47 protein-coding genes (2 of these 47 cut by a window edge) are annotated in these 57,671 nt (G+C 53.7%); 24 read left to right on the top strand and 23 right to left on the bottom strand.

Features of this window, described 5'->3' with window-relative positions:
• From FH871_RS00245 to FH871_RS00265, 5 genes are all read left to right on the top strand, one after another.
• Positions 1 to 742 carry the 3' portion of a serine protease gene (locus FH871_RS00245; RefSeq protein ID WP_138989348.1) on the top strand. The gene continues 401 nt to the left of window position 1, outside the view, so 742 of the gene's 1,143 nt are visible here — the last part of the coding sequence; its start codon lies off the left edge, out of view; the stop codon is at positions 740 to 742.
• 166 nt (positions 743 to 908) lie between these two features.
• Positions 909 to 2,153, top strand: a complete 1,245-nt coding sequence (locus FH871_RS00250; protein ID WP_138989349.1) for a sugar MFS transporter — start codon at positions 909 to 911, stop codon at positions 2,151 to 2,153.
• A gap of 124 nt (positions 2,154 to 2,277) precedes the next feature.
• Positions 2,278 to 2,781, top strand: a complete 504-nt coding sequence (locus FH871_RS00255) for a hypothetical protein (RefSeq protein ID WP_138989350.1) — start codon at positions 2,278 to 2,280, stop codon at positions 2,779 to 2,781.
• 113 nt (positions 2,782 to 2,894) lie between these two features.
• Positions 2,895 to 4,073 carry a CHAT domain-containing protein gene (locus tag FH871_RS00260; RefSeq protein WP_138989351.1) on the top strand — a complete coding sequence of 393 codons (1,179 nt, stop codon included), beginning with the start codon at positions 2,895 to 2,897 and terminating at the stop codon, positions 4,071 to 4,073.
• A 147-nt stretch (positions 4,074 to 4,220) separates the two neighbouring features.
• Complete coding sequence (locus tag FH871_RS00265; protein WP_138989352.1) at positions 4,221 to 5,102, top strand: pirin family protein; 882 nt, start codon at positions 4,221 to 4,223, stop codon at positions 5,100 to 5,102.
• 105 nt (positions 5,103 to 5,207) lie between these two features.
• Here FH871_RS00265 and FH871_RS00270 read toward each other — a convergent pair whose 3' ends face one another.
• On the bottom strand, positions 5,208 to 6,263 hold the full coding sequence (locus FH871_RS00270; protein ID WP_138989353.1) for an alpha-hydroxy acid oxidase: 1,056 nt from the start codon (positions 6,261 to 6,263) through the stop codon (positions 5,208 to 5,210).
• A 313-nt stretch (positions 6,264 to 6,576) separates the two neighbouring features.
• Here FH871_RS00270 and FH871_RS00275 point away from each other — a divergent pair, with 313 nt between their 5' ends.
• Positions 6,577 to 8,835 (top strand): S8 family serine peptidase, encoded by a 2,259-nt coding sequence (locus FH871_RS00275; protein WP_138989354.1) that lies wholly within the window; start codon positions 6,577 to 6,579, stop codon positions 8,833 to 8,835.
• A 33-nt stretch (positions 8,836 to 8,868) separates the two neighbouring features.
• Positions 8,869 to 9,942 (top strand): ComEC/Rec2 family competence protein, encoded by a 1,074-nt coding sequence (locus FH871_RS00280; protein WP_171062718.1) that lies wholly within the window; start codon positions 8,869 to 8,871, stop codon positions 9,940 to 9,942.
• Between the two features lie 10 nt (positions 9,943 to 9,952).
• Here the strand turns inward: FH871_RS00280 and FH871_RS00285 are convergent, their stop codons facing one another.
• The gene (locus FH871_RS00285; RefSeq protein WP_138989356.1) at positions 9,953 to 10,756 is read right to left on the bottom strand and encodes a sensor histidine kinase; all 804 of its coding nucleotides are present in this window, start codon (positions 10,754 to 10,756) and stop codon (positions 9,953 to 9,955) included.
• A gap of 243 nt (positions 10,757 to 10,999) precedes the next feature.
• Here FH871_RS00285 and FH871_RS00290 point away from each other — a divergent pair, with 243 nt between their 5' ends.
• Positions 11,000 to 12,919, top strand: a complete 1,920-nt coding sequence (locus FH871_RS00290) for a histidine kinase (protein ID WP_138989357.1) — start codon at positions 11,000 to 11,002, stop codon at positions 12,917 to 12,919.
• On the opposite strand, the gene FH871_RS00295 is transcribed toward FH871_RS00290, so the two are convergent.
• The 8 genes from FH871_RS00295 to FH871_RS00330 all read right to left on the bottom strand — a co-directional run bounded on the left by FH871_RS00295 (position 12,885) and on the right by FH871_RS00330 (position 25,552).
• Positions 12,885 to 14,621, bottom strand: a complete 1,737-nt coding sequence (locus tag FH871_RS00295; RefSeq protein WP_138989358.1) for a T3SS effector HopA1 family protein — start codon at positions 14,619 to 14,621, stop codon at positions 12,885 to 12,887. The genes FH871_RS00290 and FH871_RS00295 overlap by 35 nt on opposite strands.
• A 25-nt stretch (positions 14,622 to 14,646) precedes the next feature.
• Complete coding sequence (locus FH871_RS00300; protein ID WP_138989359.1) at positions 14,647 to 15,714, bottom strand: phosphotransferase family protein; 1,068 nt, start codon at positions 15,712 to 15,714, stop codon at positions 14,647 to 14,649.
• The gene (locus tag FH871_RS00305) at positions 15,711 to 16,232 is read right to left on the bottom strand and encodes a hypothetical protein (RefSeq protein WP_138989360.1); all 522 of its coding nucleotides are present in this window, start codon (positions 16,230 to 16,232) and stop codon (positions 15,711 to 15,713) included. The genes FH871_RS00300 and FH871_RS00305 overlap by 4 nt, the downstream gene beginning before the upstream one ends.
• Positions 16,233 to 16,323: 91 nt before the next feature.
• The gene (locus FH871_RS00310; protein ID WP_138989361.1) at positions 16,324 to 17,655 is read right to left on the bottom strand and encodes a hypothetical protein; all 1,332 of its coding nucleotides are present in this window, start codon (positions 17,653 to 17,655) and stop codon (positions 16,324 to 16,326) included.
• A gap of 167 nt (positions 17,656 to 17,822) precedes the next feature.
• The gene (fabF, locus tag FH871_RS00315) at positions 17,823 to 19,067 is read right to left on the bottom strand and encodes a beta-ketoacyl-ACP synthase II (RefSeq protein WP_138989362.1); all 1,245 of its coding nucleotides are present in this window, start codon (positions 19,065 to 19,067) and stop codon (positions 17,823 to 17,825) included.
• Positions 19,068 to 19,232: 165 nt separating this feature from the next.
• Entirely contained in the window at positions 19,233 to 20,354 is a 1,122-nt protein-coding gene (locus FH871_RS00320) for an acyl-CoA desaturase (protein ID WP_138989363.1), read from the bottom strand.
• A gap of 635 nt (positions 20,355 to 20,989) precedes the next feature.
• A complete protein-coding gene (locus FH871_RS00325; protein WP_138989364.1) occupies positions 20,990 to 22,405 on the bottom strand; it encodes a SusD/RagB family nutrient-binding outer membrane lipoprotein in 1,416 nt (471 codons plus the stop codon).
• 24 nt (positions 22,406 to 22,429) lie between these two features.
• On the bottom strand, positions 22,430 to 25,552 hold the full coding sequence (locus FH871_RS00330) for a SusC/RagA family TonB-linked outer membrane protein (RefSeq protein ID WP_138989365.1): 3,123 nt from the start codon (positions 25,550 to 25,552) through the stop codon (positions 22,430 to 22,432).
• A gap of 120 nt (positions 25,553 to 25,672) precedes the next feature.
• Here FH871_RS00330 and FH871_RS00335 point away from each other — a divergent pair, with 120 nt between their 5' ends.
• From FH871_RS00335 to FH871_RS00360, 6 genes are all read left to right on the top strand, one after another.
• Positions 25,673 to 26,884 carry a cystathionine gamma-synthase family protein gene (locus FH871_RS00335; protein ID WP_138989366.1) on the top strand — a complete coding sequence of 404 codons (1,212 nt, stop codon included), beginning with the start codon at positions 25,673 to 25,675 and terminating at the stop codon, positions 26,882 to 26,884.
• Between the two features lie 14 nt (positions 26,885 to 26,898).
• Positions 26,899 to 27,972 (top strand): class A beta-lactamase, encoded by a 1,074-nt coding sequence (gene bla, locus FH871_RS00340; RefSeq protein ID WP_229316889.1) that lies wholly within the window; start codon positions 26,899 to 26,901, stop codon positions 27,970 to 27,972.
• The gene (locus FH871_RS00345; RefSeq protein ID WP_138989367.1) at positions 27,972 to 29,465 is read left to right on the top strand and encodes a serine hydrolase; all 1,494 of its coding nucleotides are present in this window, start codon (positions 27,972 to 27,974) and stop codon (positions 29,463 to 29,465) included. The genes bla and FH871_RS00345 overlap by 1 nt, the downstream gene beginning before the upstream one ends.
• Positions 29,466 to 29,518: 53 nt before the next feature.
• A complete protein-coding gene (locus tag FH871_RS00350; protein ID WP_138989368.1) occupies positions 29,519 to 30,088 on the top strand; it encodes a type 1 glutamine amidotransferase domain-containing protein in 570 nt (189 codons plus the stop codon).
• An 86-nt stretch (positions 30,089 to 30,174) separates the two neighbouring features.
• A complete protein-coding gene (locus FH871_RS00355) occupies positions 30,175 to 31,005 on the top strand; it encodes a helix-turn-helix domain-containing protein (protein WP_138989369.1) in 831 nt (276 codons plus the stop codon).
• Between the two features lie 169 nt (positions 31,006 to 31,174).
• Positions 31,175 to 32,755: a Na+/H+ antiporter gene (locus FH871_RS00360; protein WP_138989370.1), complete on the top strand. Its 1,581-nt coding sequence runs from the start codon at positions 31,175 to 31,177 to the stop codon at positions 32,753 to 32,755.
• Positions 32,756 to 32,881: 126 nt separating this feature from the next.
• Here FH871_RS00360 and FH871_RS00365 read toward each other — a convergent pair whose 3' ends face one another.
• Both FH871_RS00365 and moaA read right to left on the bottom strand, forming a co-directional pair.
• Positions 32,882 to 35,302 carry an ABC transporter permease gene (locus tag FH871_RS00365; RefSeq protein WP_138989371.1) on the bottom strand — a complete coding sequence of 807 codons (2,421 nt, stop codon included), beginning with the start codon at positions 35,300 to 35,302 and terminating at the stop codon, positions 32,882 to 32,884.
• A 190-nt stretch (positions 35,303 to 35,492) separates the two neighbouring features.
• On the bottom strand, positions 35,493 to 36,473 hold the full coding sequence (gene moaA / locus FH871_RS00370) for a GTP 3',8-cyclase MoaA (RefSeq protein ID WP_138989372.1): 981 nt from the start codon (positions 36,471 to 36,473) through the stop codon (positions 35,493 to 35,495).
• A gap of 137 nt (positions 36,474 to 36,610) precedes the next feature.
• Between moaA and FH871_RS00375 the strand changes: the two genes are divergently transcribed.
• The 5 genes from FH871_RS00375 (at position 36,611) to FH871_RS00395 (ending at position 40,406) form a co-directional block, all read left to right on the top strand.
• Positions 36,611 to 37,129: an RNA polymerase sigma factor gene (locus FH871_RS00375; RefSeq protein WP_138990201.1), complete on the top strand. Its 519-nt coding sequence runs from the start codon at positions 36,611 to 36,613 to the stop codon at positions 37,127 to 37,129.
• A 41-nt stretch (positions 37,130 to 37,170) separates the two neighbouring features.
• Entirely contained in the window at positions 37,171 to 37,986 is an 816-nt protein-coding gene (locus FH871_RS00380; protein ID WP_138989373.1) for a HEAT repeat domain-containing protein, read from the top strand.
• A gap of 142 nt (positions 37,987 to 38,128) precedes the next feature.
• Positions 38,129 to 38,998 carry a DUF4097 domain-containing protein gene (locus FH871_RS00385; RefSeq protein WP_138989374.1) on the top strand — a complete coding sequence of 290 codons (870 nt, stop codon included), beginning with the start codon at positions 38,129 to 38,131 and terminating at the stop codon, positions 38,996 to 38,998.
• Between the two features lie 58 nt (positions 38,999 to 39,056).
• Positions 39,057 to 39,896, top strand: a complete 840-nt coding sequence (locus FH871_RS00390) for a DUF4097 family beta strand repeat-containing protein (protein WP_138989375.1) — start codon at positions 39,057 to 39,059, stop codon at positions 39,894 to 39,896.
• A gap of 90 nt (positions 39,897 to 39,986) precedes the next feature.
• The gene (locus tag FH871_RS00395) at positions 39,987 to 40,406 is read left to right on the top strand and encodes an organic hydroperoxide resistance protein (RefSeq protein WP_138989376.1); all 420 of its coding nucleotides are present in this window, start codon (positions 39,987 to 39,989) and stop codon (positions 40,404 to 40,406) included.
• 120 nt (positions 40,407 to 40,526) lie between these two features.
• Here FH871_RS00395 and FH871_RS00400 read toward each other — a convergent pair whose 3' ends face one another.
• Entirely contained in the window at positions 40,527 to 40,949 is a 423-nt protein-coding gene (locus tag FH871_RS00400) for a phage holin family protein (protein ID WP_138989377.1), read from the bottom strand.
• Between the two features lie 84 nt (positions 40,950 to 41,033).
• Here FH871_RS00400 and FH871_RS00405 point away from each other — a divergent pair, with 84 nt between their 5' ends.
• The 3 genes from FH871_RS00405 to FH871_RS00415 all read left to right on the top strand — a co-directional run bounded on the left by FH871_RS00405 (position 41,034) and on the right by FH871_RS00415 (position 43,820).
• Positions 41,034 to 41,771, top strand: coding sequence for a class I SAM-dependent methyltransferase (locus tag FH871_RS00405; protein WP_138989378.1), 738 nt, complete (start codon positions 41,034 to 41,036; stop codon positions 41,769 to 41,771).
• A 194-nt stretch (positions 41,772 to 41,965) separates the two neighbouring features.
• On the top strand, positions 41,966 to 43,432 hold the full coding sequence (locus FH871_RS00410) for an MFS transporter (protein ID WP_229316890.1): 1,467 nt from the start codon (positions 41,966 to 41,968) through the stop codon (positions 43,430 to 43,432).
• A 103-nt stretch (positions 43,433 to 43,535) separates the two neighbouring features.
• The gene (locus tag FH871_RS00415; protein ID WP_138989379.1) at positions 43,536 to 43,820 is read left to right on the top strand and encodes an iron-containing alcohol dehydrogenase; all 285 of its coding nucleotides are present in this window, start codon (positions 43,536 to 43,538) and stop codon (positions 43,818 to 43,820) included.
• Positions 43,821 to 43,850: 30 nt separating this feature from the next.
• Here the strand turns inward: FH871_RS00415 and FH871_RS00420 are convergent, their stop codons facing one another.
• The gene (locus tag FH871_RS00420; RefSeq protein ID WP_138989380.1) at positions 43,851 to 44,801 is read right to left on the bottom strand and encodes an NmrA/HSCARG family protein; all 951 of its coding nucleotides are present in this window, start codon (positions 44,799 to 44,801) and stop codon (positions 43,851 to 43,853) included.
• Positions 44,802 to 45,209: 408 nt separating this feature from the next.
• On the opposite strand from FH871_RS00420, the gene FH871_RS00425 reads away from it, so the two are divergent.
• Positions 45,210 to 46,571, top strand: a complete 1,362-nt coding sequence (locus tag FH871_RS00425; protein ID WP_229316891.1) for a histidine kinase — start codon at positions 45,210 to 45,212, stop codon at positions 46,569 to 46,571.
• Positions 46,572 to 46,599: 28 nt separating this feature from the next.
• On the opposite strand, the gene FH871_RS00430 is transcribed toward FH871_RS00425, so the two are convergent.
• The 4 genes from FH871_RS00430 to fbp all read right to left on the bottom strand — a co-directional run bounded on the left by FH871_RS00430 (position 46,600) and on the right by fbp (position 51,699).
• Positions 46,600 to 48,726, bottom strand: coding sequence for a xanthine dehydrogenase family protein molybdopterin-binding subunit (locus FH871_RS00430; protein WP_138989381.1), 2,127 nt, complete (start codon positions 48,724 to 48,726; stop codon positions 46,600 to 46,602).
• A gap of 20 nt (positions 48,727 to 48,746) precedes the next feature.
• A complete protein-coding gene (locus tag FH871_RS00435) occupies positions 48,747 to 49,760 on the bottom strand; it encodes a xanthine dehydrogenase family protein subunit M (protein WP_138989382.1) in 1,014 nt (337 codons plus the stop codon).
• Between the two features lie 19 nt (positions 49,761 to 49,779).
• Positions 49,780 to 50,580 carry a 2Fe-2S iron-sulfur cluster-binding protein gene (locus FH871_RS00440; protein WP_138990204.1) on the bottom strand — a complete coding sequence of 267 codons (801 nt, stop codon included), beginning with the start codon at positions 50,578 to 50,580 and terminating at the stop codon, positions 49,780 to 49,782.
• 117 nt (positions 50,581 to 50,697) lie between these two features.
• Entirely contained in the window at positions 50,698 to 51,699 is a 1,002-nt protein-coding gene (fbp, locus tag FH871_RS00445; RefSeq protein ID WP_138990205.1) for a class 1 fructose-bisphosphatase, read from the bottom strand.
• Positions 51,700 to 51,996: 297 nt separating this feature from the next.
• Between fbp and FH871_RS00450 the strand changes: the two genes are divergently transcribed.
• Complete coding sequence (locus FH871_RS00450) at positions 51,997 to 53,013, top strand: LacI family DNA-binding transcriptional regulator (protein WP_138989383.1); 1,017 nt, start codon at positions 51,997 to 51,999, stop codon at positions 53,011 to 53,013.
• On the opposite strand, the gene FH871_RS00455 is transcribed toward FH871_RS00450, so the two are convergent.
• The 5 genes from FH871_RS00455 to FH871_RS00475 form a co-directional block, all read right to left on the bottom strand.
• Positions 53,014 to 56,022: an outer membrane beta-barrel protein gene (locus FH871_RS00455; RefSeq protein ID WP_138989384.1), complete on the bottom strand. Its 3,009-nt coding sequence runs from the start codon at positions 56,020 to 56,022 to the stop codon at positions 53,014 to 53,016.
• A gap of 160 nt (positions 56,023 to 56,182) precedes the next feature.
• Positions 56,183 to 56,503, bottom strand: coding sequence for a hypothetical protein (locus tag FH871_RS00460; protein ID WP_114405631.1), 321 nt, complete (start codon positions 56,501 to 56,503; stop codon positions 56,183 to 56,185).
• A gap of 76 nt (positions 56,504 to 56,579) precedes the next feature.
• Positions 56,580 to 57,089, bottom strand: coding sequence for a Spy/CpxP family protein refolding chaperone (locus FH871_RS00465; RefSeq protein ID WP_171062719.1), 510 nt, complete (start codon positions 57,087 to 57,089; stop codon positions 56,580 to 56,582).
• Positions 57,082 to 57,405, bottom strand: coding sequence for a hypothetical protein (locus tag FH871_RS00470; RefSeq protein ID WP_138989386.1), 324 nt, complete (start codon positions 57,403 to 57,405; stop codon positions 57,082 to 57,084). The genes FH871_RS00465 and FH871_RS00470 overlap by 8 nt, the downstream gene beginning before the upstream one ends.
• Before the next feature lie 5 nt (positions 57,406 to 57,410).
• A protein-coding gene (locus FH871_RS00475; RefSeq protein ID WP_229316892.1) for an RNA polymerase sigma factor crosses the window boundary here: on the bottom strand, positions 57,411 to 57,671 show its 3' end. It continues 345 nt past the right edge of the window; the window shows 261 of its 606 coding nt (coding positions 346-606); its start codon lies beyond the right edge, outside the window; the stop codon is at positions 57,411 to 57,413.

Consider the following 57,671-nt stretch of genomic DNA (forward strand, 5'->3'; position numbering starts at 1 on the left):
ACAAGAACAATATAGCATGATGCGCCGGGACTTGCAGGCCATCCGGCGCTCGCAAAACGCGATTTTGCAGGACCTGAACGCCCGCGAACGCGCCTTGCAGATCAATCCGGGTCAGGTGGCCGGTTCGGGCTTTCTGCTGTCGCCGGACGGGTATCTGGTCACCAACACGCACATCATTCAGGATGCCGACTCGGTGTATATCCAAAGTACACACGGGGATATTTACAAAGCGAAGGTTGTTTACGCCGACCGTAAATACGACCTGGCCATTTTGCAGGTTCACGAAGACAGTGCCTTTCGGGTGAAAACCGTTCTGCCCTACGGTTTTGAAGCCGGGCCAACCGATCTCGGGGAGCGCGTCTTTACGCTGGGTTTTCCACGGGAAGAAATCGTTTACGGCGAAGGGTATCTGAGTTCAAAAACCGGCTATCGGGGTGACTCCACGGCGTATCAGGTGGCCATCAGTGTCAACCCCGGGAACTCCGGTGGTCCGCTGCTGGACGAAAAAGGCAATGTGATCGGCATCATCAGCGGCAAGCAAACCTCCACGGAAGGCGCTACGTTTGCCATCAAAACGGATTACCTGTTCCGGGCCATTTCCGCCATTCCGACTGATTCGCTCAAAAACAACTCGATCCGGATGAGCCGCAAGAACGGTCTCGCCAAACTCGCCCGAAAGGATCAGATCAAGAAAATCCAGGAAAGTGTCTACATGGTGAAGGTGTTCAAGCACGAAAAATAAGTCTCCGGAACCCCGGTTCACGCCTATCCATTCCAACTGAAAGCCGACTCCGAAAGAGGTCGGCTTTTTTATGAGCTTCATTTACCAAATTAAAATTAAGCGTTACCTTGTCCCTTCAATTGACGTCTTAGCAACCCTTGACCCGAATCTAAACGAACTCTTTCTTATGCAGGCCAGTGTCAGTAACCGAAAGCCCGCGGCTTTCACCGATAAGAAGTACCTCATTACCCTCGTATTTGTCACCTCCCTGTTCATGTTCTGGGGCATTGCCATCACGATGGGCGATGTGCTCAACAAACACTTTCAGCATGTCCTGAGCCTGACCAAAACCCAGTCGGCTTTCGTCCAGTTTGCCATTTTCGGAGCCTACTTCGTGATGGGGATTCCCGCCGGTCTTTTTATGAAGCGGTTTGGCTACAAAGCCGGTGTTTTGCTGGGTCTGGGACTTTTTGCTACGGGTGCCTTTCTGTTCGTTCCGGCGGCCAACGCGGCATCCTTTACCTACTTCGGGCTGGCGCTGTTCATCCTGGGCTGCGGACTTTCTACCCTTGAAACCGTGGCTCACCCGTTTGTGGCCTCCCTCGGCGACCAGCGTACGAGCGACCAGCGGATCAATTTTGCCCAGGCATTCAATGCGTTGGGAGCCATCATGGGGCCCGCCATCGGTGCCTACTTTCTGCTGCGGGGCAATACGGAAGGAAGCACGGACCTGACGTCGGTCAAGACGCTCTACATCGTCATTGGCAGCGTCATCGCCGGGATTGCGGTGCTGTTTTCGTTCGTCAAAGTCCCCGCGCTGACCGACCCGCACGGTGCGGCCGCCGTCGATCCGGAAGCTGTCAATGTGGATATTGAACCGGGGAAGGGTCTTTTTCAACACCGGCATTTCGTTTGGGCTGTCATTGCCCAGTTTTTCAATGTTGCCGCTCAAGCCGGAACCTGGGCGTTTTTCATCAATTACGGCCACGAAAAAATGGGCTTTTCCGATGAAACCGCCGGGAATTACATGGTTTTGTTCATGGGACTCATGCTCGCCGGACGGTTTGTCGGCACTTTCCTGATGCGCTTTATCGCTCCCCATTCGCTGCTGGCGATCTTTGCCGCCAGCAACATCGTCATGTGTCTCATCATCGCCCAAAGCTGGGGCTGGCCTTCCTTCATCGCACTGCTGATGCTGAACTTCTTTTTCAGTATCATGTTTCCGACCATTTTCAGTCTGGGTTTGAAAAACCTGGGTTCCCATACACAGCAAGCCGCTTCGTTTATTTCGATGGGTGTCTGCGGTGGTGCGCTCTTTCCGTTTGCGATGGGTGCCGTCGCCGAATACGATGTGGCTGCGGCCTATTACCTCCCGATTATTTGTTACGCCGTCATTTTTCTGTTCGGTTCCAAATTTTCGAAACCGGTTTAAACACCCCCGCTTATCGGTATTGTATTGCGAAACGCCAGCCTGTGCTGGCGTTTCGCTTTTCAGGCAAGTCTGGCAAATTATTTGTTTGTAAAACGAATAACATCACTACTCCCTACAAATCGACATGGCACGCCGGTATCGTTTCGTTTCCCTTTTCCTCCTTCTGAGCAGCGCGGTTTTTGCCCAGCAAATCACAATGCGCGAACTCATCGACCTGACCTGCCTGAAAACCGCCCAGTTTGATTCCTGCCTGTTCCGAAAAGGATTTTTGTTCAAAAACCGCTCCGAAAGTGTAGCAAATCCGGCTTGTATTTACGAATTTCAGGCGTTTCCCTACGTCAGTTCGCTGAACCAAACGTCGGCCCTGATTCAGTACATTTGCAACGGTCGGCTGGGCTTACTGAATTTTCAGCAGCCTTCCAAAACCGTGCAGGCGGTTTTGCGCCGGGAATTGATCGGAATGGGCTTTCAGCCCGCCGAAACCGTGGCCGGTTCGGAACGGACGGAACGCCAGATCTTTTACAAAGATAAAATCGTTGTCAGTTTCAAACCCGCCGACTCGGGCAACGGCATTGCCGGAAACTATAGCGGTTATAGCATTTCGATTCACCACGAGCGACGGCTGTGAGGGGGTATCAGGCAATCCAAAAGCCACCAAGCGACCGCTGGACGGGCGTCAATTAAATTAATAGGTTTCCATTTATTAGAAATACTGTCAACGCAACCAGATACTGCTAGCGCATGAACGATCATAGTATTGTTTTAGCTGAAAAAACTGATCCCATTTCATTCACCAATGGTCTTATTATTGAAAACGACGCACGTAAGTCTGAATATGCCCTCATTATACATTTCTTAAAACGAACACTTAAAAGAGAGATTAAATGCGACTATATATCACCGGAAGAGATAACCGATGAATTAATTTGCAATATCCTGATGGATGCGAAATATGATTGGATTATGTACCGATTAACCATTGGTTTTTCCAGCCTTCGGATTGCCGAAATCGCCCATCTTTTTCAATCTAATACTCGAATCATTGCAAAAACTTCCGCCAGAGTAAATGAAAAGGACATGCTAGTTCTTTTTGACGGATTTCTGCATTTAGATCTCAATAATTTTTATGACAAACAGTTTCTTTTCGCTTTCGAAAGAGAGTTGAATCGACTGTCTAGTCAACATGAAATAGACAATGCGCTTTCCACTATCCTTCAACAAGCTGAATGTTTTGGAAGTGGGGGACTTCGACATTATAACCGTTCGTCCCTGGAAAATTACAGAAGAGAAATTAATCAGCTAACTCGAATAGAACCCATATCGGGTAAAAAATCAAAAAAGGTCATTAAAACAAGCAAATGCCGAGTCTTATTTCTCGCTTCGGATCCAGTCAATAACGCTCGGCTAAGGCTTCAGGAAGAATATCGTGAAATTAATGAAGTTCTTCTTAAGGGACGATTGAGAAATAAATTTATACTTGATAGTAGAAATGCAGTACGCGCCGGGGATATAACACAAGCCATTCATGATTTCTCCCCTGATATCATTCATTTCTCGGGACACGGAAGCACTACGGGAATACAGGTAGAAGATCAGTTTGGCAATAGTAAACTAATTAAAAAAAACGAATTAACGAATCTCTTCAAACTGCTTTCGTCTAAAGTCTCGTGCGTCATTTTAAATTCATGTTATTCAAAAGATCAAGCTGATGCGATAGCTATGTATATCCCTTTTGTCATAGGGATAGAAGACGCTATTTCCGACCAAGTTGCTATCAGCTTCACAGTTGGCTTTTACAAGGCTCTTGCGGGCGGTAATACGATTCCAAAAGCATTTGAATTTGGCAAAGTAGAAATCGGACTGCAATTAGGAAAAGATACCGATGGGATTGTTTTATTTAGCCAGAATAGTCAAAAATAGCCATCGGAAAGCTTATAAACGAGTAAAAAGTGCGAATTACAAATTGGTTACAGAGTCAGTCGGGATTGCAACGGCTCCGCCCGCCCGGCGCTACGGTGGACCGTCTCGATCAGCGTTTCTTATTGTGTCTTTTTAAGTAGGGTTCCTATGTCGAACATATCCATCATTATTGAAGAACGCCCGGCCGACATTGGCCATTTTCTGGTCGGTCGGCTCCTACCCTTTCGTGAAAAGAGAATGGTGGGGCCTTTTATTTTCATCGACCACATGGGACCTGCCCACCTGAGCGATCACGAGAACATCGACATCGGCCCCCATCCACACATCGGCCTGTCGACCCTCACCTATCTCTTCGACGGAGCCATTTTCCACAAAGACACCCTCGGCACGGAAGTAGAAATCACCCCCGGTCAGGTCAACTGGATGACGGCTGGAAAAGGTATCGTCCATTCGGAAAGAACCCCGGAACACCTGCGTCATTCGGACAAAAGCCTGCACGGTTTGCAAATCTGGGTGGCTCTGCCGAAAGAGCTGGAAGAAATGCCGCCTTCGTTCTTCCACGCGAATGCCGACGAAATACCGGCCTGGGAAACCGATGACGTTTCCTACAAACTGATTGCAGGGACGGCTTTTGGGCGAAAATCACCCGTGCCGGTTTACAGCGATCTTTTCTTTCTGGAAATCAAAAGTCCAGTTACGAAAACCCTGACCATTGGCCATGAACTGATTGGTGAAGCGGGCCTGTATATTTTGGAAGGCAGCATCGAAAGCGAAGGCCATACATACGAACCCAAACGCATTCTGGTGGCCAAAAACAGCCAGCTTTGCGAATTTACGATCAACGCCAACACCACGATTTATGTATTTGGCGGAGAACCCTTTGCCGAACCACGCCATATCTACTGGAATTTTGTAGCCACCAGCCTCGAACTTATCGAACAGGCCAAACAGCAGTGGCAAAATGGTGAATTCCCCATGATCGAGGGCGAAACCGATGTGGTGCCGCTGCCCCCGCAACACCGAATCTGAAGCAAAAACCGTAAGGGCTGCGCCATCGGTAGCCTGGTAACGGTGGTCGCACGATGATGTCGGTGAAAATCGGGTGAGAAATGGCTGGCGAATGAGGCCGCCGTCTTATTGCCAGATCACCGAGCGGTCGATGCTAGCGAGAGTCGCCCGACCGGTCAGTGTCATGGCTAGCTCCAGTTCATGTTGCAGAATTTGCAGCACTTTTGCGACGCCCTCGGCTCCTCCGCAGGCCAGGCCAAAACAGATCGGTTTACCAACCAAAACCGCGCTGGCACCCAGGGCAATGGCTTTCAGCACATCCGTTCCGCGTCGAATGCCGCCATCGAGCAAAACCGGTATTCGCTGGTCGACCCGCTCGGCAATGCGCGGAAGGGCGTCGATCGTGGCGGGTACAGTATCCAGATTCCGGCCACCGTGGTTGGAAACGATGAGGCCCGAAACGCCCGCCTGAACCGCCCGTTCGGCATCGTCCGGGTTCAGAATGCCCTTCAACAAAACCGGTGTTCTGGCAAATGACTGAATCCACTCGATGTCTTTCCAGGTAAGCGGTTTTTTCTCGACCAATGGCCCGCCCATGTGGGGCGTGCGCACGCCGTCCGGCAATTTAAATCGGCTCCGGTGTTCCCGGTTCCGGACGCCGGGCGTGGGCGTATCCACGGTAATGCAAAGGGCACGATAGCCCAGGGCTTCCGCTTCCTGAATCAGATCTTTGGTAAACGCCCGGTCGTCCCGAACGTAAAGCTGAAACCAGAGCGGCTGCGTCGCCCGCTCCGCAATTTCAGCGAGGGGCGTGGTCGTAAACGAACTGACGACGTACAGTGCCGAAGCCGCTCCGGCTCCCCGGACGGTAGCCAGTTCACCTTCGGGGTGCAGGAGCCGATGGTAGGCCGTGGGCGCAATCAGAATGGGATGCGATAAGCGGGTTCCAAAAAGCGACACGCGGGTGTCGAGCCGGCTCACATCCGTCAAAACCGTCGGGTTGAGCCTGATCGCATCCAAAGCCTGCCGGTTCCAGCGGAGGGTCAGTTCATCGGCGGCCCCGCTCGCTACGTATTCGTACGCCATTTTCGTCATCCAGTCAACCGCACTTTCTTCGAAGTCAAACAGATTGAGCAAAGTTGATAAATCACGCGGCAGGGCACCGGGCGGTCTTTCTTCCATACGGATTCTCTTGGTTTTCCAACGTACAAATGGAAAATCCGGTCCAATTCTACCCGAAATACAGGTTCAAAATCCGAAATTTCCTGTCAACCACCGGCCCTTCATTCACTCCTTTCCTGGCGGTTTTTCAATGCGAAACGAGCCAACGGTTCCCAAATTACCGTTCAGTAAAAACCGTTTCCGAGACGATGGATTCTGGGTTTCAGAATGATACCTTAGTACCCGTTCCTGTCTGGTAGATCGGGCCGGAACACCCCGCTTCATCAACACCCGACAGGTCCTTCATTCACCCTAAATCCTTCCTCCTACCGCCATGGCGATCAAACGTGTTATTGCTCATTTCATGCACGAGTTTGAGCAAAATGCCGCCCGGCAATTGCTCTCCCAGACCGAAGAAACCGAGAGTTTTGTCATTGGCAGTGCCGACGACACCCAAATTGCAGCCTTACGCGAACAGGGTCTGATTGTGGAAGAAATCCCGGTTTCAGAACCGCCTGCCGCTGACGATGATCCGCGTCGGGCGGGGAGTTTCTCCGTTGGCCGGCCCCGGGGCGGTTTTGTGGAGAATGCGGAAGATTTTCCGCGCGACATTGATTTTTACAAAGTATACCTGAACGGTCCGTTGCTGGAATCCCAGCGCGATCGGCTGCACATGCTGGACGTCAGCCCAATCGAGTTTTTTCCCCCCAACTCGTTCTCCGCCCGACTGTCCATTGCGCAGGTGCAGGATTTACGCAACGAGTCGTTCGTCACGGACGTGGTGCGCTACGCCACACCCGCCATCAAGAGCAGAACGACGACCCGTGGCATCGGCGGGGGCATTCCGCAGTTGGGCAGCATAAAAACGTACGACGTGCTGCTCCATTTGCCCGACGATCTCGACATCGTGGTGGATGCCCTTCGTGACCGGAATACCCTGGTGGTTCAGGCGAAAGGACGGAAAATTCGCATTCAGGCGCTGGAAGACGACCCCCTGCTCGACGACCTCCGATCCATGCCAGAAGTATTTGACATTGAAGAATATACACTCCCGAAACTCTTCAACGACGCGGCCCGTCAGTTGCTCCGGATCGACAACGCACCCGTACCGCCGGGGCTGACGACGACCAACATTCCCCAAACCGGGAAAGGTCAGATTGTGGGTGTGGCCGATACCGGTATCGACGACACCCATCCGGATCTGGTCAATCGCCTGATTGGTGCGGTGGGTCTGGGACGGCCCGGCGACCATTCCGACCCGAACGGCCACGGAACCCACGTGGCTGGCTCGGTAGCCGGTGACGGGTCGGCGTCGGGCGGAGCCATCAAGGGAACCGCCCCCGAAGCCTCCATTTTTTTCCAGTCTTTGCTCGATGCGCGGGGCGGATTGGGCGGTTTGCCGCTCAACCTCGCCGATCTGTTTGAGGAAGCCTACCTGAAGGGAGCGCGGATTCACAACAACAGCTGGGGTGCCAATACCGAAGCCCGGTATACCTTCAATTCCAACGAAGTGGACGAGTATGTCGATCAACACCGGGATATGCTCATTGTTATTGCGGCCGGCAACGACGGCGACGCGTCCAAAGCCAGCCAGCGGGTGCAGCCCGGTTTTGCCGACTGGCTTTCGGTGGGGTCGCCGGCAACGGCCAAAAATGCCCTGACGGTGGGTGCCAGCCGCAGCAACCGCACGACAGGCGGACTCGCAGCGCTCACCTACGGCAATGTCTGGAGCGGTTCGTTTCCGGTCAATCCCAGTTCGTCCGAAACCGTGTCGGGCGACCCCACCTCCCTGGCTGAGTTCAGTAGCCGGGGGCCATGCGACGACGAGCGGATCAAGCCCGATGTGGTGGCCCCCGGAACCGACATCGTTTCGGCCAAATCCAAACTGGCCCCCCTCCGGAACTTCTGGGGACCCGACACCCGCCCGGAATACGCCTACAACGGCGGCACCAGCATGGCCTCTCCGCTCGTGGCGGGTTGTGCTGCGCTGGTTCGTCAATATTACATCGAAGACCGGAACCTGGCCGAACCCAGTGCCGCACTGCTCCGGGCCACGCTCGTCAACGGCACCAAATGGCTGACGGGCCGAAGCGCCGTGGCCGAACACCCTACCCTGCCCAATTTTCACCAGGGTTTTGGGGGCATCGATATGGGCCGGACCATCCCGAACGCTGCGGAAACGTTTGATCTGGTTTTTATCGATTCCTGGAAAAACGATCCCCTGCTCCGGTTTGTAAGAACCGGCCAGCGGTTTCAGTTTGCGTTTAACCTCCCGGCGGCAAGCTGGCTGCGGCTGTGTCTGGTCTACACGGATTCTCCCGGCCGCTCCCTGCAAAACGACCTCGATCTGACGCTGGAACACCGCCCGGCAGCCGGGCCTGCCACCAAATGGGTCGGCAACCAGGACGCCGTGGCCAATCAGTTGTTGAAAACCCCGGATCGGAAAAACAACGTGGAGGTCATTCGGCTGGAGGCTGCGCAACCGGGGCGGTATCTGATCAAGGTCAGTGCCTATAATATTCCCAAACCGATTTCGCAGGATTTTGCGCTGGTGCTAACGGCCCCTTCCATCCAGAGTTTCGGACGTATTTAACACGGTTTTCCCCTTAGAACAATGGTATTTCGCATGATTCAGGCCGAATTCGGCGACTGTTTGATTTTAGAAACCCCGGATGCGGCCGGCGTTATCCGCTACATCCTGATCGACGGCGGGCCGGAACGGACGTATGACAATCACCTCAGTGGGGAACTCGACGCCATCAAGCAACGGGGCGGGCAGCTCGATCTGGTGGTGTTGAGCCACGTCGACGGCGACCACATCGTGGGCTTGCTGGATCTGTTTTCGGAACTGCTGCAACGGCCGCAAATCTCGGTTTCGCAACTCTGGTTCAACAGTTTCGATCAAGCCATCGGGCAGAATAACGCCATCGCCGTTCGCGTCAGTGCGGTTTTTCAGCAGGCGGGTATGCAGGGCGTCCGCATGGCAAATACCGAAGAAGTAACACTTCAATCCATCAATCAGGGCAACAAACTGCGAACCCGGGCGCAGCAACTGAACATTCCGATTAACCCCAATGTGCCGGGCGGTCTGCTCAAAGCCACGGGCAATCCCTTCAAACTGCAAATCGGGGGAATAACGCTCACGGTGGTCGGCCCCACCGCCCGAAACCTGGCCGAACTGCGAAAGGAATGGCAAAAGTGGCTCGACAAACAGGAGGAAGCGGTTGCCTCCGCCGACATCGAAAGTTTTGCGATGGCCGACGAAAGCATTCCAAACCTGAGCAGCATCTGCTTGCTGGCTGAATCGAACGGCGTTCGGGTGCTGCTGACCGGCGACGCCCGGGGCGATCACCTGTTGCAGGGCCTGAAGCAGACCCGCTTGTTGCAACCCGACGGCTCCATCGATGTCGATGTGCTGAAAGTTCCTCACCACGGCAGCGACCGCAACGTAACGCTGGATTTTTTCCGGAAGGTGCGGGCCAGGCAATACGTCATTTCGGCCAATGGAAAACACGGCAACCCGGATTACGACACCCTGAAATGGATCGTTACGGCAGCCACGGTTCAACAACGGCCCATCGAACTGGTTTTGTCGAACCATACGCCCCTGATTCAGCAGTTTCTGGACGATTTTCCGCAGCATGAAAATACGTACCAGATCCGGTTTATGCCCCCCGGAGCGCACGCGATGGTGGTTTAGTGCGACCCGTTCATGGCCCGACGGAAGCCGGTTTGGTTTCAGCGAACTCCGTTGGAAGCCGAATAACGACCCACGTTCCTTTTCCTTTCTCGCCGATGAGCAGGCACCGGCCCCCCAGCAGGGCCACTTTCCGGCGTATCGTTTGGATTGCGGCCGAAAACCGGTCCTGCCCCCCGCCCGGCTCCGCAGAAAGGGTCAATCCGTCGCTTTCGTCACTCAGGGTGACATACAACGATGACAGAACGTATTTTAACCGGATCGTCAGTTTGGGGCCTCCCGATTTTTCCAGAACCGTTTTGGCAAGTTCCTGGACAAGTTGGAGCAAAATGGGTTCGGCCCGGGGCGGAATGGGCCGGGCTGGGCCATGCCGCGTAAGATCGACCTCGAACGGGCCTGATTGGCGAATGCGATCACAGATTTTTTTCAACCCTTCCCACAAATCCGGGTTCCGGCCATTCATCAGGGTGTTCGAAACGCCCCGCACTGCCTGGATGCTGGTCTGGAGAGAATCGAAGGCCTTTTTGAAATCAGGTGTGGTGGATGAATCGCCGATTTTCTCTTCGATGGTGTAGATGACCAATTGCGTCACGGTTAGCAACTGCCCGACGTTTTCGTGGAGTTCGGCAGCCGTTTCCTCAAGCAGCACCTGTTGCATTTCCAGCCGGGAAGCCAGGCTTTCCCGTTCCAGAGATTCCTGCTTTAACCGATGGATGAGCTGGTTGCGCAATTGCCGTTGCCGTACCAGAAAGAGACCGACGCTGATTGCCCCTGTGATCAGTATAAAAACCGGGAGATACCCAACTTCACAATCCATAAAGGCCCCGGTTGTTGCATCCCTCAGCCTTCCCGAATAGACTCACCATATTTTCAATTGTTTAGGTCAATGAAGGTCACTCCCTTTCGATACCCTTTCACGATAAAACCGTGATCGGAATTGGTAAATTTGCTGTTGGTTTTTTGTAGATTCAAGGGGAGAATTCCCGTATTTTTTCGGAAATTTCCGTTCAACGATTCGTCTTGATCAGCAGCTTGTTTATACCGGAAACCCATCCTGTCCATGCGTCATTTTTCTCTGGCCTTTCTTTTTTTCATTCTAGCTTTGGCAGACGCATTCGCCTTAACGCCGGTGGATAGCTTACGAAAAAAACTGGCGCAAATTCCCGCTGCCAATCATTCGTTTGAAAACGATACGGCACGGATAAAACTGCTCTGCGAACTGGGAAAACTCGCCACGCAGGACGACACCGCGCTGGTCTTTTTTCAGCAGGCTATCGGGCTGTCTGAAAAACAGAAGTGGAACCGGGGACTCATGATCGCCAATTGTTATTACGGCTATTATTCCGGCCGAAAAGGCTATTATTACCGGGCCTGCGAACACCTTTTGCGGGGGCTACATATCGCGGAGGAATTACAGAACAAATCGTACAGGGGTTTTGCACTGCGCTATCTGGCAGATAACTACCTGAATCTCAATGAACCTAAAAAAGCAATGGCTTATTACAAAACCGCTATGCCGGTTTTGCTGGAAGCCGGGGATACGCTGCGCTACCTGATTTCGATCAACAACGTGGGAATCATTCATTTTCGGAATGCCGCCTACGACAAGGCGATAACGTTCTTCAACCTTTGTTTAAAGAAAAACCGCTTCCCTTATTTTATCGAGGTAGAGGGGTATTGCCTGGTCAATCTCTCGGCATGTTACCAACATAAAAAGGCGTATGACCGGGCATTATCTTACCTGGAATTATTCCGGAAACTGAAGCAGAACAACCCGAATGAGATCGCCGTGGCCGATGCTCAAAAAGCACGAATTTTACTTTTGCAGGGCTACCCCAACAAGGCGTTAGCAGTTGCCCAAAAGGCTTACCGGGGAACTAAAAATCTGATGGGGAGTACAATCGCCGAACTCAACGAGGTTCTCTATCTGGTAAACAAAAAAAATGGAAATTTTAAATCGGCCCTTTTGCATCACGAAGAACTGACTACAATCCAAGCAAAAGACAAAAATGATATGCAGCAAAAGCAGATCAATGCGCTACGTTTTGAATACGAAAACGAAAAAAATAAAATTCAGGTTGAACGACTCAATCGCGACATCGACAAAAAAACAAACGAACAGCTTATCCTGTTTGGCAGTATCGTTGTGTTCCTCCTTTTTATCAGTTTACTCATCGTCAACAACTACCTTTTGAATAAAAAGAACCGGCAGATTCTCCAGGTTCAGCACCAGCTCGCCATCTCCAACCAGCAACTAAACCATGTTAACAACACCCTGGAGGAACGCGTGCTGTTGCGGACATCCGAACTCACCGAAGCCAATACCGAGTTGTTACGAAAAAACCGGGAGATTCAGGAAGCATACTACAACGGACAGTCGATCGAACGCAAGCGGGTCGCGTCCGAATTGCACGACAACCTGGGCAGTACGCTGGCGGCTCTGAAATGGCAGCTTACCGGTTTTGAAGTCGAAAACCTCTCGGCTCAGGAGCAGCAAATCTACGCCAATTTACTCGCCAGCATGGACCAGGCGTATACCGATGTTCGTTCAATATCCCACAATTTAATGCCTCCTGAACTGGAAAAACTGGGCTTGTCGGTGGCCCTCGAAAGTCTGGTTGCGGATCTGAATCGAAGTGGACGGCTGGTTCTTTCCTTCGAATCCACTTACCGCCAGGGGTTGCTGGGCAAAAAACAGGAAATGGAACTGTATAGCATCAGTCGGGAGCTGATTACCAACATTTTGAAACACGCCCAGGCTTCCGTCGGCCAGATTCGCCTTTCGGTGTCCGACCATTTTCTGAACCTCATCGTTTCCGACAACGGCATCGGTATGCGGTCCGACCTGCATTCCAACGGCATGGGACTCAAAAACATCCTGGAACGGGTGGCCGCCATTCCCGGCGAAATCCGGATCGATTCGGCTCACCCGTCGGGTACGATCGTCATGCTAACGATTTGGAAAGAACAATGGGCCTGAATTGGTGCGGATCATAGACGTGAAGAAAATAATAACCAAATCCGGCCAGGCCAAACTGTAAATTAGGACAGAATAGATCCGACCGCTCCGGCTTCCGGTCTCCATATCCATTTCCGAGCGGCCGGTCCTGGTCCAGATAACGTTCAATGAGGGCATCTGCCATCGGTTCGTCCGGAATAGCCTCCGATGCCGCTGTTTGGAACAGCGAACGGAATGCCCGATCCAGATCCGGATCTTTCAGATGCCAGTCGGGCTGGCTCCTGTTCTGACCGTCTGCCAAACTCCGACCCGTGGGCCGGGCACTTTTCACTACAAAATCCAGCAATTCAGACTGGTGACAGGTTGTTAAAACGGTTTGCAGAAAAAACCGTACCCCTTCAATTCCCTCCTCGAAAGAATCATCCAGCAACTGATAGACGACCTCGTTCCGGCCGTCTACGGGCCGATACGTCAACCAGTTGCATGACCACTCCCCGGTTTTTCTGTCATAATACCAGGTGGCTTCCCGGCACAAGGCAATGGCAATCCGCACGGCCGCCAGCAGATACGGTTTCCGGCTTAACCCCGGCTGGCCGAACCAGTCGATTTCATCGACCAGCCGAAACCGATCCCCCCGGTACCCATCATCTCCACCACCTGGCAAAGCCTGCCAAGCCCCCGAACGGAGTTTGGCAAAATGGTCGAACAGAAACGGGTATTGAACCGGCGACGAAGGGTTCTGATGAAAGTTTTCCGGGTCAAATTCTTTTTTCCGTAAAACAACAAACACGTTCTGAATTCGGGTTTCCGGATCCGGATCCTGACCGGCTTCCATCAGCGCATCTGCCAGTTGGAAGGAACGATCCATACCAAAACTCGTTCCGGTATGCGGTTCTTCCGCCACCCCGAGACCGGGAGCCAATTCCCTGACAAACAACGGGACATCCGGCCGAAGCGCTTCGTTTCGGCTCAGCTCCCGATAACTGTTTTGCAACAGAATGGCGACCAGGTTTAGATACCGGTGATCGGTATACAGCACGGCCGAATCGGCCCGGTTGTATTTGTCCGGATTGGCCACAAACTTGAGGATAAAAGGTATTTCATGGCGGTTAAAACCGTTCTGAATTTCGCGCACCAGACAGGTGACGGCGGCTTTGGTCGGTTTCAGGTTAAAATAAAACCGGATTCCGCCCCGGTCATCTCCTTCGGACAACTGCCGGCCAAACAGCCAGTTGAACGGCACCGCATCCGAAACCGTTCCAAATTCGTGGGTTGGCTCGTTCGATTCCAGCAGAATCCAGCCCGAATCGGTTGCGACCCCGGTTTCGATGTATTGCCCGCCACTGACCCAGCGCGCCTTGCTGCCCTTCAGCAAAACAACTTCATTGGAATGCCGGGCGGGCCGAACAGCGCCGGTTGTATACCGCCATCCGCCGGTATTCCAGAAGTCAAGCCTGACGCCGGAGTCCGCATGGGTAAACTGATCGACGTCATTCGGGCCTTCCGTTGGTTTCTGGTTCGGGCGAATATAATGTTCCCGGTACAACCAAACCTGGAGTACGGCTTTCAGATCGGTGGTATCGAAGATGTATTTTTTTGCCAGCATATCCTGACAAATCGCTCCGGTTTTGTCATCGCCGTTCAGGAATATCTGCTGCTTATCTTCCGAGATCCGGATCAATCGCACAAGCGACTTGAGTTGTTCTGTTGGTTCGTAGGCCATTTCTTACCGGTTTGAGTCCATAAAGTCAAAATTCGCGAAGAACCGATTCGGTTTCGGTAAGACAACGCTGCGCATAGGCATACACCTTGGGGAAATCCACCAGCTTGCTCTGCGCCCCTTCTACCGCCCATCGGTAATAGTGCTGCAGCAGAATAACGCCCAGCAGTTGCATGACTTTCCAACAGGTCGGATCAAGGGGATCGATTTTCCCGACGACCGACTCCAGCAGGACGGGAATCAATGCCCAATATTGACCACTGGCAAGCGCGGGGACGTCGAGGGTGTCCGCCGTCGTGAACCGGGCCACCAGATACTCGGCGGCCAAGCTCGCCATTTCCCAGTCAGGATCTCCCACACTGGCAAACTCCCAATCGATCAGGAAATACGGGGAATCCTGATCCGGTGTATTTCCGGAAGTCAGAATGTTTCGCCAGCAAACGTCCGTGTTGATCAGGTGAGTAAACTGCCAGTTGCGCAGCAATCCTTGCAGCAACCCTCTGTGTTGTTGGACAAACCGACCGAAAGCCGACAGATACCGGTTGTTGGCTTTCTCAATTTCGAGAACATCCTGCTCTCTTAGGGTGAGTAGCCAAGGCGTAAACGTGCCGAAGCGATGCAGGTAGATCGAATCACAGGCCGTTTCCGCCCTCAGCTTCTGCCGCAGATAAGCCAGCATTTGACCAATCTGACGCGTAGGATTCCGGAGTCGTGTCCCCCGCAACGGTGCGGGAGTGCAGGCTATCAGGGCTTCGAAGGTAAACGTCTGATCCGAATGATCCAGAATCAGCACCTGGTTTCGGGTGTCGATTGGCATCACGGCTTTCAGGCAGTGTTTTTCCAAACCCAGGTGCGGTTTTTCCACGAGTTCGTAAAACAGCAGTTCTTTCCGTCTGTCCATCACATCCGTAATCCGCCGGGTTTGCTTCAGAAAAAGATTCTTCCCATCCGTTCTTCGGACGATAAAATTGGCATTGCGGCTTGAGGGGAACGGATTATCGATCATGACCAGATTACCTGCCACGAATTCCTCCCGGTTAACAATTCCGCGGTTCTGCAGGTACTGAAAAACCGTATAGCCCGTCAGCGCAATCATTTGATCAATGAGCGGTTGCTGTGGTTCAGAGAAGTCGTTTCGGCAATTGCTGACAGGTTTAACTTCGCACTGAGTGTTGAGAACGGATTCTTCTCCCACTGCTGTTGACTGTCGTCGCTGAAAACAAAATCGACATCTGCCAGCAGGTAATTATCAAAACCGGGGCTGTCGGTATCGGAAGGGTCAACGAGCTGTTGATTGGGCGGACAATAAAAAACCGTATCGCTCCGCCATTCAAAATACAGTACTTTTCTCAATGCCGTATTGGCAAGCAGAAGAGCGGCAAATGGGCCTTCAGCAGAGAAATGCTGGCTAAAAGTGGTTTCATACTCGCCCGTACGGCGCATTTCCAGAATATCTTTATTCAAATCAACCGATAGGATCCATCCCTGGCGCAGGAGCGATCTAGCCGCGTCCTGCTCAAAGTCGGCTTCGGTTTTATCAACACCAAACTGCTTTTTGTGAAAGTCAACGTACATTTCCAGGGTAACATCGGTCGAGGATTGTGAGCTTTCCATCGGTTTGAAAGTTAAAGTAAGGTTTGCTTGATTTATGAATTCATTCTGCGCTGGTTACACCCCTATTTATGCCTCCCTTCAGGCCAGATTCTCAAAGCCCCACGAGTTTGCGGAATTCGGGATCATCAGCAAATACCTCCAGATCGCTTTCATTGGGGTCCTTGTTCGGGAAGTTTTTATCCATCATTTCCCGAATCTTTTTCTTCCATCGCTCGCCCATTCCGGCGGTTTGCTGAACCACCGCCAGCGCCCGGTTTCGGGTTGCCTCCAGTGCCGGTTGATCGGTCGGATTGTTGGCCAGCAGCCATTTCATTTTTTGGCCATAAGCCGCAGCGAGGTTGGCCCAGACGCCCGGCGAAACCAGGTTCTGGTGGTCCCGAACGTATTCCTCACCAAACCGGATGGCATCGTCGAAGCCTTTCGGGGGATCCTGAAACAGCGCCTGATACGTCAGGGAGCGGTATACATTTCGGCGCAGGGTTTTATCCGAGGCCGCGGTCAGTCGTTTGTAGGCTTCCAGCAGTTGCACGAAGGCCAGGTCTTTGGCCCCGCTGTAATACAGGGCCGTTGCATAGGCATACCGTTTTTCGGGGTCTTCGCCCAGTTGGCCAATCGCTTTCCCATACCCTTTCACGGCATCGACATAATTGCCCAGCGAGAGTTGCGCTTTGGCCCAAACCGAGATTTCATTGGGGGATTCCAACTCCGCCAGAGGCTTGCTGGCCACGTTTTTAGCAGCTTTTTTGTCGTCTTCAGACAGCACCTCATCCCGGCCCAGCGCCGGTAGCTGGATGTTTTCGACCCGTTGCAGATCCTGCTCTTCCTGTTTCGATGCGGCCCGGTCGGCGCGGCCAAACGCACCGGCAATATACAGGCGGGTAATCAGATAAGCTCCCATGAACCCCAGGATGGTGAAATAGACCACCAGACCAGCCGCAAAATAGTCGGTGCCGGGGCCAATGCCTCTGGCGATATACCCTGCCGCACTTTTGAGCCGGGCAGGAGCCGTTCGCAGCTCGACCAGTCCGAGCCCCACGATGATTTTGGTGAGCCAGTCGGAAATCTGTTCCAGGTTGGTGTTAACCCGCAGATCGTAACCCGCCGTTTGCAGGAGAGTCGGCGGTGCTGGTGGCGCTGTTGGCGCGGTGAGCGGGGCGGCCGGGCTGCCCGGTGGTGGGGATGGTGGCGGTGGGTTGCCTTGCAGCACGCGCGGAATCCCGAACAGGAAACCGATCAGGGCACCCAGCACAAAACAGGCCAGCGACCATAGAACGGCCGTGAGCGGTTTTCCGTCCTTTGTATCGTATACGCCCACCCAAACGAAGGCAATCCCGGTGCAGAACGTGATGAGCAAAAACAGGGAGACGATGACCGTGTCGCTCAGAACCGGCAACTTTTTTTTCTTGTTTTCAGGAGTTTCCATACCCACGATGTACCCAATCAGGTTGGCGCGTTGTGATCAGCGGATTGCTGCTTCAAAAGTCACACACTACGCCCTGATCCGGTAGGGGGGAATTCCTGTATCGATCCGGGGTTTCCCCCGTATTTCGGCAGAAACCTCGAAAATGCCCGTCTTATGGTCTTTCTAACTCACACTTTCTGGAAAACAACAATCCCGTTGTGCCCCCCAAAACCGAAGGTGTTGCTCATGACGGTTTTGACGGGCGTCGACACGGCTTCTTTGAAAACGAGATTCAGGCTTTCGGGAATCGCCGGGTCGCGGACGGTGGTGTTGATGGTGGGCGGAATCACATTGTCTCGCATTGCCAGCAGGCAGATGATGGCTTCGATGGCACCGGCAGCACCCATCAAATGGCCGGTGATGGACTTGGTGGCACTGATGTGCAGTTTTGTTTTTTTGTCGCCGGTCAGTTTGGCAACGGCATTCATCTCAGACAGGTCGCCGACGGGCGTGGAGGTGGCGTGGGCGTTCAGGTAATCCAGGTCCTCGATGTTGATGCGGGCTTCGGCCAGCGCCAGTTGCATGGCTTTGGTGGCCCCGATCCCGTCGGGGTGCGTGGCCGTAATGTGGTAAGCGTCACCCGTCATGGCCGCACCGGTCATCTCGCCGTAGATCGTTGCTCCCCGCCGGACGGCGTGTTCGTACTCTTCCAGAATGAGGGCTCCCGCGCCTTCGCCCATCACAAAACCGTCGCGCCCCACATCGAAAGGCCGCGAAGCCGTTTGAGGGCTGTCGTTCCGGGTCGACATGGCTTTCATGGAACAATAGCCGCCGAAGGACGAGGGCGTAATGGCCGCATCGGAACCGCCACTGACGATGATTTTGGCTTTTCCCAGCCGGATGTAGTTGAAGGCATCCATGAGGGCCGAATTGGAACTCGCACAGGCCGAAACCGCCGTGTAATTGATTCCCATAAAACCGTGTCGGATCGAAATCAGACCGGAGGCCAGATTGACCAGTACCTTAGGAACCAGAAACGGACTAAACCGGGGTTGACCGTCGCCCAGAGCGTATTCTCTCGTCTGTTCTTCCAGCGTTTCCGTGCCGCCCTGGCCCGATCCCCAGATAACACCCACCTCGAACGGGTCCATTTGGGCGAGATCGAAACCGGAATCGTTGATGGCCTGGTCGGCAGCAATCAGGGCAAACTGTGTAAACCGGTCGGAGCGTTTGACGTCGGTGCGATTGAGATACTGAGCAGCGTCAAAACCGGCGATTTCGGCGGCAAACCGGGTTCTGAACAAGGATGCATCGAAGCGGGTGATACCGGTAAAAGCCGATTGCCCATTGACGACCTGTCGCCAGAAAGTGGGAATATTGTTGCCTATGGGGGTGAATGCGCCAATGCCTGTAATAACAACCCGGTGTAACATAAGGAACCTAAAGGTGATTTTTCCGAACAATTTGTCCGCAAAGAAAGCGACTTCCCCGTTGCGAAAAAACGCCGGAATCCATTTAGGTTTGTCCCACAGACGAAAGTCTGTGAGACACTGGTCATTATGGAAATTAAGGCTTTGAAATTCTGAAAACTTCCGGAACTACACCGGAACGCTAACCGACTGGGGGGCGTGTGCTTTGACGGGCTCCCGACCCAGTTTTTTCAACAGCCGGTAGTGCGACGCCAGCGCCGTGGAGAACGTCGGATTTTCGATATAAGGCAACCCGAATTCGTGGGCGGTGTCCCGCACGATCGCGGTAATGGCCGGGTAATGAATGTGGCACACTTTCGGGAATAAATGGTGCTCGATCTGGCGGTTCAATCCTCCGCAGAAAAAAGCCGCAATGGGCGAATTGGGTGCAAAATTGGCTGTAGTCCGCATCTGGTGAACGGCCCAGGCTTCCTGAATGCCCACACCTTCGACCGGAACCGGGAAGGCCGTACCTTCTACGACGTGCGCTAACTGAAAAACCAGCCCCAACACCAGCCCTTCGGCCATGTGCATCAACACAAATCCGATGACAAACTGCCACCAGTGCAGATCCAGCACCAGCAACGGGATAACGATAAAGACGACGTAATAGGCCGCCTTGGTAACAAACAGCGTGATGTACTCCTTCCGGGGATGGTTCGTATTGTCGCAGTGGCCGATGGTTTTCTTGAAAAATTTCAGATAGTCCTTCCGAAATACCCACGAAAGCGAAGCCAGCGAATAGAGGGCGAACGAATACCACTGCTGGTGGCGCTGCCAGGGCCGGAGCGGCTCGTCGACATCCACGCGGATCAAACCCGGTGCAATTTCGATGTCTTCGTCGTGGCCGGGAATGTTGGTGTAGGTATGGTGAACGACGTTGTGCGTCATTTTCCAGACGTACGGATTGGCACCAATCAGGTAAAAACTGGACGCCAGCAACCGGTTTACCCAACCTTTTGAGGAGAAGGCACCGTGAATGGCATCATGAGAGACATTGAAACCGATAAAAGCGGCAAACATGCCCAGTAAAATAGCCATTCCCAGCATCGTCCACAGTCCAAACTGGTTCGAAAGAATCAGCGCGTAGAGCCCCACATAGCCCGTCAGGAAGAAAATGGCTTTAGTCCACATGGCGCCATTGGCGTTGGGAGAAAGATTATTGTCTTTGAAATACGTATTGACACGCTGCCGAACGGTAGAGAAAAACGGGGATCGATTGGTGGTATTAAACTTTAGTGGCGTTACCATAAACTAGTCGTTAAAAATTTGGCCGATTTTCAGAAATTAATGTCAAATGAACCAGGCTAATCGGCCCTTACCTGATTTGATAAAGCAAACCCGCGACGGAACTCCGGCATTGACCCAACGATTCAATAGACTCGGATCGTTGCTAACAATTACCATTCCGAATGGGGAGGAAATTCGTCCTGACCCTTCTGGTCATCATTTTTTCGGGATGCGTTAAACCCGTTCGAGGTTACCCTCTGGTTGACCGGTGCGTAGAAAATCAATTTCTTCGACTGACCATGTTAAAGGACAACGATACCCGGAAACCGAATTGGAGGCATCATTGAATCGATAAAAAGAAGAGAAGTGGAACTGAACGGCCAGGGAAAGCCCATTCAGATTACGCATTACACTAATACTACGCTGTAAGCTACCAACAAGTTCTGAAAGTCCAAGAAACATGAAAATTATTTTATATAAAACTGACTTTTTCCAAACCTGTCTTCTCGAAAAACGAAGCCGGGCCGGGGTTTAGTTTATCGTTTACGGTTTATAGTTTACGGTATTCGGTTTACGGTAGCTGACACGAGCGCTGTAGGTGTGCGTCAGCCACCGTAAACTATAAACCGAATACCAAATACCGTGAACCGTACGCCCTACTTATCCCACCAGAGTGGGGTCGACAGCGGCACTTCGTCCGGGACGTTGGCACCGTTTTTCGAATTTTCGCCGTTCGGATAGGCTGCTCTCCGGATGAACGTCGGCAGAGCGGCATTCAGCGGCAGGCGGAATCCTTTGTATTTGTAATCGTAGCGCCGGGCGTCGTTCCAAGCTTCCGGGTTGAGGTAGGTGGCTACGTATTTTTCCTTGAAAATCAGATCCAGCGTTAAAGCCGCCGAGCCGACGCCAACCGCCGGATTGGCAAGATACGCATCACGGGCAGTCGAAGCCACGCCGTATTTGTCCATATTTGCCGTAATACCAGCCAGATAGGCCGCGTAAGCCCGCGCCTTGTCACCCGCCCGGAAAGCCGCTTCGGCTTCCACAAACTTCATTTCGGCAAATGTTGCAATCAGCAGTGGAGACGCATCGCCCGTCAGCGGGGAGTTCAGGGAAATGTAATTTTCGTCTTTTACCGTATTGTTTCCACCCACATTGCCCTGACCGTTCCGGGTTCCCTTGTAGTCGTTGTTCACGGTTTTATCCGTAATCTTCTCGATTCGCGGATCGACAACGCCGTAGGTCACGCCGTTCAGGTGATTGACCAACTGGTCGGAAAGCCAGCCGTCGAGCAGCAATTGCGCGTTGTTCCGGGCCACCTGCGCCCACGGATTCCGCAGCAGGAATGTCGACATCTGCGCATCATCGGCATTGGCGACATACGACTTGGAAACAGCGTCCAACACATCGGCCGGTTTGTAGGTGCTTGTTTTCGATACCTTGTTGAGCATCCGGGCTTTCAGGGCATAGGCGGTTTTAATCCAGGCTGCCGTGCTACCCTTGTGAATCACGTCGTTGGCAGCCGACAGCTTCACCTTGGAATCGGTTTTGGTCAGTTCGGTGATGCCTTCGTTGAGCAGCGTCAGGGCCGTCGTGTAGAGCGTTTCGGCGGTGTCATACTTCGGCGTCAGCGTTGTTCCGGTAAAGGCGTCGGAAAACGGTGCATCACCGAACACATCGGCAATCAGCGTCAGGTGATACGACAGCATGACATTGGCCACACCCACGTATTCGGAACTGCCCTGCTCCTGCGCCTTTTTCTTGAGGTCATACAGGTCGGCCATGCCAAAATAAACCGCATCCCAGGTGGCGGTGTAATCCGTAATCTGGTAGGTATCCGTTGAGCCCGCCGTTCCGGGGTTGGCGAGGTACTGCACAAAATAGGACGTTGTGTTGGCGACCCGCTGCGAATTGAGGGCGGTTTTATGCGTCGTTGTCGACAGCAGCGAAGCCAGGGGCGGATTGCCGATCAGGTTCGGATTCTCCTTCAGTTCGAAATAATCCTTGCAGCCTCCCAGCCCGATGAGCAGCAAAGTCAGGAGCGGAACTAGTTTTTTATGGTTGAATTTCATGATAATCAGGAATAAAGATGAGGCTTAAAAACCGACGTTCAGGGAAAACAGGAGGCTGCGGACGGCCGGATACGTGAACCCGGTGAACCCATCGACATTACTGCCGCTGTTGGTCGAGCTTGTTTCGGGATCGTAGCCGGTGTATTTGGTCCACAAAGCCAGGTTGTTCCCTGTCACAGTAAAGCGAACATTCTTGATGAACGTATTTTTCAGCACCGTTGTGGGTAACGCATACGAAAGGCTCACGGAGCGAAGCCGCACCCAGGAAGCATCTTCGATAAAATTTTCCGACACGCCCCGGTGCACATTCCGGTAAAAACCGTTGGTGTAGTCGACGCCATCCGGGCCTTTCCCCTGCCCCAGCCACACGGCTTTGGTGTTCGGCGTTCCGTCGGCCAGCACCCCTTCAAAAACTTTGGTATCATTGCGATCCTCGGTGTATTTGGCAATCCCGAAGGCCGAGAAGAAGTTGTCCAACTGATTGTAGCGATCCTGACCCACGCGGGCATCGACCAGCGCCGACAGCGAGAAATCCCCGTACCGAACCGTATTGGTGATGCCCCCGATCCAGTCAGGCTGCGAATTGCCGATCAGTTTCTGCGCCGTGCTGATCACCGGGAAACCATTGGCTCCAATCACAACCGGCCGGTCTTTGTCGAAAACCGCCGGAACTTCGTCGGCGGCATTGGCATAATACCGTTTGTAGGTACGCCCGTAGAGATTTCCGTAGGCGTATCCCGGAATCAGCTTCATGGTTACCGTCGAACTGGCATACCCAAACTGCGATGCGTAGTTGATTTCGGTCAGGCCATCGCGCAGGCTCAGCACCTTGTTGCGGTTGGCCGAAAAGTTCAGGTTGACATCCCAGTTCAGCCTGCCTTTCCGGATGGGCGTTCCCCGCAGAATCACCTCGATGCCCTTGTTCCGCATCGACCCGGAGTTGATGGCGGCTTTCACGTACCCCGTCGATGACGTCACATCGACCTGAATAATCTGGTCCTTGCTAACCGAGTGGTAATAGGTCAGATCCAGGCCGAGCCGGTTGTTCAGGAAGCTCATTTCCAGACCGCCTTCGTAGGTATCCGTGAATTCCGGGCGCAGGTTTGGGTCACCCAGCAGCGAGCCCCGCGTAAAACCGGTCGATCCGGCGGGCAGGCTGGCGTAGGCCGAATAGCCGGTGATGGTGGAATATGGAGCCGCATCCTTCCCGATTCGGGCATACGAAGCCCGGAGTTTACCCATCGTGATGAACGTTGGCAGCTTCATCTGCTGCGAGAACACGTAACCCAGACTCACCGACGGATAAAAGAACGAATTGTTGGGGGCCTGCAACGACGACGTGATGTCATTCCGACCGGTCAGGGTCAGGAACAGAAAGTCCTTGTAATCCATCGTTAATTCACCAAAAATCCCCATCAGCCGGTAATCTTCCTCCGATTGGCTGGGCGTGATCGTTTTGGCATTGCGCAGATTGAAGTAATTATACACCGTCAGCTCGTTGCCCTCCGCCCCGAAACTCCGGATCTGGCGGTCGTAAAGGTCATGACCCACCCGCAGGGTTGCGTTCAGGTTTTCGCCGAACTTGGTCGTGGCACTGGCGGCAAACGTCGACGTGAAGGCCCGAAAATTGGTATGGTATTGATAGATAAATCCCAGGGCGTTGTCGCCAAAAACACGCTCATTGGCAATGCCCGACGGGCCGGGTGCGGTCCGTTTGCGGTCTTCCGAATAGGTATCCAGCCCCACGCGGTAGTTCAGCGTCAACCACTTGAGCGGAGCATACACAAAATTCAACCCACCCACCAGGCGGTTTACGTTGTCCCGCAGTTTGTTCGTCATGGCACCATACAGGGGATTATCGTTGCCGTAGGTCTTATAAGAACCGTCCGCATTGAGGTAATCCCGAACGTCGTAGCGGGGTGACCAGTAGCTCAGGCTTTCGCTGTAGCGATCGGCGTTGTAGCGGTCCCCTCCGGAGTTGATGAAGTTTAAATTCGCATTGGTGGTGAATTTGTCACTGAATTTGACATTGGTGTTGAGCCGGACCGACAATTTATTGAAATCCGTGAACGGAATCACCCCTTCGTGTTTCAGGTGACCGATGGACGACAGGAAGGTGATCTTTTCATTCCCGCCGGAAAAAGACAGGTTGTTCTGGTATTGTTTCCCGGTCTGGTAGGCATCCCGGAAGTGATTATACAGTTTCTGCGGGTGCGTCGGGTCGATCTTGATGGCTTCGGCCACGGTGGGTCCCCACGACGGAAAAAAGTCCTGCGGATTGTAAACGCCCGAATAGCCGATGGTGTATTTGTCCTGCACTTCCGGAAATTTATTCACATTTTCGACTCCGAACGTGCTGTTGTAGTTGACGCTCAGCGCCCCGGTTTTGCCCGATTTGGTCGTGATGACCACCACACCGTTGGCGCCCCGCAACCCGTAGAGGGCCGTAGCCGCTCCGCCTTTCAGGATGTTGATCGTTTCAATGTCGTCCGGGTTGATGTCTGCCGCCCGGTTCGACATCCCCCGCAGTTCGGCCCCCGAATTGGTGGTGCCCGTCGATGTGCTGTTGTCAAACAAAACCCCATCGACCACAAACAGCGGCTGGTTGTCGCGGGTAACATCGATCGAGTTGATGCCCCGAATCAGAATCCGCGCTCCCTGGCCGGGCGCACCGCCCGTGCTCGAAATCGTAACCCCGGCCACTTTGCCCTGCAACGCATTGACGAGGTTGGGCTGCCGGTTTTGCACCAGTTCTTCCGAATTGACACTCTGCGAGGCATAGCCCAGCGCCTTTTTCTCCCGGCTGATCCCCAATGCCGTTACGACGACTTCGTTCAGCATTTTACTGTCCTGCCGCAGTGTAACGTTGATGCTCCGGCGGTTTTCGACTTTAATTTCCTGCGTTTCAAAACCGATGTAGCTAAAAACCAGCACGGTATTTCCGGCATTCACGCGAAGGGTATAGCGGCCATCCACATCCGTCAGGGTTCCGGTTGTCGTTCCTTTCACCGAGACGTTAACCCCCGGTAAGGCGGCAACGTCTCCGTCGCTCGTCACCCGACCACTTACTTCCACTTGCTGCGCCAGCGCAACCGACGACCAGAACAGCATGGCAATTCCCAGGTAGCCCCGTAGTAATTCCTTCATATTCACTCATACGTTAAAAAATGATTAAAAAACTATTCTCATGGCAAGTTTAACATTTATCCAAAATTTTGCAATTTTTGCTATTCAACGTAGAATATTTTGCTCTTTACGGAACTAATAATGGATTTTACTAAACAAAACAAAGGTACAGCCTCCGTTTGGGCTGGAGAGACCGATCGTTTCTATAAAGGAGCCACAACCTCGCCGATTGTCAACAGTGTCGCTTTTGCCTATCACGACCTCGACGAATGGTATGACGTTGCCACCGGCAAAACCGAGGGTCATATTTACAGCCGGAACACCAACCCGACGGTTCACGTACTGGAAGAGAAAATCCGCATTCTGGAAAGTGCCGAAGCCGCGACCTCGTTTGCCACCGGTATGGGGGCCATCAGCAATACGCTGTTTGCGCTGCTGGGTCCCGGAAAACGGGTGGTTTCCATCAAGGATACGTACGGCGGCACCAGTCGGCTCTTCCTGGATTTTCTGCCCTCCTACCAGATCAACGTGACGCTCTGCGAAACCGGCAATCACGAAGCGATGGAGGCTGAAATTGCCAAAGGCTGTGATCTGGTGTACCTCGAAACGCCCACCAATCCGACACTAAAAGTCGTCGATATCAAGCGATTGGCAGCGGCAGCGCACGAAGTCGGTGCGGTGGTGGTGGTCGATAATACCTTTGCAACCCCGATTAACCAGAACCCGCTGAAACTGGGTGCTGATTTAGTGATTCACAGTGCCACCAAATTCCTCGGCGGGCATTCCGACGCGATGGGCGGGCTGCTGTGCGGCAAAAAGGAACTGGTCGAAAAAGTATTCCGGTTTCGGGAAATCAACGGCGCCAGCCTGCAGGCCGATCCGGCCTACCTGATTGCGCGGGGCATGAAAACGCTGGAACTCCGGATCGAGCGGCAAAACGCGTCGGCCCTGAAAATTGCCCGGTTTTTAAAAGCCCATCCCAAGGTCAGCGATGTATTTTACCCTGGACTCGAAACCCATCCCGGTCACGCCATCGCCCGCGAACAGATGGCCGGTTTTGGAGGGGTCATGAGTTTTTCGCTTCACGGAAATTATGAAGATGTCAAAACATTCCTGACCAAACTTCAATTTGTCCACCTGGCCGCCAGTCTCGGATCGGTCAGCACCCTCGCCGGGCCACCCCGCACAACGAGTCACGTGGAATTGACCGAAGCCCAGCGCGCCCAGCTCGGCATTCCCGAAAGCCTGATCCGGTATTCGGTCGGCATCGAAAACGTCGAAGATCTGATCAGCGATCTGAGCCAGGCCCTGGCGGCTCTGGAGACGGTTTTGGAGACCGACAGAACTGTATAACCCACTTTCTATTCATGAAAAAACCGCTATCCTTCCCAATCCATCTTTTTCTATTCTGGGTGATGCTCCTGGTCAGTGCGCCCGGTTTCAGCCAGTCCAAAAAAACAAAAAAAGAACCGGAGCCTGCCGTCCAGCCAACCTCCCCGATCGTTGAGCAACGACTGAATCAGGAGCTGGAGCGCATCGCCAAACTGGCGAAAGGCAAAGTCGGCCTTTGCGCCGTTCACCTCGAATCCGGCAAGCAGGTGAGTATGAATCTTCAGGAGCGGTTTCCAATGGCCAGTACCGTGAAAGTGGCGATTGCCGTGGAATTGCTGACCAAAATTGAAAAAGGCGAACTCTCCCTGCGGACGATGGTCGATCTGAAACCGTCCGATCTGCATCCGGGCAGTGGCACGCTGGAAACGCTGTTCGCCAAACCGGGCGTTCAGCTTTCGGTGGAAAATTTGCTGGAACTGATGATGGTGATCAGCGACAATTCCGCGACGGACATTTTGCTGAACCTGGTCGGGGGCGTCGAGCCCGTTCGGGCGCGACTGAAAGCGCTGGGCATTCAGGGCATGTCGGTCGACCGCACCATTGTCGAACTGATTGCGGATCTGGAGGGCGTCACCCTGCCACCCTCCGACCAATGGACCGTCGGATTCTATGATAAACTCGGCGCAACCACGACACCCGAAACCCGCCGGGCTGCGGCATTAAAACTGGAGCAAGACCCGCGCGACACCTCCACACCGGAAGCGATGGTGAATCTGCTGACCCAGATTTACCAGGCCAAAGCCCTCAAACCCGAAAGCCGTGATCTGCTGCTGGCCGTGATGGAACGCTGCCGGGGTGGACTGGCGCGCATCAAGGGCTACCTGCCCCCTGCCACCGTGGTGGCCCACAAAACCGGCTCGCTGAATTCCAGCGCCACCGACGACGTGGGCATCATCACCCTGCCGGGCGATGCGGGTCACATTGTCATTGCGGTTTTCATCACCGCATCATCGCAGGCAGCAGCCGAACGGGAGCAGACCATTGCGCACCTGAGCCGTACGGTTTACGATTATTTCCTGTTTCAGCCGCCGGTTCAATCCATTCGGTAATGAAGACCTTCGCGATCATCGCCCTCGTCCTGAACGTTCTGACTTCTTTTGCGCAGAAAAAACCGACGGCCAGACAATTGCAGGAATTTGATGCCTACGTGGAAGCAGTTCGCAAGGAATGGGACGTTCCCGGTCTGGCCATTACGGTGGTGAAAGACAATCAGGTGCTTTTCAAGAAGGGCTACGGTGTCCGGGAATTGGGAAAATCCGAGCCCGTCGATACGCAAACCTTATTCGCCTGCGCGTCCACGACCAAAGCCATGACGGTGACGCTGATGGGTATGCTGGTCGATGAAGGCAAGGTGTCGTGGGACGACCCGGTTTACAAATACCTGCCGGAACTCCAGTTCTCCGACCCGTATCTGACGCGTGAAGTGAAAGTGCGCGACCTGCTGACGCACAATACCGGCATTGGAAGCACCGATTTTTTTACGGGGGCCATGACCATTCCGGCTCAGGAAATGTTCCGGCGGATGGTGTATGTAAAACCGTCTTATTCACTCCGATCGGGCTTTATTTACCAGAACATCATGTATTCAGCCGCCGGGCGGATCATCGAACGGCTGACCGGGAAAAAGTGGTCGGAGGTGATGCAGGAGCGCATTTTCGACCCGCTGGGCATGACCCAAACTGCGCCCAAACGCGGCCTGAGCAAAAGCACCAACATGACGAAACCGCATTACAACGTCAACGACACCATTCGGGTGATCGACTACGGCGCGGATAGTGAAATCGGTTCGGCGGGGGCGGTCTGGTCGTCGGTCGACGACATGAGCAAGTGGGTGATTTGCATGCTCGACAGCAGCAAATACAGCGGAGGACGGCTGGTAAAACCACAAACCTGGGCGGAGATTTTTAAACCGCAGGTGATGGTGCCAGACGATGAATACGCAACCATGCAGATTCTGAAACCCAACTGGTTGACCTACGGACTGGGCTGGTATCAGCACGATTACCGGGGCCACAAAGTCAACTTTCACACCGGAAGTTTAGGCGGACTAACCGCCATTACCGGGCAGTTACCCGACGAAAAACTGGGCGTGTACGTCTACGGAAATTACGACCACGCCGAGGTGCGGCATGTGCTGCTGTACAAAACCCTCGACTTCTTCGCGCTCGGTGGCAACCGGGACTGGAATTCAGAATTTAAAACGTTGTATGGCAACTTGAAGGAACAAGGGAAAAAAGCCGCCCGGGCGTTTCAGGAAAAACGGGTCGCCAATACGTCTCCGTCGTTGCCGTTGAAGGAATATACCGGAAAATATACCAGTCCGCTCTACGGAAAAGCGGAAGTGACGCTGGCGGGTAATCAACTGGTTTTCAACATCAACGACAACGCCCTGAATGCAACGCTGGCACACTGGCACTTCGATACGTTTTATGGCCCTTACCAGAAAGCCTGGTATGGCAAGGCGCTGGCCCGGTTCAGTCTGGGCACTTCGGGCCTGGTCGATTCGCTGGTTTTCGGCGGAATGGATTTCCGGAAAGAATAAAACCTTCTCCTTTTTTCATGGTTACCTATACAGAACCAATTCTCAACGTAATCATGGAAAATCAGCAAAAATTGAAGGGAAAGAAAGTGGCGATTCTGCTGACCGACGGATTTGAACAGGTCGAACTGACGGAGCCCCGGAAGGCGCTACAGGAAGCCGGTGCAGAAACGCATTTGATCGCGCCGAAGGGTGGTGAAGTGAAAGGCTGGGCCATGACCGACTGGGGCGATTCGTTCGCCGTCGATGTTATTCTGGACGATGCCGACGCCAACAGCTACGACGCCTTGCTGCTGCCGGGCGGGGTCATGAATCCCGATCACCTGCGGCTGGAACAAAAAGCCGTCGAATTTGTCCGGCACTTTTTTGAGGAACACAAACCGGTAGCCGCCATCTGTCACGCGCCCATCCTGCTAATCGAAGCGGATGTGTTGCAGGGCCGTACGGTAACGTCGTATCCGTCGATTAAAACGGATCTGATCAACGCCGGGGCCAACTGGGTCGACGAAGAAGTGGTTACCGATCAGGGTCTGGTCACCAGTCGGAAACCGGATGATATCCCGGCATTCAACCGAAAAATGATTGAAGAGATTCGCGAGGGCGCTCACGCGGGCCAACACGCGTAAAGAATACCGGTTTTTAAAACCGTTTTGCCCGGTCCGCTTATTCGGACCGGGCTTTTTTATACAGTTTCCATTCGTTTACTTCGGGTATGAATAGCCAGTTGATCGATGCCGATGACCGCCTGGCAACGGTTTTTAGCCACTATTACTGCGTCCGGTTAGACCCTGACGATCAGCCGGTCACGCTGCAATTGATGCCCCATTATGAAATGTTGCTGGCGTTTAATTTTGGCCCACCCCTTCCGATTTCGCTGGGCGACGCGAAGCATGTGATCCGGCAGACTGCGGTGTTGGGGCCATTGCAAAAAATGCTGACGTATGAGCTGCCCGCCGGGGCCGATCTAATCGTGGTGAACTTTACGCTCGACGGTTTTTACCGGCTCCTGGGCGTATCGATGCAGGAACTCAAAGCCGGTGACTGGCATGATCCGGATGTTTTGCTCAATAAGCATTGCTTTTCGGAACTTTGGGCACAACTGACCTCCCTGTCTGAACTGGCTGACCGAATCAAGTTGCTCAATGCGTATGCAGTAACGTTCGTTGCGCCGACCGATGCCGCGTCGGATTCTTTGCGGGAAAGCATTCCCTATTTCCGGGACGCTGTCGTCGATCCGATCAAGGTGCTGGCCGAAACGCAGCAGGTTTCGGTCCGGCGTATTCAGATGCGGTTTCAATCGCACCTGGGTTATTCGGCCAAGGAACTGACCCGGTTTCTCCGGTTCCGAAACCTCCTCAATTTTCTAACCCAACAGCATCCACAACCGCCGGACTGGCTTGATCTGGTGTTGACGTTTGGGTATCACGATCACAGCCACCTGATCAAAGATTTTCAGTATTACCTGGGTTTAACACCCCGGCAGTTTTTGAAACAACTGGCGCAGGGAAACGTCTGCATCAGCAAAACCGGGCGGTTTTATTGAGGGAAAAAGGATTTGCTGGATAATGGCCGTCGAGGTCCTGATTTCCATACCAGATTTGGTATTTTTGCTCATCCTAGCCCTGACTTCCATTTTTTAAATGGCTCCTTGTTTCGTAAACAAAGGCGCAAATGACATTTTAGAGATCGCTGAACTTTACACGCCTGATTTAATGCACACCCTCTTACCTTTTCTGCTCGCCATGATAGCTGCCATCGTGCTGCTGAACATGTGGGCTAACAAACTAAAAATTGCGTATCCGATTCTGCTGGTTGTTGCCGGACTGCTCGTTGGGTTTATTCCGGGATTACCAATAGTTCGAATCAATCCCGACCTCATCTTTTTTATTTTCCTGCCGCCACTCTTGTTTGAGGCCTCCTGGACGATCTCATTCAAAGAAATGAAAAAATGGTGGCGTATGATTAGTAGCTTTGCTTTTCTGGTCGTGTTTTTCACGGCATTATCGGTAGCGGTTGTGGCTCACCATTTCATTCCCGGATTTACCATTGCCCTGGGCTTTTTACTGGGGGGAATCGTGTCACCACCGGACGCAGTCAGTACCGGAGCCATCACCAGATTTGTAAAAATCCCCAAATCTACTTCGGCTATTCTGGAAGGCGAGAGCCTGCTCAACGATGCTTCATCACTGATCATTTTCCGGTTTGCATTGGTAGCCGTCGGGACGGGTCAGTTCATCTGGCAGGAAGCGGCTCTAAGTTTTCTATGGATGATCGTGGGCGGTGCGGGCATTGGCTTGCTGCTGGCCTGGGTATTTGTTCAGGCCCACAAACGCCTTCCGCTCGATGTTCAATCCAACATCGCCCTGACGCTGATTGAACCCTATTTTATGTATTGGGTGGCGGAGCAGTTCCATAGCTCGGGCGTTCTGGCGGTCGTAAGCGGGGGCTTGTTTATGTCGGCCAGGCGGCTTATTTTTCTAAACAGTACCAGTCGCATCCAGAGTTTTAGTGTTTGGGAAAGTTTTGTGTTTATCCTGAACGGCGTGGTCTTTCTGATCATCGGGCTGGAACTTCCCGAAATTGTCGAAGGCCTACGCGCCAAAGGTATTCCCTTGCACACTGCCATTGGCTCTGGTGTATTGGTAACAGGCGTGTTAATTGCGGCCCGGATGATTAGTTCGTATGCGGCACTACTGGCTACGTACATCTTTCGTCCCGGCGTAATGCCCCGTGCCAGATCCACCAGAAGGCGTTGGCTGATGCCCCTGCTACTGGGTTGGACGGGTATGCGGGGTGTCGTATCGCTGGCTGCGGCTTTGGCGATTCCCATCACCCTGGAAAATGGCGCTGCTTTCCCCCAACGGAATCTGATTCTGTTTATCACCTTTGTTGTAATCCTGCTGACACTGCTGGTGCAGGGGCTCACCCTCCCATTGTTGATAACGCGGTCGGGATTGTTTGATGGCTTACTGGAAGAAACCGAAGAAGTGACCAAACAAAAGATGAAACAGGGCCTGAAACAACACGTCTATCAGTTTCTCAAAAATAAATACGAAACCGAACTGAATGGTCACGCCGGAATGGAAAAATTCCTGAAGCAATGGGAAGAACGGTCAAAAGCCACCGATGATAGTTGGATGAACGAAAAAACAAAGGTGATTTTTGTGGAATTACTTGAAAGCCAACGGAACTATCTGACCGAGCTCAACAAAGACCCGAAGATCGACGAAGCGATCATCCGTCAACAGATCTACCAAATCGATTTGGAAGAAGAACGGTTGAGGATCATTTAAGGCATTTTTCAGAGAACCGTTTAGAACACTGGCAATCAGCAACAGTTTGACGAAGCAAAGCGACAAAGCCAATTAATAACATCGGCTTCGTCGCTTGTCTCACCCCTCTACTCCATTATTTAATTTCTACTCACCCCGCAAGCTCGTCACCGGATTCATCAATGCCGCTTTGATGGATTGGAAACTGATGGTGAATAAAGCGACCCCAATCGCCAGCAAACCGGCCAGAACAAACATCCACCATGCGATGGACACCTGGTACTCAAAACTTTGAAGCCACTGGCTCATCGCATACCACGCGACCGGCGCAGCCAGCACCAGGGCGATCAGCACCAGTTTCAGGAAGTCTTTGGAAAGCAGTCCGACGATGCTGCCGATCGACGCGCCCAGCACTTTCCGGACACCAATCTCCTTGGTCCGCTGTTCGGCGGTAAACGTAGCGAGGCCAAATAGACCCAAACAGGCCACGAAAATGGTCAAACCGGCAAATACCCCCAGAATCTGACCAATTTTCTGCTCGGCTTTGTAGGTATCATTGAATCGTTCGTCCAGAAACGAGTAGGAAAAAGGCTGTTCGGGTTTGAAAACATCCCACTGATTTTTCAGGCTGGCCAGTAAACCGGTCACGTCCTTGGTTTTTATTTTCACGATCATCGTTCCGGCGCCTTTTCCCAACACCATCACGAGGGGCGAAATGCGCTCGTGGAAGGATTTGAAGTGGAAATCTTTTACCACACCAATCACCCGATACGTGCCTTTGTTGCCCTCATTGTTCATATTGGTGATCGTCCGGTTCAGGGCATTTCCCTTCCAGCCCAACTGAGCCGCTGCGGTTTCGTTGATGATGACCGCCGACGAATCCGTTCCGAAATCGCTGGAAAAATTCCGGCCTGCCGCCATCTCCATCCCCAGCGCCGGAATGTAATTGACATCGACATCGTACCGCAGCGTCTTTACAAACTGCGTGGTCTGGTTATCGGGGTAAACCATAAAGTTGTTGTTGTACGACGGCCCCGCCGGTAAATAACCGGACGAACTGACCGTCGCCACGCGCGGGTCCCGGAGCAATTCGTCCCGAAACACCTCCTGATTTTTCCCCAATGCCCAGGCGTCCGGTAAAATCAGTACCTGGTCTTTGTTGTAGCCCAGTTTCTTGTTTTGAATGTAGCTCAATTGCTGATACACAATCGTAGTGCCGATCATCAAGGTGATGGAAATGAAAAACTGGACGACCACCAGCCCACTGCGTAATCCAATGCTCTTTTTGCCGGACGTAAACCGGCCTTTCAACACCGCAACCGGTTTGAACGATGCCAGGAAAAAAGCCGGGTAACTGCCCGCCAGAACACCAACCAACAGGCCGAACAGCAAAATACCGGGCAACAGCGTAGGAATCGCATCAAGCTGCAAGCTTAAATTCTTGCCAGACAAGCTGTTAAACAGTGGCAGCGCAGCAAACGCAAACAGACCGGCCAGCACCAGCGCAATGAACGACAACAGCATCGATTCCAGCAAAAACTGCCAGACCAACTCTTTCTTCTGAGAACCCATCACCTTCCGAACGCCCACCTCCCGCGCTCGTTTGGACGCACTCGCCGTCGAGAGATTCATAAAATTGATGCAGGCAATGAGCAGCATGATGAGCGCGACGGCTCCGAAAATATAGACGTATTTGATATCACCGTTATTCCCCAGGTCGTAGGCAAAATCCGAATGCAGGTGAATGTCCATCAACGGTTGCAGGTATAGGCCCAGGTCGTTGCCGCCCTTGCGGAACTCGGACAGGCTCACGCCCATCGCTTGTTTTAACTGCGGCCCCATGTATTTTTCGACGGTTTGGGGCAGTTTCGCTTCCAGTTGTTTGTAATCGTAACCCTCCGGGAGCACCAGATACGTAAAAAACTCCGAAATCATCCAGGACGGCGACTTCGCGTCTTCGAAACTAGCCATCGAAGCAAACAGATCGAAATGAAAGTGCGAATTCGCCGGTATTTTCTCCATGACCCCGGTAACTTTAAAAACCGCAGATGCGTTTTTGAACGCGAGGGTTTTGCCAATGGGGTCCGTTTTTCCAAAATATTTAGCCGCCAGTTGTTCCGAAATCACGACGGTATTCGGTTCCACCAGGGCGGTTTTGGCGTCACCTTTCCGGAAAGGCAGCGTGAAAACCTGAAAGAAATTGGCGTCCGCAAAAGCCATCTGGTCACCGGTATATTTCTGATCGCCCAGCACCACCGTTGGTGACCCCGCCTGCCGCAAACGGGTGGATTCCAGCACCTCCGGATAATCCGCCTTGAGGACCTGTGCCGTTGGTGGCATCACGTGCGATTCGTTCATTTTTCCACCCTGAACCGTCCCCCGGAAGATGACGCGAACGATCCGATCCGCTTTTTCGTGATACCGGTCAAAGTTCAACTCATCCAGCACATACAGGCTGATGAGCAGACAGGACGCCAGACCAAACGCCAGACCGACAATATTGATGGCCGAAAAGGCGCGGTTGCGGGCCAGATTCCGCCAGGCAATTTTGAAGTAGTTACGAATCATAACAGGTAGAATTGAAGCAGTGGTAAACAAGATCGGTCAAATCTGATGCCAGTTCGTCAAAAAGCCCATTTCAAAGCCGCAGGAGCACTTTTTAAAAGGAGTACCAACAGAATTTGTCCCATTGCGGACACAGAACGTCCCGATGCGGACAGGTTATCGGGCCGTTGGTCTGAAGACAAAGAAGATGCGGTTAACCGCCGATGGTGGACATGGATTCCGTAACCGGACCGCGTTCGTGCTCGGCTTCGAAGCCGTTTTTCGGGCGGTGGGCGAAGGCTTTGAGGAAAGCGGCTGTCAGGTCGGCGTCGGTTGCGCCCGCCCGGAGCAACGCCCGAACATCGAGCACGCCATTGTCGTACAGACAGGTTTTGAGCGTTCCCTGCGCGGTCAGACGAATGCGGTTGCAGGTGCCGCAGAACGTGCGGGTAAAGGCGGCAATGATGCCAAGGGTTCCCTGATATCCGGGAATCCGGTAGGTGGCAGCGGTCGAAAACGGCGAATCCTGCTGGCGTTCCAGGCCGGGATAAAGGGTTTGTAATTCCTGGAGAATGCGCCGGTGCGTCCAGTTCAAAACCGGGTAGTGGCTCCCCTCGCCATTGAACGGCATTTCTTCGATAAATCGTACTTCCACGGGATGGTCGCGGGTGAGTTCGGCCAGGAGCGGCAGGTCTTCAATGTTCTTCCCTTCCATCACCACCGCATTCAGCTTCACCGGAATCCTGTTTTCCAGCAAGGCGTTGAGCGTTCCCCGCACGGCAGGGAGTTCGTCGCGCCGGGTGATTTGCCGAAACCGTTCCCGGTCGAGGGTGTCAATGCTGAGGTTGACGGAGCCGATGCCCAGCCGCACCAGTTCCGGCACGAGCGGTTCGGTCAGCACGCCGTTGGTCGTAATGTTCAGTTCTTCAATGCCTTCGGTGGCTTTCAGTCGCCAGAGGAAATCCATCAGCCCGTTTCTGACGAACGGTTCTCCGCCGGTAATCCGGACTTTCGACACGCCCAGCCGGGCCAGCACCCGCACCAGCCGTTCCATCTCCTCATACGTCAGCAACTGGCTCTTCGGCAGGTACTTAATGCCCTCTTCCGGCATACAGTAAAAGCACCGCAGGTTGCAGCGATCGGTGACGGCCAGACGAAGATAGGTGATGGGGCGATTATGGTTATCGAAAATCATGGTAAGCAAGTTACAAAAAACAAGGCGAAAAAATTTCATTGCTGGCTGTAACCTTCCCAACTTCCCGCAGTTTCCACACCCAATTAGACCAACTCGAAACACACACCCGGTTGAAATCGCTGACGGACAACTCACTCATGCTGCAGGTGAAGGACGGCAATCTGGAAAAGATGGGCCTGCTCTTCGAGCGGTATCACCGCGCCCTGTTCGGTTTCCTGTATCACATGACCGGGCAGACCGATGCGAGCGAGGATCTGGTGCAGAACGTGTTTTACCGGATGCTGAAATACCGCCACACGTTCACCGGCGACGGCGAGTTCCGAACGTGGATGTATCACCTGGCCCGCAATGTGCTGGCCGATCACGTCCGGAAAAACAAGCACACGGTGCACCATTACGACGTGGCTGATTTTGTCGAGAAAATTGGCGGTGGCCCTTCGGCGGATGAATCGATGCAGAAAGAACAGGAGCTGGCCTCCCTGCACGATGCCCTGCGAAAACTGAGTCCCGACAACCGTGAAGTCCTGATTTTAAGTCGTTTTCAGGAGCTGAAATACGAAGAAATTGCCCGGATTCTGGACACGACCGAAGGAGCCGTAAAGGTTCGTGTTCACCGGGCCATGAATGAATTGAAACGCGTGTATTTAAAAGCCTAAAACCGTGATTTTTAGAGATCACGAACGGGAACCATACAACCATGAACTGTGAAAGCGCAAAGGAACAATTGATCGATCTGTTGAGCCATCAGCTTCCGGCCACCGAACGGGCCGCCGTTGAAGCCCACCTGGCACACTGCCCGGAATGCCAGACGGAACTGGCCGGAACCCGCCAGCTCTGGCTGGCGATGGGCAACGTGCCGGTACCGGAACCCGGCGAGAAAGTTCGCGCCCGGTTTTACGCCCTGCTGGAAACGGTCCAGATCGAAGAGGCTAAAAAACGCCGTCGCTCGTGGAAGAGCATCCAGCGCCGGATTCGGCGGTTTTTGACGCCCGAACTCGCCATTCGGGTGGCCTACAGTCTGTCGCTGGTGCTGGTCGGGCTGGCGGGCGGCTACTGGCTGAGTGCGAAAAAAGCACCGGTTTACGAGCAGCAAATCAGTGATTTAGGTGCTCAGGTGCAGCAGATGCGGCAGACGGTTTTGCTGTCACTGCTCGAAAACGCTTCGGCTACCGAGCGGCTTCGGGCGGTGGAATACACCAAAGACATCGAGCAGGTGGATGCGCAGGTGGTCGAAGCGCTGCTGAGTACACTCAACAACGACTCGAATGTAAACGTCCGGCTGGTGACGCTGGAAGCCCTGGCCCAACTCGCGGCTGATCCCAAAGTTCGGGAAGGGCTGGTGCATTCGATTGTCCAACAGGATTCGCCCCTGGTGCAATCCGCACTGGCCGACGTGATGGTGAAACTCCAGGAAAAACGATCGCTCAAACCGCTTCGGCAACTGCTCCGGCAGGAAAACCTCAACGACTTCGTCAAGGTAAAAATCGAACAGACCATCAAGGATTTGAGCTAGAAGAGAAAAGAGGATAGACAAGAGAGGATAGACTTGTCACTCGATCCGCGTTTTCCTCCCTCTCACTTCTTTATGCTCTGCTCTCATCTCTTTATTCTCACGTCTTTACTCTTATATTCTCACCTCTATAATCTGTACCAATATGAAACCATTTATCTCCCTCCTGCTGGTGGGACTGGGGCTTTCCTGTGTCGCTGCATCGGCCCAAACCCTGGAGTTTAAGGACCACATCAGCAAGGAATTTACCCTGTCGAAAGACGCCGGCAGCAGCACGCTGGCCATCTACAACATCAGCGGTTTTATTAAGGTGGAAGGTTATTCAGGCACCAAAATAGTGCTGGAAGTTGACCGGAGCATTCGGGCCAAAACCAGTGAGTTACTGGAACAGGGCAAGAAAGAATTCCTGCTCCAGTTCGATCAGGATGCCGACAGCGTCATTGCCTACATTGCCCAGCCCTATGATTCGCGTCCCAACCGAAACAACTGGAAAGATGGCACCAACCACCGGCGGATCGATTACAAATACGACCTCAATTTTACCGTAAAAGTCCCCTACTCCATGAACCTGCACGTATCGACGGTGAACGGTGGCGATGTAACGGTGAAAGACGTCAGCGGTTCTTTATTTGCCCACAACGTCAACGGAGCCGTTACATTAACCAACATCAAAGGAGCCACCGACGCCCGGACGATCAATGGCAATGTGGAAGCCAATTACCTGGTCAGTCCGCCCGAGAAATCGAAGTATTACACGTTGAACGGCGACATCAAGATCAGTTATCCGGCCAGTTTGTCCGCTGACCTGAGCTTCAAAAGTTTTCAGGGCGACTTCTACACCGATTTTCCCAATGCCGAAATCCTGCCCGTCAAAGTGACCAAAACACAGGAAAAGCGGGGGGATGGGACGGTTTACAAGCTCAACAAGGATACGTCCATCCGAATCGGAAACGGCGGCAAAACGCTCCAGTTCGAGACGTTCAACGGCAATGTATACATCAAAAAACAATCGTAACGACAGGTCTTTCTTCGCTTGTCTCAGCTCTCTATTCCAGTAAAACAATCTGAAAAATATGAAAACGAATCGCATTCTGGTCGCCCTGTTTATGCTTGTTTCCTTAGCAGAAATCCAACCACTGCTGGCCCAAAGTGACATCAAGGAACAACTCACCATACCGCTGACCGACCCCAACAAACCGGGTTCCCTGCACGTTGGCATCATCAACGGCTCCATTCACGTCGTTGGGTATGCCGGAAAAGAAGTCGTGGTGGACGCCGTGGCAGAAGCGAATACCGGCAGGAAGAAAGAAGAAAAACCCGACGAACTCGCCAACGGCATGAAGCGGATTTCGACCCGGGGTGGGCTCGATTTAAGCGCTACGGAGAAAAATAATAAAATTGAGTTAAGTTCTGGAACCGTCAAACGGGCCGTTACGCTGAACATCAAAGTTCCCCAGCAGTTTTCGCTCAAAGTCAGCACGATCAATCATGGTGATATTGTCATTGAGAATGTCAACGGCGAACTGGAGGTCAATAATGTCAACGGACCCATTCAATTGACAAACATTACCGGTTCTGCCGTGGCCAATACGGTCAATGGGAACCTGAAAGCGGTTTTTCGCGGAGTCACGTCAGACGTTCCCATGGCCTTTTCCACCCTCAACGGCAATGTTGACGTCACCTTTCCGGCCAATGCCAAATTTGATGTAAAGCTCAAATCCGACCGGGGCGAAATCTTCAGCGACTTCGATGTGGACGTGGACAAAAGCCAGCCCAAAGCCAGCCGAAGCAGCAAAGACGGCATGTACAAAGTGAGCATCGACGACTGGGTTCAGGGGAAAGTGAACGGCGGGGGCCGCGAGGTGATGATGAAAAACATGCACGGCAACATCTACATCCGGAAAGCGAAATAAACCGTTTCTGCAACCATTTCGACCCGAAGCCAGTTGTCTTGAAAACCTATTTTGTCACCGCCGAACCCCGGCGGTGACTTATTTTTTAGCATGGACAAACTGTATACGGCGAAAGCCACCGCAACCGGAGGCCGCAACGGCCACGTAAAATCACACGATGGAGCATTGGAAGTCGATGTCCGCGTACCGAAAGAAATGGGTGGGCCGAGCGGCACCTACCTCAACCCGGAAACCTTGTTTGCCGCCGGGTATGCGGCCTGTTTCGATAGTGCGCTGAGTTTAATCATCCGCACGCAGAAAGTTGAAGCGGGTCAGACCAGCGTCACGGCTCAGGTCAGTATCGGAAAAAATGAAGACGGCGGATTTGGACTAGCCGTTGTGCTGGAAGTTCAGATTCCGGGCGTAGAGCGTTCCAAAGCGGAAGAATTGGTTGAAAAAGCACATCAGGTCTGCCCCTATTCCAATGCCACCCGCGGGAATATTCAGGTCGATTTGAAAATTGTAGATTAACTTTCTGAAGAATTTTAACTATCGAATGTCGAATGATCAATGTAAAATTTTTGCCAATCCGACACTTTTACATTGATCATTCGACATTCGATAGTTATCATTCCTTTCTAAAGCGCTTTCTTATCGTTTAAAAGCATAAGCGAATTCCGCACCAGGTGTCAGCAACACCGCTTCCCGCTGGCGCTCTTCCACAACCGCTTCGGAGGGAGCCAGCGCACCGTCGACAATGGCACCGGCAATGGCGACGGAAACCGCAATCACCAGCGCCGGCCAGAACCCGACAATGGTGAAACTACCCATCATTTTATCGATCAGCTTCAGCAGAATGGCCGTTACCACAATCCGCACAATGCCGGTTAAGAAAAAGAGCGTCACCAGGTTGAGCGGAAAGCGAATGATCCAGCCGACCAGGAAATTGAGCGCGGCCAGGATAACCGCTATCAGCAGGGCAGTGCCGAAGCTTTTTACATCCACTTGGGGCATGATGTAAGCCAATCCGAAAATCACGGCGGCATCGAGTAACAAGTGCAAAATCAGATTCATACGAATGTGCGAAAAGTTGAAAATAAACTCTAAACACTTTCTTTTGCCGCTTGTTCAAACCGTAACGTAATTTTCCTGCCCGCCATGAGAAACCCATTCCGATCCATCAGCCTATTCCTTCTGTTCACAACTTCCCTTTGCGTATTTGCTTTTGGTCAGCAACCCGCTTCGACTACCGATTCGCCCAAAGGGGTGTATCAGTACCGAAAAGCAGCTTACGACGGCATCGGAAAAACCTACCTGGGTCGGGAAATTTCGCAGGTCATGGGCCATTTGGGAGCCGCCTGGCTCGAACGCCCGGAGCGCGAACAGGAAGAACGCACCGATCTGTTGCTGGACGCCCTGAACCTGAAACCGACCGATGTCGTCGCCGATGTGGGAGCCGGAACCGGGTACTTTACCTTTCTGATGGCGCCGAAAGTTCCCAAAGGCAAAATCCTGGCGGTCGACATTGAAAATGAAATGATCAACGACCTGAACACCACCAAAAAGAAGAAAGGAATTACCAACGTCGAGCCGGTTTTAGGAACGATTACAGACCCTAAACTCCCCGCCAACGGCATCGATATGGCGCTGATGATCGACGCCTACCACGAGTTTTCGCACCCCCGCGAAATGATGACGAACATCGTCCGGGCGCTCAAACCGGGTGGCCGTGTGGTGCTGGTCGAATACCGCGCCGAAGACCCGAACGTGCCCATTAAACCCCACCACAAAATGAGCATCGCCCAGGCCACGAAGGAAATGAAAACCGTCGGCTTGCGGCTGAAAAGCGTCTATACCAAACTGCCCCAGCAACACGTGATGATATTTCAGAAGTAAAGCCATTAAAGAATGACAAATAATAAATGATGAATATTAAATGTAAAAACCTTGCCAGTCCAGCACTTTTACATTTAATATTCATCATTTATTATTAATCATTTTCAAAAAGAGATGAAGTAATCCTTTCGATACCTCATTCAAACAACCCGTCTCTACAACCCGTTACTCCTTCGAAGTAATCTGGTTTTCCTGTGTCATCAACAACGCCTGCGGTTTCATCTTCTTCTCCCAATAAATGGATTATTCTGGGCACGATCATGTTCGGAACGTTCATGTCGACGCTCGACAGCAGCATCGTAAACATTGCCCTGCCCACCATCCGGCGGGAACTGGGCGCGGGCGACAGCGTCGAGTGGATCGTGCTTTGTTACCTCCTGACCACCACCAGCACGCTGCTCATCATGGGAAAACTGTCCGACTGGGTGGGCCGGCGAACGCTTTACATCACCGGTTTTTGCGTGTTTGTGCTGGGCTCTCTGCTTTGCGGGCTGGCCTGGAACCTGTGGTCGCTGGTGGGGTTTCGGGTGGTTCAGGGACTGGGAGCATCCATGATTTTCGCTGTCGGCCCGGCCATCATCGGCGACACCTTTGCTCCGCAGGAACGCGGTCAGGCAATGGGGCTGATGGGTTCCATTGTGGCCGCCGGGTCCAGTGCGGGGCCGGTCATCGGCGGTTTTCTGCTGGGTAAATTCGGCTGGTCGAGCATTTTCTTTGTGAACGTACCGATCGGTTTACTGGCCATCTGGCGGGCGTGGACCATCCTGCCGGAAAGCCCGAAGGTGACCGGTCAACGGTTCGATCTGGTGGGCGCGGGGCTGTTTCTGTTCGGCGTCATCTCCCTGCTCACCGGTCTGGATTTCGGGCCGGAACCGCTCTATGGCTGGGATCATCCGCTCGTGGTCACGCTCCTGTCAATCGGCACGGTTTTGCTGGTGTTGTTTCTGCTTTGGGAAATGCGGGTGCGGGAGCCGATGCTGCAACTGAGTCTGTTCCGCATCCGGCCCTACACAGCCGCCATTCTCGCAGCCTTTTGCGGTTTTCTGGCGTCGGGCGGCAATCTGTTTGTCATTCCTTTTTTCCTGCAACAACTCCTGGGACTACCTCCCGAACGCGCCGGGCTGATTTTGCTGGCGGGTCCTTTGACCCTCAGCCTGGTGGCTCCGCTGGGCGGGTATCTTTCCAGCCGGATCAGCACGCGCTGGTTGTCCAGTTTCGGGTTACTGATCACGGCGGGCGGTTATATTGCGTTTTCATTTCTGGCCGTCGACTGGACCTGGCAGGATGTTATCTGGCGGAGTTCGCTGGTGAGTCTGGGTTTTGGCCTTTTTCAGTCACCCAACAGCAGCAGCGCCCTCAACGCGGCACCCGTCGCCCAGCGTGGCATTGCCAGCAGCATGATTGCCTTCATGCGCAACCTGGGATTTGTTGTTGGTATTGCCATCGCTGCCGCCGTTTGGTACAGCACCCGCAACCGCTGGGCGCTGGCCAACGATGCCTCCCCCGAATCGACGGCGGCCCAACTGCTCGGAATGCATTACGCCTACCTGACGATGAGCGGTTTAGTACTGACGGGTGCGCTCATTTCCTTCACGCGTGGCAGGACGACTCCGCCCGTTTCCAATCCGGTTCAACTGGAAAATACGATTTCGAAGCCTTGAGAACGCATCCGCCCAGGTTAACATTGTATATTTTTTGGAGAAAATGCTGGCGATTACCGGTATACAGACAGGGTAAATTTGTACTGTTCCCAAGTCCTGCTGTATGAACCACCGCTACGCCAAACATTTTCTTTCCCCTGTTCTCTTCTTCTTCCCAGGCACCGCATCAGTCATTGCGCAGGAAACCGGTAAAAAAGTCACCATCGTTACGCCGGTTTCGGCCCATGCCCGGATCACCTTTGGGGTCGAAAAATTGAAGCAGACGCTGGCCAAAGCTGGTTATCAAACTATGCTTGGCAAGGGTGTGCCTTTGAAAGACAATCAACAGATTGTCATCGGGTTATGGAATAAAAAGAACATCGACTGCTGTTTGAGTAACACAAAATAGCAACGAAAGCCGGTCTTCTCCGCCGGGCCATTAGTCCAGCGGAATACGCCCGGCGTTTTGCTCCAGCCAGGCATCAAACGACTGTAATTCGGGGTTCAACTCCCGGGAGTAGGTTACATCCCGAACCTGGTTGCAAACGTCGTCAAAATCACGGTAGAACTGGAACATGTTGCCCATATCATCGGCCCCCGGAAAGCCAAAGCCCCGGTATACCTCCGGCGTTACGTAGTTGTAGATGACCTCCTGCCCAATCGCTTTGGAGAGTTTCGCAGCCATTTCCTGACCCGTCAGTTGATCTCCCGCCACCCCAATGGTCTTCCCAACGAATGCCGTACCTCCCTTGAAGATGGCGTAAGCGGTTTTGCCAATATCTTCGGAAGCCACACCGGCCATCTTCTTGTCGGCCATCGGCAAGGTCAGGTACAGCCTGTTATCTGGCCCCTTTTTAGGACCGGCTCCGAAATAGATGAAGTTTTCCCAATAAAAAGAAGCCCGGAGGAAAGTAGTCGGTACGCCTAAGTCGGTAAAGAATTGGTCGGCTTCGCCTTTCGCATCAAAATGCGGCACTTTGTATTTGCCTTGAAGGGTTGGCATCCGGTCATCGTCCAGGGGAATCCACTCGCGGGTATCTTCCAGCGTCGACCAGATCACGTGCTTCAGCCCGGCCTGTTTAGCCGCCTGGGCCATGCTGCGTGCTTCATTGTATTCCCGCTCCGGCGAAAAATGCGCCCAGAAAAAGGTTACAAAAAAGGCTCCATAGGCTCCCTCCAGGGCCTGGCGCAGGCTTTGCTCATCATCAATGTCAGCCACAACCACCTCGGCTCCCAACTGAGCCAGTTCCTTCGCTTTATCCGAGCTGGTGTCCCGCGTAATGGCCCGGACGGCAAACTCACTGTTTTTATCATGGAGAATGGCTCTGGCAAGTCCGCCCCCCTGGGCACCGGTAGCGCCGAAAATGGCAATAATCTTTTTCTCGGACATGAGTATTTTTGAGTTTAGGCGTTAAAAAACAGAACGTTCCGTACCGAATGGAACAGAGCCCCCAAGTTAGGACAATAGTAGATACGTTGTCAACAACGGCACCTATTTTGCGCCACCGGCCGGCAAAGAATTCAAAGGCTACCACGCCAACCTGTACTGGTGCCGGTTTGAAATGTTGGGCCAACCCTTTACGGTGGCGACCGAAAACGAAGATGTTGTTTTCCGGCTGTTTACGCCCACCGGGAAAACCGATCAGTGGCACAAGCTTTATCAGTACCGCCGTTTAATCCAAATACAAACCGGCTTCACCCCTACTCGACCCGTTCGGAAACAGTCCGTGAACTTTCGGTTGAGTTGAATCAATCCGTATCTTCGTGACGACGAGCGTCTTTCCTTCTTTATTTTTGTATGTCCGGCGAGGCAGTACTGTTTATTTACCTGGGTTCGGTGGGGTCCATCCTGATCCTGAATGCCGTTCAGTGGAGTTTTTTCCGGGACTGGGTCTACGGTCTGTTTACCCTGCAAACCCTGATCTGGTTCTCCCATTCGGTCTTCAACCGACTCTCCGGCGAAGACATTCCCCTGAGCGAATCGCAAAACATGGCGGTTTATGTGGCCGAGCATGGCCTGAGCCGCATCCTTTATCTGGGGCTGGTGTATGGTCTTTTCAATAGGATGCAGGCTCCGCTCCGGCCAACGCGCGGGCTGCGGTGGGGGCAACTCGGGCTGGGAGTATTTCTGGTGGTGGAAGTCGGTATGATGTTGCTGGATGAACACTGGCACGTGTCGCCACCGGGGCGGTTTTTGACGATCATTTACTTCGGTTTACTAATGAGTACCAGCCTGGTGGGTGCCTGGATTGCGTCTCGCCGGCGCGATGCGGTGGGCGGTCTTTTCATTATCGGCAGTGTCATGCTGCTGGTCAACGAGGGCAACAACCTGTTTTATTATACCGGTTATCCCTTGCCGCTGTCAACGGCCCCCGCTGATGTTCAGGTACACATCCGGATTCTGGGGGCCAGCCGTATCCTGCAACTGCTTTGTTTTTCGCTGTGTCTGGTGTTTCGCCAGCGGCAGCTAGCCGTGGCCGAAGCCGTCGAGCAAACGCGCCGGGCCGAGCAACTGATTCAGCAACGGCTGGAAACTGAACTGGCCGTTCGGCGGCTGGAGCAGGAAAAAACCGATGTTCAGCTTCGGGCGTTGCAGGCGCAGGTAAACCCCCATTTTTTGTTCAACAGCCTCAACTCACTGTCGTCGCTGATCGACGAGCAACCGCAGCGGGCCAGTCAGTTTGTCGACCAGTTGAGTCAGGTGTACCGGTATCTGCTGAAAGCCAATGAGCAATCCCTGACGACGCTGGAAAGTGAACTCGGTTTCATTCGGTCGTATGCCCACTTGCTTAAAACCCGGTACGGTGCGGGCTTGACGGTAGCCGTACAGATTGATCCGGCCTACTCGTCGTGGCTGCTGCCCTCGCTGACGCTTCAGTTGCTGGTCGAGAACGCCGTCAAGCACAATGTGATTCTGGTTACAAAGCCGTTGCGAATCGACATTCTCACGGATGAGTCGGGATATCTGGTGCTGAAAAACAACCTCCAGCGCAAACGGACGTCGGTTCTTTCCAACGGGGTCGGCCTTTCGACCATTCTGGCGCAGTACCAGAAACTCAACCAGTCTACGCCCGAGGTCAGTGACGCCGAAAACACATTTACCGTTCGGATTCCTCTGATTAATCCCATTACGGAAACCGTTCAGCCGGTTCGGCCCTGAGCTTCGCGCTTTTCCTAAACCGGTTTTCTTACAGGAGTTTATCCGGCGTAATTGGCAGTTCCCGGATGCGTTTGCCAGTGGCATTAAAAACCGCATTGGCCACGGCCGCAGCCACGCCAACAATGCCGACTTCCCCGATTCCCTTCACACCCAGCGCATTGGAAGCCCGGTCGTCTTCCCGAATAAAAATCGCTTCCATTGCCCCAATATCCAGGTTAGCCGGAACGTGATAATCCCCGAACGAGCGGGTGACAAAATTCCCCCAGCGCGGATCGACCACCGACTCTTCGGTTAGCGCCATCCCGATTCCCCAGACATTGCCGCCGATGATCTGGGAGCGGGCGGTTTTGGGATTCAGGATTTTACCGGCACCGGTTACGGCCAGAAAACGCGTCACCCGCACCATGCCGGTGGCAATGTCGACCCGTACTTCGGCAAAATTGGCATTGAAACTGTGGGAAGAATATTGATCGGCATTGGCGGGCGGTTTGGCATCGACCCGGGTCTGGTAATCGGCTACGTTTTCGGACACCATCAATTGCGCAGCCGTCGGGCGGACAAAGAACTGTTTGCCGGATTTGGCAATCAGTTCATCCGTTAGTTTTACGCAGGCATCATGCACGGCATTGGCATAACTGGACGCTCCTACCGACCCCACCGAACCGGCGGCTGGCGGCAAATCCGAGTCGCCGAGCTTTACGGTAATTTGATTCAGCGGCAAACCCAGGGCATCGGCCGCCGTTTGGGCCAGAATCGTGTGCGTTCCCGTGCCCAGATCCGCAGCCGCCAGTTCAACGCGGGCCGTGATGGCATTGCCTTTGCGGTTGAGTGTCACCCGCGCCGAACTCGGCCGTTGGTGGGCCGGGTAAGTGCCGCAGGCGACGCCATAGCCGATGAGAAAATTGCCCTGCTGGTTCTGGCGGGGTTCGGCCTTGCGTTTTTCCCAGCCGAAGGCTTTGGCTCCTTCCTGCAAACACTGCACCGTCGTGCGTGACGACCAGGGCTTGCCATTGGACGGATCGCGCGTTGGCTCGTTTTTCAGCCGCAATTCAATGGGGTCCATTTTGAGCTGGTGCGCCAGTTCGTCCATAGCCGACTCCAGCGCAAAACTACCCGTCGATTTTCCCGGACCGCGCGTATAGGTCGGCAGAATCAGATTCATCGGAACGACCCGGTAGGTAATCAGCGAGTTGGGAACCTCGTACATGATTTTCGAACAGTCGCCACACGGTTCCACAAACTCGTTTTCGATGGCACAATGCGTGGTCGTTTCGTGGGCGAGTGCCGTCAGCTTACCGTCTTTGGTGGCTGCCAGACTCACTTTCTGGTGGTTTTGTTGCCGCAAGCCCACCGAATTCACCATTTGCTGGCGGGTCAGCGCGAGCTTGACCGGACGGTTCACCGCTTTGGCCGCCACCGCCGTCAGCACCAGATTGGCCCATTGACCGCCCTTCGATCCAAAACCCCCGCCGATGTACGGGGAAACGATCCGGACATTTTCCGGTTTGATATTGAGCGTGGCAGCAGCCGCATTTTGGGCGCCGTTTACGATCTGCGAACTGTTGTAGAGAACCACGTTATCACCCTGCCATTCAGCAATCGTGGAATGGGGTTCCAGCGGGTGGTGGTGTTCGATGGGCGTTCCATAGACCGCTTCCACCTTGAATTCTGCGTTCTGGAGGGCCGCTCTGGCATCGCCCCGTTTTGCGTCGGCCTTCTCTTTGTCTTTTGGCAAAGCCGCTTCTTTTGAAAGTTTTTCAAAATCAACCCTGGCTTTGCTCTGGTCGTATTCCACCTTCACCAGACGGGCCGCGTACCGGGCCTGTTCGTAGGTTTCCGCCACCACCAGACCGATGTGCTGTCCGTGAAACTCAATTTTCGGGCTTTGCAGCAATGCTCCGCCCCGAATACCGCCCTCAACGTTGAGCTTCGGCGCATTTTTATGGGTAATCACGGCCAACACACCGGGCGACTTTTCCGCCGGACCGGTGTCAATCGAGCGGATCGTTCCGGCGGCAATCGTGCTTTTAAAAAGGACGGCGTAGGCGATGTTCTTCACCGGGTAATCAGTCGCATAGGCGGCTTTTCCCGTCACTTTCAAAATCCCGTCGATGCGACTGACCGGCGTACCGGTCACTTTGTTTTTCTCCTGCATGAAATTGATTCAGTATACGATCAGGACCGGTTTCCGGTTAAGGCTACTTGCAACGCCCGGACGATGCTCCGCTTGCCGAGTTCCACCTTAAACGCATTGTGTTCCAATGGTTTCGCATCCGCCATTTCGACTTCGGCGGCCCGTTTAAAATTCGCTTCGGTGGCTTCCTGACCCACCAGGAGTTGTTCGGCTTTCAATGCCCGCCAGGGCTTGTGGGCCACTCCACCCAGGGCGATCCGGGCCTGTACGACCCGGTTGCCGTCCATCTCCAGCGCGGCCGCCACCGAAATCAGGGCAAAGGCATACGAAGACCGGTCGCGGACTTTCAGGTAATAAGACTTTTCGGCAAAGCGGTTTTTCGGCAGCTCAATGGCCGTGATCAGTTCGCCCGGGCTGAGGTTCGTGTCGATTTCGGGCCGGTCTTCCGGCAGACGGTGAAAATCCGCCAATGTGATGATTCGCTCCGGTCCGCTGGCACTGCGGACTTTGACGACGGCATCGAGCGCAGCCAGCGCAACGGCCATGTCCGATGGATGAACGGCAACGCATTTTTCGGACCAACCGAAGATGGCGTGCATCCGGTTGATACCTTCGCGGGCACCACAGCCCGGCTGCCCACCCGGCTCGCGTTTGTTGCAGGGCATGGCCACATCGTAGAAATAGGGGCAGCGGGTTCGTTGCAGGAGATTGCCGCCGTTGGTAGCCATGTTCCGAATCTGCCCGGATGCCCCCGCCAGAATCGCCTGTGCGAGTAGCGGATAGTTTTGGCGGATCAACGGATGATTGGCCGCGTCGGTATTTTTCCCCAGCGCCCCAATACTAATACCGCCTTTATTCACGCCATCGGTGAGCGGTTTGATCTGGGCAAGGCTGAGCCGGGTGATGTCGATCAGCTCTTCGGGCCGCTCAACATCTTCCTTCATCAGGTCCAGCAGGTTGGTTCCACCCGCCAGAAACCGGGCGTTGGGTTTTCCGGCCACACTGTTGGTTGCCGAAGAGATATCAGAAACGGTCGTAAATTTAAAAGGTCTCATGGGTGCGGGGTTTGTCCGATTAGCCGATCAACTGCCAGGTTTGTTCCACCGGTTTCCCGCTGTGTACTTCCTGAATGGCAGCCACAATGTTGGGATACGCGCCACAGCGGCACAGATTCCCCGACATCCGCTCCCGGATTTCTTCGTTGGAAAGCTGAACCGGCCCCGGTTTGGTGCGAATCGATTCCGTGACGTAACTGGCTTCTCCCTTTTTGGCTTCATCGAGCAGGGCCACCGCCGAGCAAATTTGCCCTGGCGTACAGAAACCGCACTGAAAACCGTCATGTTTGAGGAAAGCAGTCTGCATCGGGTGGAGACGATCCGGCGTTCCGGCCGTTCCGCTGGCCAAGCCTTCGATGGTTTGCACTGACCGGCCTTCGCAGGTTGCGGCCAGGGTCAGGCAGGACAACACCCGGCGTCCGTCCACAATCACCGTGCAGGCACCGCATTGGCCGTGGTCACAGCCCTTTTTAGAGCCGGTGAGTTCCAGCCGTTCGCGGAGCGTATCAAGCAGCGTCATCCGGGAATCCACCGTCAGCTTTCGGGCCGTCCCGTTGACTTTGAAAGAGACCGCAACCCCGTTTTCGATGGCTGCGGACGAAAGCTCATCCGGCAGTGGGCCGCCCGGCGACCTAGTGAAAACCTGCTCGGCAACGGCTGACTGCCAGGCCAGAATGCCGCCACCGGCCAGTCCCATCAGTTTCAAAAAATGACGCCGGTTGACGCCGGTATCGAGGATTTCGTCCAGATCTTCCGGCATCAGATCTTCGAACAGTTTCTTTTCGTCCTCGGTCAGGTCCGGGGCGTTGTGGTCTTCCATCATGGAATGTTCTGGAAATAAAGAGTCCCTATACACTCCTAACCCGGAATCCGGTTGAAAGTTTATAGGGAATCCCGGAAAACGTTGAACGTTCCAAACCAGTCGGGCGGGAGCGGTTTACCCCAGAAATCCGACCAGGTTTTCCACCATCACCGGCGAGCCGATGTAGAGCGGAGTACGCTGGTGAAAACTATCCGGTTTGATATCGAGAATGGATTGCTGGCCGGTGGTGGCGACGCAGCCGGTCATTTCGGCCAGAAAAGCCAGCGGAAAGGCTTCATACAGCAGCCGGAGTTTGCCATCGGGGTTCTTTCGGGTCGGCGGATAGAGGTAAATACCGCCTTTGAGCAGATTTCGGTGGAAATCGGCCACGAGCGAGCCGATGTAGCGGGCGGTGTATTTTTTCCGGCGGCACGCGGTCAGGTAGTCCTGCACACCCGGTTCGTAATCGTCCAGATTGCCGTCGTTGCACGAATAAATTTGCCCATCGGCCGGACTGTGAATGTCGGGGTGCGACAAAATAAACTCACCCAGCGACGCATCGTAGGTGAATCCGTTGGCATTGTGGCCGGTGCTGTAGACCAGAATGGTCGAAGAACCGTAGAGAATGTAACCAGCCGCTACCTGCCGGCGACCGCCCTGCAAAAAATCCGCCATCGTGGGTTGTGTGCCGATGGGCGTCACGCGCCGGTAAATGGAAAAAATGGTACCGATCGACACATTGACGTCGATGTTGGAGGAGCCGTCGAGCGGGTCCATCGCCACGACGTATTTGGCGTGGTTGTTCCCGGTATAAATAATCTCTTCCTCTTCCTCCGAAATGATGGCGCAGGCTTCGCCCCCGTTTTTCAGGGCGCGGCTGAACCGGATGTTGGCAATCATGTCGAGTTTCTGCTGGCTTTCGCCCTGTACGTTCTGAATGCCCATGCCGCCGGTGAGGTCGATCAAACCCGCCCGGTTGACTTCACGATGGATGATTTTGCCGGCCAGGGCAATGTCGCGTAACAATTGCGAGAGTTCCCCCGTCGCGTACGGGAAAGCTGTTTGCCGGTGCATGATGTACCGATCCAGGGTTACCCCAACGGGCAACGCCAACGGATGCGAAGCCGTTATTTCCATCTGCTGAACATTCATAATCGTCGAGAATCGTTATAGGTGAATTGCTTGTTTCCAGAGAAAATCGATTGGTTGACCCATGCCGTCGACGCAAAACAAAAATTAGCTTTTTCGCAGAAAGGGCCCAAACCAGAAATTGGCTACGCAGGTGAGATTATTACGCTAAGGTTAGGCAGGATGTTTTTTATTTTAAAATTTTACCGCATATTTATTCACGCAATCGTTACCGGGAACGTTGCCAGAAATTGATTCCTTCGGAGAAGTGCTGGGTTATTTTTTGAATTTTACCAATAAAGCGCCTTGGACACCATAACCATCAAAGACATTGCCCGCGCCTTAAATCTCTCGACCTCGACGGTATCGCGGGCGTTGCGGGACAGCTACGAGATCAACGCCGAAACCAAGCGGCTGGTCGTCGAGTATGCCGAGAGGTTACAGTACCGCCCCAATCCCATTGCGCTGAGCCTGAAAGAAAACCGCAGCCGGGTCATCGGCGTCGTGGTTCCCCAGATTGCCAACCTCTTTTTCTCGCAGGTCATCAACGGCATCGAAGCCGTCGCCTACAACCGGGGCTATCACGTTAGCATTTTTCAAAGTCACGAATCCTACGAACGGGAGCTGGCCACGGTGCAGCAGGTGGTAGCCCGAAAGGCCGACGGCCTGCTCATTTCGCTCTCCAGCAACACCTGCAACGTCGCGTATCTGCGTCAGCTTCAGGAGAAAAAACTACCCATTGTGTTGTTCGACCGGGTGTCGAAAGACCTGGAGGTACCGAGTGTAACGGCGGATAATTTTGCGGGTGCCTATGCCGCCACGGAACACCTGATCCAGTCGGGACGTCGGCGGATTGCGCACGTCGCCATTCCGGCCACGATCTCCATTGCGCAGGAAAGGCTGGCGGGATACCGGGCGGCACTGGAACACTACGGCATTCCGTATGAGGAGAAGCTGGTGCGACACGCCGGTTTTGGTCCGAACGAGGTGGACCCCATTGTCGATGATCTGCTGCATCAACAACCGGACGCGTTTTTTGCGGCCAGTGACCGGCTCGCCATCGGCTGTCTGACGGCCCTGAAAAAACGAAACGTTCTGATTCCAGGACAAATAGCCCTGATCGGTTTTACCAACATCACCGTTGCTGATTTGCTGGACCCGCCCATGACAACCGTCGAGCAACCGGCCCAGGAAATCGGTCAGGTGGCCGCCGGACGACTGATCGACCTGATCGAAGGAAAACCCCAGCACCTTACTGCCGACGCCGTGAAAATTCCCACCCGGCTCGTGATCCGGGCGTCAACGAAAGCGGGGGCAAACTAATCAATTATTCCCCGGACCACCCGGACGGCCACCGCCGGGGAACCGTCCCCCTCCTCCGCCACCATTGCGCCAGTTCTGGCCGTCGGGCCGGTCGGTGCCGCGCGCCGGAGAGGCCGAGGCTTTAAACTGGCGCAGGTTGTAGGTAAAGGTCAGCATGAAATACCGTTGCAGCACCTGCGCCCGGCTGTTCTCTACGTACGTATCGGTTTGCGTTACATTCAAACTATTGTTCTGCTTCAGCAAGTCAAAAACCGACAACCGCAATTCGCCCCGCTGGTCTTTCAGGAATTTCTTGCCGACAGCGGCATTCCAGAGTGTATACTGCTGGTTCACACTGCCATTGAAACCGGTATATTTCTGGTTCGAAATGTCGGACTGCAACACCAGACCCGGCCCGAATATCCAGTTGATGCGGCCACTCAGTACCTGAAAATAATATTGGTTGTTGTTCTGTTCCTGAAGCGAATATTTCACATCGTTGAAGTTACCCGAATACGAAAACGAGAAGTCCAGCTTCTGGCTGATGTTGCTGCTCAGGTTGACGCCCTGCGACCAGGTGGTTGTGCTGGCGTTGTTGATCTGGTTGTTGATCAGACTCGGCGACGTTCCGTAGCTGTTTCCGGCGTTGATGCTGATGTTACTCTTGATGAATTTGAGCGGGGTGCTGTAGGTAACAAACGTGCGAAGGTTCCACAAACCGCTCAGGTTGACCGGGCGGGTCAATTGAACGCCCTGCCCCAGCGTCGTGCCGTCGGGCAGGGTAGCGGTTCCGTTGCTGATCAGGGTAGAGGTCCCGATGTAGTCGTTGGTTGAACCCATGTTGATAAACACAAACAGGCTGCGGCCTTTGACCGGTTTGGTGAGTTGATACCGAACCGACACGTTATGGCTATACGACTGCTTCAAATCCGGATTTCCCGTGGTCAGAAACAGCGGATTGGAGTTGTCGAGCACATTCTGGAGCTGCGTGACCCCCGGCGCCTGCGTGTTGGTGCGGTAAAATAGCCGGACGCGGCTGTCGGTCGACAGTTTCAGATCCAGCATCGCCGACGGCAGCAGGTTGTTGAAATGCGCCCGAACGTCGTTGTTGATCGGGAATGTCTGGTCGCTGAGCAGATCCGCCCGCTGGTAGTTCAGGTTGACGTTCAGCCCCATTTTCGGTGACCGGTAATTGTAGCCCACCCCCGCCTGGTTGGTAAAATAATCGTTCTGAAACGTATTCGACAACAGCGAATCCAGTTGGTCGTAGCGCTGCGTGGCCGGATTGTAGCGGTTGGTACGCCGGGTCGCATCACTATAGCGGTAGGTCGTCGTATAATTGATCTGCAACTGGCTCAGCTTGCTCAGCGGTTCCGTAAAAGCCGCGTTGAGCGAATACTGATAACTCGGTGTATGGTTGGTCGTTAACTGATCAATGCGCTGATCCGGAGTTCTTCCCGTAAAATATTCATTCAGCGACAACTGCGAATTGTCCCGGTCCTGCGTGCTGATCTGGGTGCCGAAATTCAGGGAAAGCGACCGCCCGCGTTTGGCAAACCGGTGCCGGAACAGAATGTTGTTGCTGAAATTGAACGCCCTGGTTCGGCTGATGTTGTCGGTATTGCTCCGGTTCAGCAACAGGCTGTCGGGCGGCAAAACCGGATTGAAGTTGTTGCCCAGCGTCTGGTTTTGGGAGGTACTGTCGCCGGCCAGGTACGTGATGCCCTGCGTACTGCTCGACGAACTGTTGTTTTGCCACCGCAGCCGGGGCGTAATCAGCAGCGAGTTGTTGGAATTGATCGTGTATTCGAGCCGGAAATCCAGCCGGTGGTTGTAGTTTTCGCTGCGGGTGTTGCTGTTTTCCAGGTAATTCTGGCTCGCATTTTCACTCAGCGTATACCGCCGAAAAACCGTCTGGGAGTTGGCGTTGTTGCTGTTGTTGAAAAAATAACTTCCCCGAATGGTGACGTGCTTGCCCCAGTCGTCGGAAAAATTGAGCCCGATGGAGTTCGTTTTGTTGATTCCACTCTGCTGACCCACCAGAAAGCTGTCGTTGCCACCACCTCCTCCTCCGCCACCGCGGTTGCCACCACCGCCCCGGTTGCCACCCCGGCCACCGCCACCACCTCCTCCGCCACTGTTGCTGCTGGCAACGCCGGTCAAATCCTGCGAGGAGAAGTTTTGCTGGTTGATGTTGTTGCTCAGGCCAACGATGGAAAACCGCCGGGCACCGTTGAAGAAGTTGACATTTCCCCCCGCTGAATACGTATCGTCCGTTCCGTATCCCGCATACACCCGGCCAAAGACGCCGTTCTGCCGGTCGCCCCGCGTCACGATGTTGATGGTTTTCGAGGTTTGGCCGTCGTTAAAACCGGTAAACTGCGACTGATCGCTCATGCGGTCGAAAATCTCGATTTTATCGACCACTTCGGCTGGCAGGTTGCGGAGGGCAATGCTCGGATCGTCGCCAAAAAAGATCTTCCCATCTACCAAAACCTGCTGCACATCCTCGCCCTGGGCTTTTACGGTTCCGTTTTCCACCGTAATCCCCGGCATTTTCTTGATCAGGTCTTCCGTGGTGGCATCGCGGGTAACTTTAAACGCTTCGGCATTCAACTGGAGCGTATCCCCTTTCTGCTGCGCGGGCGGTATTTGCCCTTTGATCACGACTTCTTTGAGCGTTTTGGCGTCCTCGGTCAGCGTGATGATGCCCAGATTCTGGATAGACTCAGTAATCGTAATCACTTTATCATAATCCGTAAACCCCAGGTAGGTGGCTTTCAGCCGATAAGCTGCCGGATTGAGGTTCATGAAGGTAAAGACGCCACTCGTATCGGTAACGGTATATTGTTTCTGGGTCGTATCCTGCTGCGACGTCAGAATTACCGGCACGCCGATCAGAACGCCGTTGTTGACATCGGCAAATTTTCCGGTCAATTGATTGGTTTGGGCGAACAGCGATGTTCCCGAAATCAGCAAAAGAGCCAAAACCGGAAGCAAACGCAAAAAGCGTAGAGAATTTACCTTCATGGTACAAGTGCGTAAGTGCGGATTTTCACGGGTTTGTCACCGCACGGGAATCCCGGGGCGGTGACAAACGCTGCGAACGACTGAACTGAAAATTTGATGAAGTGTAATCCTGAAACCGGATTACAACAACGACACGTTGTTGTGCTTATTTGTTTGAATTTTACCGGTTTCCACCCCGACGACCGCGCATGGCCCGTTCTTCCTTGAACGTTCCCTTGGCGTCGAAGACCACAATTTTCCGGGTGGTATCAGCCGCCACGACCACATTATAGTTGTCTTCTTTGTCTTTCATGATCCGCCGAACCGTCATGCCGGGGTATTTATCTTTCACATACGCCATCACCGGAGCGGGCAGTGCGCTTTCTTCCACCTGCGTCATTCCCTGCATCTGACCGCGTCCGCCCCCCTGTCCGTTCTGCGCGTTACTTTCGAAAACCGTCATCCCGGCCAGCAGCAGGGCAATGAACATTCCTTTTTTCATGATCGATTGCTGTTTAGTTGTAGTGCTTAGATGTCAATGGCCCCGAAACCCTGCGGGCTGCGGACCAAAAAAGAATTTATTTTTCGGAACGGTCCCGTCGGCTGGAGTCGGAGCGGTGTTTCCCCGACCAGCCCGATCCGCTGAAGGAGCCAAAACCGGGCCGGTCGGCCAGGACTTTCTGTAATTTCTGCCGTTGTTCGGGCGTACACAGGGCGCTCACCTGCTGAAAATGCCGCAAGGTCAGCACGTCCAGCCGAACGCTGTTTTCTTCCAGTTGCCGGGCCCGTTGCGTCAACTGCGCATCGGTCTGCGTCGAATCGTTGACCAGCCGGAAAAACCGCCGGCGTTCCTGCCGCATCGAATCCAGCAACGGCCGGATGGTTTTGAAATGGTTTTGCCGCATGGCCCGGTATTTGGTGCGTTGCTCTTCCGAAAAACCGAGGGTTTTGGAAAGATACGACCGCCCGTCGCCCTCCCGGTGGTGCCGCTGGGAACCCAGCCACATCCAGGTCAGCAAACCGGCGTTGAGCAGCACCAGCGCGATAATGATCCCGATCAGCATTCGAAATCGATTCCGGTCATTCATCGGCGTAAACGGTTTGGTGATCCAGTTGATAATCCTGCACAAAAGCCTCGTAGGTTCCGGCATCGGGTTCCGGCGTGGGCGGGGCGGGGCGGGTTTGCCAGAGTGCCACCGACACGTTAAGCACCACCAGCATGCCGAGCGTTCCGAGGGCGTAGGCCGGGCGTTGCAACCACCACGGCAGACGGACCGATCCTTCCAACTGATCCAGGCGGTTTTTCAACCGGGTATAAAAGAAAGGCCGGGGCTGGGCGGGCTTTAGCTGGCCCAACTTCCGAAACAGGTCTTCCCACTGTTGATCTTCTTCGTTCGTGTTCATGATTGTCACGGGTTATTTCTTTCTTTGTAATACGGGCCCAACAGTTTCCGAAGATTCTGTTTCGCCCGGTGCAGCAGCGACTCGACCGCCGACACACTGACCTGCATCACCTCCGCAATTTCGCGGTGGCTTTGTTCGTCGATGTAATGTAAAATAAAGGCAACTTTTTGCGTATCAGCCAGTTGGTCAATGGCTTTAAACAAGGTGCGCATCTCCTCCTGCTGCTCCAGCGAAACCCCCGGATGGTGGAAATCCGGCGGATCGTG

Origin of the sequence: Larkinella sp. C7 (genome assembly GCF_006149005.1) — a bacterium.
GTDB lineage: Bacteria > Bacteroidota > Bacteroidia > Cytophagales > Spirosomataceae > Larkinella.

What these genes read in the sequence shown, in the direction of transcription:
- FH871_RS00420 (WP_138989380.1), bottom strand. Translation starts at nt 44,801, where the DNA reads ATGTCCGAGAAAAAGATTATTGCCATTTTCGGCGCTACCGGTGCCCAG.
- FH871_RS00335 (WP_138989366.1), top strand. Translation starts at nt 25,673, where the DNA reads ATGGATTTTACTAAACAAAACAAAGGTACAGCCTCCGTTTGGGCTGGA.
- FH871_RS00405 (WP_138989378.1), top strand. Translation starts at nt 41,034, where the DNA reads ATGAGAAACCCATTCCGATCCATCAGCCTATTCCTTCTGTTCACAACT.
- FH871_RS00395 (WP_138989376.1), top strand. Translation starts at nt 39,987, where the DNA reads ATGGACAAACTGTATACGGCGAAAGCCACCGCAACCGGAGGCCGCAAC.
- FH871_RS00310 (WP_138989361.1), bottom strand. Translation starts at nt 17,655, where the DNA reads ATGGAAACTCCTGAAAACAAGAAAAAAAAGTTGCCGGTTCTGAGCGAC.
- FH871_RS00365 (WP_138989371.1), bottom strand. Translation starts at nt 35,302, where the DNA reads ATGATTCGTAACTACTTCAAAATTGCCTGGCGGAATCTGGCCCGCAAC.
- FH871_RS00430 (WP_138989381.1), bottom strand. Translation starts at nt 48,726, where the DNA reads ATGCAGGAGAAAAACAAAGTGACCGGTACGCCGGTCAGTCGCATCGAC.
- FH871_RS00250 (WP_138989349.1), top strand. Translation starts at nt 909, where the DNA reads ATGCAGGCCAGTGTCAGTAACCGAAAGCCCGCGGCTTTCACCGATAAG.
- FH871_RS00350 (WP_138989368.1), top strand. Translation starts at nt 29,519, where the DNA reads ATGGAAAATCAGCAAAAATTGAAGGGAAAGAAAGTGGCGATTCTGCTG.
- FH871_RS00460 (WP_114405631.1), bottom strand. Translation starts at nt 56,503, where the DNA reads ATGAAAAAAGGAATGTTCATTGCCCTGCTGCTGGCCGGGATGACGGTT.
- bla (WP_229316889.1), top strand. Translation starts at nt 26,899, where the DNA reads ATGAAAAAACCGCTATCCTTCCCAATCCATCTTTTTCTATTCTGGGTG.
- FH871_RS00330 (WP_138989365.1), bottom strand. Translation starts at nt 25,552, where the DNA reads ATGAAGGAATTACTACGGGGCTACCTGGGAATTGCCATGCTGTTCTGG.
- FH871_RS00285 (WP_138989356.1), bottom strand. Translation starts at nt 10,756, where the DNA reads ATGGATTGTGAAGTTGGGTATCTCCCGGTTTTTATACTGATCACAGGG.
- FH871_RS00270 (WP_138989353.1), bottom strand. Translation starts at nt 6,263, where the DNA reads ATGGAAGAAAGACCGCCCGGTGCCCTGCCGCGTGATTTATCAACTTTG.
- FH871_RS00455 (WP_138989384.1), bottom strand. Translation starts at nt 56,022, where the DNA reads ATGAAGGTAAATTCTCTACGCTTTTTGCGTTTGCTTCCGGTTTTGGCT.
- FH871_RS00380 (WP_138989373.1), top strand. Translation starts at nt 37,171, where the DNA reads ATGAACTGTGAAAGCGCAAAGGAACAATTGATCGATCTGTTGAGCCAT.
- FH871_RS00290 (WP_138989357.1), top strand. Translation starts at nt 11,000, where the DNA reads ATGCGTCATTTTTCTCTGGCCTTTCTTTTTTTCATTCTAGCTTTGGCA.
- FH871_RS00355 (WP_138989369.1), top strand. Translation starts at nt 30,175, where the DNA reads ATGAATAGCCAGTTGATCGATGCCGATGACCGCCTGGCAACGGTTTTT.
- FH871_RS00320 (WP_138989363.1), bottom strand. Translation starts at nt 20,354, where the DNA reads ATGGTAACGCCACTAAAGTTTAATACCACCAATCGATCCCCGTTTTTC.
- FH871_RS00280 (WP_171062718.1), top strand. Translation starts at nt 8,869, where the DNA reads ATGATTCAGGCCGAATTCGGCGACTGTTTGATTTTAGAAACCCCGGAT.
- FH871_RS00440 (WP_138990204.1), bottom strand. Translation starts at nt 50,580, where the DNA reads ATGGAAGACCACAACGCCCCGGACCTGACCGAGGACGAAAAGAAACTG.
- FH871_RS00275 (WP_138989354.1), top strand. Translation starts at nt 6,577, where the DNA reads ATGGCGATCAAACGTGTTATTGCTCATTTCATGCACGAGTTTGAGCAA.
- FH871_RS00325 (WP_138989364.1), bottom strand. Translation starts at nt 22,405, where the DNA reads ATGAAATTCAACCATAAAAAACTAGTTCCGCTCCTGACTTTGCTGCTC.
- FH871_RS00260 (WP_138989351.1), top strand. Translation starts at nt 2,895, where the DNA reads ATGAACGATCATAGTATTGTTTTAGCTGAAAAAACTGATCCCATTTCA.
- fbp (WP_138990205.1), bottom strand. Translation starts at nt 51,699, where the DNA reads ATGGAAATAACGGCTTCGCATCCGTTGGCGTTGCCCGTTGGGGTAACC.
- FH871_RS00425 (WP_229316891.1), top strand. Translation starts at nt 45,210, where the DNA reads ATGTCCGGCGAGGCAGTACTGTTTATTTACCTGGGTTCGGTGGGGTCC.
- FH871_RS00375 (WP_138990201.1), top strand. Translation starts at nt 36,611, where the DNA reads ATGCTGCAGGTGAAGGACGGCAATCTGGAAAAGATGGGCCTGCTCTTC.
- FH871_RS00305 (WP_138989360.1), bottom strand. Translation starts at nt 16,232, where the DNA reads ATGGAAAGCTCACAATCCTCGACCGATGTTACCCTGGAAATGTACGTT.
- FH871_RS00255 (WP_138989350.1), top strand. Translation starts at nt 2,278, where the DNA reads ATGGCACGCCGGTATCGTTTCGTTTCCCTTTTCCTCCTTCTGAGCAGC.
- FH871_RS00265 (WP_138989352.1), top strand. Translation starts at nt 4,221, where the DNA reads ATGTCGAACATATCCATCATTATTGAAGAACGCCCGGCCGACATTGGC.
- FH871_RS00390 (WP_138989375.1), top strand. Translation starts at nt 39,057, where the DNA reads ATGAAAACGAATCGCATTCTGGTCGCCCTGTTTATGCTTGTTTCCTTA.
- FH871_RS00415 (WP_138989379.1), top strand. Translation starts at nt 43,536, where the DNA reads ATGAACCACCGCTACGCCAAACATTTTCTTTCCCCTGTTCTCTTCTTC.
- FH871_RS00465 (WP_171062719.1), bottom strand. Translation starts at nt 57,089, where the DNA reads ATGAATGACCGGAATCGATTTCGAATGCTGATCGGGATCATTATCGCG.
- FH871_RS00300 (WP_138989359.1), bottom strand. Translation starts at nt 15,714, where the DNA reads ATGATTGCGCTGACGGGCTATACGGTTTTTCAGTACCTGCAGAACCGC.
- FH871_RS00400 (WP_138989377.1), bottom strand. Translation starts at nt 40,949, where the DNA reads ATGAATCTGATTTTGCACTTGTTACTCGATGCCGCCGTGATTTTCGGA.
- fabF (WP_138989362.1), bottom strand. Translation starts at nt 19,067, where the DNA reads ATGTTACACCGGGTTGTTATTACAGGCATTGGCGCATTCACCCCCATA.
- FH871_RS00345 (WP_138989367.1), top strand. Translation starts at nt 27,972, where the DNA reads ATGAAGACCTTCGCGATCATCGCCCTCGTCCTGAACGTTCTGACTTCT.
- FH871_RS00295 (WP_138989358.1), bottom strand. Translation starts at nt 14,621, where the DNA reads ATGGCCTACGAACCAACAGAACAACTCAAGTCGCTTGTGCGATTGATC.
- FH871_RS00470 (WP_138989386.1), bottom strand. Translation starts at nt 57,405, where the DNA reads ATGAACACGAACGAAGAAGATCAACAGTGGGAAGACCTGTTTCGGAAG.
- FH871_RS00435 (WP_138989382.1), bottom strand. Translation starts at nt 49,760, where the DNA reads ATGAGACCTTTTAAATTTACGACCGTTTCTGATATCTCTTCGGCAACC.
- moaA (WP_138989372.1), bottom strand. Translation starts at nt 36,473, where the DNA reads ATGATTTTCGATAACCATAATCGCCCCATCACCTATCTTCGTCTGGCC.
- FH871_RS00385 (WP_138989374.1), top strand. Translation starts at nt 38,129, where the DNA reads ATGAAACCATTTATCTCCCTCCTGCTGGTGGGACTGGGGCTTTCCTGT.
- FH871_RS00360 (WP_138989370.1), top strand. Translation starts at nt 31,175, where the DNA reads ATGCACACCCTCTTACCTTTTCTGCTCGCCATGATAGCTGCCATCGTG.